Origin of the sequence: Photobacterium rosenbergii (genome assembly GCF_003026455.1) — a bacterium.
Taxonomy (GTDB): domain Bacteria; phylum Pseudomonadota; class Gammaproteobacteria; order Enterobacterales; family Vibrionaceae; genus Photobacterium; species Photobacterium rosenbergii.
Genome location: NZ_PYMB01000029.1, coordinates 1 through 47324, shown reverse-complemented (window position 1 = coordinate 47324; position 47324 = coordinate 1). Strand labels below are relative to the sequence as shown.

General features: G+C 50.4%; 46 protein-coding genes and 1 rRNA gene. 15 read left to right on the top strand and 32 right to left on the bottom strand.

Annotation, left to right across the window (positions count from 1 at the left end):
• The 7 genes from C9J01_RS26385 to gmhB all read right to left on the bottom strand — a co-directional run.
• Nucleotides 1-114, bottom strand: a 16S ribosomal RNA gene (locus C9J01_RS26385); the annotation flags it as partial.
• Between the two features lie 379 nt (nucleotides 115-493).
• Entirely contained in the window at nucleotides 494-1330 is an 837-nt protein-coding gene (locus C9J01_RS26380; protein ID WP_107301064.1) for an ABC transporter ATP-binding protein, read from the bottom strand.
• 24 nt (nucleotides 1331-1354) lie between these two features.
• On the bottom strand, nucleotides 1355-2221 hold the full coding sequence (locus tag C9J01_RS26375; RefSeq protein WP_107301063.1) for an ABC transporter ATP-binding protein: 867 nt from the start codon (nucleotides 2219-2221) through the stop codon (nucleotides 1355-1357).
• A gap of 12 nt (nucleotides 2222-2233) precedes the next feature.
• On the bottom strand, nucleotides 2234-4069 hold the full coding sequence (locus tag C9J01_RS26370; protein WP_107301062.1) for an extracellular solute-binding protein: 1836 nt from the start codon (nucleotides 4067-4069) through the stop codon (nucleotides 2234-2236).
• A 36-nt stretch (nucleotides 4070-4105) separates the two neighbouring features.
• Nucleotides 4106-5149 (bottom strand): ABC transporter permease, encoded by a 1044-nt coding sequence (locus C9J01_RS26365; protein ID WP_107301061.1) that lies wholly within the window; start codon nucleotides 5147-5149, stop codon nucleotides 4106-4108.
• Nucleotides 5150-5151: 2 nt separating this feature from the next.
• Complete coding sequence (locus C9J01_RS26360; RefSeq protein ID WP_107301060.1) at nucleotides 5152-6177, bottom strand: ABC transporter permease subunit; 1026 nt, start codon at nucleotides 6175-6177, stop codon at nucleotides 5152-5154.
• A 201-nt stretch (nucleotides 6178-6378) separates the two neighbouring features.
• Entirely contained in the window at nucleotides 6379-6933 is a 555-nt protein-coding gene (gene gmhB / locus C9J01_RS26355) for a D-glycero-beta-D-manno-heptose 1,7-bisphosphate 7-phosphatase (protein WP_107301059.1), read from the bottom strand.
• 335 nt (nucleotides 6934-7268) lie between these two features.
• On the opposite strand from gmhB, the gene metN reads away from it, so the two are divergent.
• The 3 genes from metN to C9J01_RS26340 all read left to right on the top strand — a co-directional run bounded on the left by metN (nucleotide 7269) and on the right by C9J01_RS26340 (nucleotide 9891).
• Nucleotides 7269-8303: a methionine ABC transporter ATP-binding protein MetN gene (metN, locus tag C9J01_RS26350; protein WP_107301058.1), complete on the top strand. Its 1035-nt coding sequence runs from the start codon at nucleotides 7269-7271 to the stop codon at nucleotides 8301-8303.
• A complete protein-coding gene (locus C9J01_RS26345; protein ID WP_107301057.1) occupies nucleotides 8293-8979 on the top strand; it encodes a methionine ABC transporter permease in 687 nt (228 codons plus the stop codon). Before metN ends, C9J01_RS26345 begins: the two co-directional genes overlap by 11 nt.
• A 96-nt stretch (nucleotides 8980-9075) precedes the next feature.
• The gene (locus C9J01_RS26340; protein WP_107301056.1) at nucleotides 9076-9891 is read left to right on the top strand and encodes a MetQ/NlpA family lipoprotein; all 816 of its coding nucleotides are present in this window, start codon (nucleotides 9076-9078) and stop codon (nucleotides 9889-9891) included.
• A gap of 96 nt (nucleotides 9892-9987) precedes the next feature.
• Here the strand turns inward: C9J01_RS26340 and ykgO are convergent, their stop codons facing one another.
• Together ykgO and C9J01_RS26330 are read right to left on the bottom strand one after the other, a co-directional pair.
• Complete coding sequence (gene ykgO, locus C9J01_RS26335; protein WP_107301055.1) at nucleotides 9988-10128, bottom strand: type B 50S ribosomal protein L36; 141 nt, start codon at nucleotides 10126-10128, stop codon at nucleotides 9988-9990.
• A gap of 1 nt (nucleotide 10129) precedes the next feature.
• On the bottom strand, nucleotides 10130-10393 hold the full coding sequence (locus C9J01_RS26330) for a type B 50S ribosomal protein L31 (protein ID WP_107301054.1): 264 nt from the start codon (nucleotides 10391-10393) through the stop codon (nucleotides 10130-10132).
• Between the two features lie 137 nt (nucleotides 10394-10530).
• Between C9J01_RS26330 and tsaA the strand changes: the two genes are divergently transcribed.
• The 7 genes from tsaA (at nucleotide 10531) to C9J01_RS26295 (ending at nucleotide 16278) form a co-directional block, all read left to right on the top strand.
• Nucleotides 10531-11235, top strand: a complete 705-nt coding sequence (gene tsaA / locus C9J01_RS26325) for a tRNA (N6-threonylcarbamoyladenosine(37)-N6)-methyltransferase TrmO (RefSeq protein ID WP_107301053.1) — start codon at nucleotides 10531-10533, stop codon at nucleotides 11233-11235.
• 182 nt (nucleotides 11236-11417) lie between these two features.
• A complete protein-coding gene (locus tag C9J01_RS26320) occupies nucleotides 11418-13133 on the top strand; it encodes a proline--tRNA ligase (RefSeq protein ID WP_107301052.1) in 1716 nt (571 codons plus the stop codon).
• Between the two features lie 128 nt (nucleotides 13134-13261).
• Nucleotides 13262-13615, top strand: coding sequence for a hypothetical protein (locus C9J01_RS26315; protein ID WP_107301051.1), 354 nt, complete (start codon nucleotides 13262-13264; stop codon nucleotides 13613-13615).
• Nucleotides 13616-13692: 77 nt separating this feature from the next.
• Nucleotides 13693-14826, top strand: coding sequence for a patatin-like phospholipase family protein (locus C9J01_RS26310; RefSeq protein ID WP_107301050.1), 1134 nt, complete (start codon nucleotides 13693-13695; stop codon nucleotides 14824-14826).
• A 79-nt stretch (nucleotides 14827-14905) separates the two neighbouring features.
• Nucleotides 14906-15766, top strand: a complete 861-nt coding sequence (locus C9J01_RS26305; RefSeq protein WP_107301049.1) for a GGDEF domain-containing protein — start codon at nucleotides 14906-14908, stop codon at nucleotides 15764-15766.
• Nucleotides 15767-15883: 117 nt separating this feature from the next.
• The gene (locus C9J01_RS26300; RefSeq protein ID WP_039458213.1) at nucleotides 15884-16090 is read left to right on the top strand and encodes a YaeP family protein; all 207 of its coding nucleotides are present in this window, start codon (nucleotides 15884-15886) and stop codon (nucleotides 16088-16090) included.
• Entirely contained in the window at nucleotides 16090-16278 is a 189-nt protein-coding gene (locus C9J01_RS26295) for a DUF4250 domain-containing protein (protein WP_107301048.1), read from the top strand. The genes C9J01_RS26300 and C9J01_RS26295 overlap by 1 nt, the downstream gene beginning before the upstream one ends.
• A gap of 107 nt (nucleotides 16279-16385) precedes the next feature.
• Here the strand turns inward: C9J01_RS26295 and C9J01_RS26290 are convergent, their stop codons facing one another.
• From C9J01_RS26290 to rpsB, 20 genes are all read right to left on the bottom strand, one after another.
• Nucleotides 16386-17597 (bottom strand): aromatic amino acid transporter, encoded by a 1212-nt coding sequence (locus tag C9J01_RS26290; protein ID WP_107301047.1) that lies wholly within the window; start codon nucleotides 17595-17597, stop codon nucleotides 16386-16388.
• A gap of 235 nt (nucleotides 17598-17832) precedes the next feature.
• Nucleotides 17833-18144 (bottom strand): c-type cytochrome, encoded by a 312-nt coding sequence (locus C9J01_RS26285; protein WP_107301046.1) that lies wholly within the window; start codon nucleotides 18142-18144, stop codon nucleotides 17833-17835.
• A 123-nt stretch (nucleotides 18145-18267) separates the two neighbouring features.
• Complete coding sequence (gene tilS / locus C9J01_RS26280) at nucleotides 18268-19599, bottom strand: tRNA lysidine(34) synthetase TilS (RefSeq protein ID WP_107301045.1); 1332 nt, start codon at nucleotides 19597-19599, stop codon at nucleotides 18268-18270.
• Between the two features lie 144 nt (nucleotides 19600-19743).
• Nucleotides 19744-20703 carry an acetyl-CoA carboxylase carboxyl transferase subunit alpha gene (gene accA / locus C9J01_RS26275; protein WP_107301044.1) on the bottom strand — a complete coding sequence of 320 codons (960 nt, stop codon included), beginning with the start codon at nucleotides 20701-20703 and terminating at the stop codon, nucleotides 19744-19746.
• Between the two features lie 60 nt (nucleotides 20704-20763).
• Nucleotides 20764-24243, bottom strand: coding sequence for a DNA polymerase III subunit alpha (dnaE, locus tag C9J01_RS26270; protein ID WP_107301043.1), 3480 nt, complete (start codon nucleotides 24241-24243; stop codon nucleotides 20764-20766).
• A 145-nt stretch (nucleotides 24244-24388) separates the two neighbouring features.
• Nucleotides 24389-24994 (bottom strand): ribonuclease HII, encoded by a 606-nt coding sequence (gene rnhB / locus C9J01_RS26265; RefSeq protein WP_107301042.1) that lies wholly within the window; start codon nucleotides 24992-24994, stop codon nucleotides 24389-24391.
• A gap of 1 nt (nucleotide 24995) precedes the next feature.
• On the bottom strand, nucleotides 24996-26135 hold the full coding sequence (gene lpxB / locus C9J01_RS26260) for a lipid-A-disaccharide synthase (protein ID WP_107301041.1): 1140 nt from the start codon (nucleotides 26133-26135) through the stop codon (nucleotides 24996-24998).
• Nucleotide 26136: 1 nt separating this feature from the next.
• A complete protein-coding gene (lpxA, locus tag C9J01_RS26255; RefSeq protein ID WP_107301040.1) occupies nucleotides 26137-26925 on the bottom strand; it encodes an acyl-ACP--UDP-N-acetylglucosamine O-acyltransferase in 789 nt (262 codons plus the stop codon).
• Nucleotides 26925-27377: a 3-hydroxyacyl-ACP dehydratase FabZ gene (gene fabZ / locus C9J01_RS26250; protein WP_039458239.1), complete on the bottom strand. Its 453-nt coding sequence runs from the start codon at nucleotides 27375-27377 to the stop codon at nucleotides 26925-26927. The genes lpxA and fabZ overlap by 1 nt, the downstream gene beginning before the upstream one ends.
• 94 nt (nucleotides 27378-27471) lie before the next feature.
• Nucleotides 27472-28497 carry a UDP-3-O-(3-hydroxymyristoyl)glucosamine N-acyltransferase gene (gene lpxD, locus C9J01_RS26245; protein WP_107301039.1) on the bottom strand — a complete coding sequence of 342 codons (1026 nt, stop codon included), beginning with the start codon at nucleotides 28495-28497 and terminating at the stop codon, nucleotides 27472-27474.
• A 246-nt stretch (nucleotides 28498-28743) separates the two neighbouring features.
• A complete protein-coding gene (locus C9J01_RS26240; protein WP_107301038.1) occupies nucleotides 28744-29253 on the bottom strand; it encodes an OmpH family outer membrane protein in 510 nt (169 codons plus the stop codon).
• A 19-nt stretch (nucleotides 29254-29272) separates the two neighbouring features.
• A complete protein-coding gene (bamA, locus tag C9J01_RS26235) occupies nucleotides 29273-31678 on the bottom strand; it encodes an outer membrane protein assembly factor BamA (RefSeq protein WP_107301037.1) in 2406 nt (801 codons plus the stop codon).
• A 35-nt stretch (nucleotides 31679-31713) separates the two neighbouring features.
• On the bottom strand, nucleotides 31714-33066 hold the full coding sequence (gene rseP, locus C9J01_RS26230; protein WP_107301036.1) for a sigma E protease regulator RseP: 1353 nt from the start codon (nucleotides 33064-33066) through the stop codon (nucleotides 31714-31716).
• Nucleotides 33063-34259 carry a 1-deoxy-D-xylulose-5-phosphate reductoisomerase gene (ispC, locus tag C9J01_RS26225; protein ID WP_107301066.1) on the bottom strand — a complete coding sequence of 399 codons (1197 nt, stop codon included), beginning with the start codon at nucleotides 34257-34259 and terminating at the stop codon, nucleotides 33063-33065. Before ispC ends, rseP begins: the two co-directional genes overlap by 4 nt.
• A gap of 112 nt (nucleotides 34260-34371) precedes the next feature.
• Nucleotides 34372-35235, bottom strand: a complete 864-nt coding sequence (locus tag C9J01_RS26220; RefSeq protein WP_201797871.1) for a phosphatidate cytidylyltransferase — start codon at nucleotides 35233-35235, stop codon at nucleotides 34372-34374.
• Between the two features lie 129 nt (nucleotides 35236-35364).
• The gene (locus tag C9J01_RS26215; RefSeq protein ID WP_107301034.1) at nucleotides 35365-36129 is read right to left on the bottom strand and encodes an isoprenyl transferase; all 765 of its coding nucleotides are present in this window, start codon (nucleotides 36127-36129) and stop codon (nucleotides 35365-35367) included.
• Nucleotides 36130-36209: 80 nt separating this feature from the next.
• Entirely contained in the window at nucleotides 36210-36767 is a 558-nt protein-coding gene (gene frr / locus C9J01_RS26210; RefSeq protein ID WP_107301033.1) for a ribosome recycling factor, read from the bottom strand.
• Between the two features lie 82 nt (nucleotides 36768-36849).
• On the bottom strand, nucleotides 36850-37578 hold the full coding sequence (gene pyrH / locus C9J01_RS26205) for a UMP kinase (protein ID WP_107301032.1): 729 nt from the start codon (nucleotides 37576-37578) through the stop codon (nucleotides 36850-36852).
• A 91-nt stretch (nucleotides 37579-37669) separates the two neighbouring features.
• Nucleotides 37670-38515, bottom strand: a complete 846-nt coding sequence (tsf, locus tag C9J01_RS26200) for a translation elongation factor Ts (protein WP_107301031.1) — start codon at nucleotides 38513-38515, stop codon at nucleotides 37670-37672.
• 114 nt (nucleotides 38516-38629) lie between these two features.
• Entirely contained in the window at nucleotides 38630-39358 is a 729-nt protein-coding gene (gene rpsB / locus C9J01_RS26195; RefSeq protein ID WP_146157117.1) for a 30S ribosomal protein S2, read from the bottom strand.
• Nucleotides 39359-39684: 326 nt separating this feature from the next.
• On the opposite strand from rpsB, the gene map reads away from it, so the two are divergent.
• The 3 genes from map to C9J01_RS26180 all read left to right on the top strand — a co-directional run bounded on the left by map (nucleotide 39685) and on the right by C9J01_RS26180 (nucleotide 43802).
• Nucleotides 39685-40560 (top strand): type I methionyl aminopeptidase, encoded by an 876-nt coding sequence (gene map / locus C9J01_RS26190; RefSeq protein WP_107301029.1) that lies wholly within the window; start codon nucleotides 39685-39687, stop codon nucleotides 40558-40560.
• Between the two features lie 163 nt (nucleotides 40561-40723).
• Complete coding sequence (glnD, locus tag C9J01_RS26185) at nucleotides 40724-43297, top strand: bifunctional uridylyltransferase/uridylyl-removing protein GlnD (protein ID WP_419687893.1); 2574 nt, start codon at nucleotides 40724-40726, stop codon at nucleotides 43295-43297.
• 124 nt (nucleotides 43298-43421) lie between these two features.
• Complete coding sequence (locus C9J01_RS26180) at nucleotides 43422-43802, top strand: DUF3461 family protein (protein WP_107301027.1); 381 nt, start codon at nucleotides 43422-43424, stop codon at nucleotides 43800-43802.
• Nucleotides 43803-43904: 102 nt separating this feature from the next.
• Here the strand turns inward: C9J01_RS26180 and C9J01_RS26175 are convergent, their stop codons facing one another.
• The 3 genes from C9J01_RS26175 to C9J01_RS26165 form a co-directional block, all read right to left on the bottom strand.
• Complete coding sequence (locus C9J01_RS26175) at nucleotides 43905-44369, bottom strand: flavodoxin (protein ID WP_237157067.1); 465 nt, start codon at nucleotides 44367-44369, stop codon at nucleotides 43905-43907.
• Nucleotides 44370-44489: 120 nt separating this feature from the next.
• Nucleotides 44490-45233, bottom strand: coding sequence for a tRNA pseudouridine(65) synthase TruC (truC, locus tag C9J01_RS26170; RefSeq protein WP_107301026.1), 744 nt, complete (start codon nucleotides 45231-45233; stop codon nucleotides 44490-44492).
• Between the two features lie 2 nt (nucleotides 45234-45235).
• Nucleotides 45236-45556, bottom strand: coding sequence for a YqcC family protein (locus C9J01_RS26165; protein ID WP_107301025.1), 321 nt, complete (start codon nucleotides 45554-45556; stop codon nucleotides 45236-45238).
• Between the two features lie 192 nt (nucleotides 45557-45748).
• On the opposite strand from C9J01_RS26165, the gene C9J01_RS26160 reads away from it, so the two are divergent.
• Together C9J01_RS26160 and C9J01_RS26155 are read left to right on the top strand one after the other, a co-directional pair.
• The gene (locus C9J01_RS26160) at nucleotides 45749-46792 is read left to right on the top strand and encodes a DUF3549 family protein (protein ID WP_170114938.1); all 1044 of its coding nucleotides are present in this window, start codon (nucleotides 45749-45751) and stop codon (nucleotides 46790-46792) included.
• Nucleotides 46793-46849: 57 nt separating this feature from the next.
• Nucleotides 46850-47155, top strand: coding sequence for a DUF3301 domain-containing protein (locus C9J01_RS26155; protein ID WP_107301023.1), 306 nt, complete (start codon nucleotides 46850-46852; stop codon nucleotides 47153-47155).
• Nucleotides 47156-47324 lie beyond the last annotated feature (169 nt).

Below are 47324 nucleotides of genomic sequence, written 5' to 3'. Positions count from 1 at the left end.
CGCTCGCCGCCCATAGACGCACCCGAAGGATTGTTTATGTCGCTGCCGCTCGACTTGCATGTGTTAGGCCTGCCGCCAGCGTTCAATCTGAGCCATGATCAAACTCTTCAATTAAAGTTTTGGCTCAGTGATTACTGATAAATTGACTGTGCTGATACCGAAGTATCAATTTGGTCACTCAGCTCACTGATAAATCTTTTTGACTATCATTTCACGAGTGCCCACACAGATTGCATGGTCAAATTGTTAAAGAACAATACTGATTGGTTAGCGACTTAAGTTGCCGTTCTCCGTATCAGTGAGGCGGCATTATAGAGACTTGATTCACCCTGACAAGGCCTAAATCAACAAAAATTGCCCCAAACAAGCCGTTCGATTACTTTTTAACCCAAAGCCATTTATTTTGAGTAAAAACCAGCTTGAATGACACAGAGAGTAATAAATAAAAATGAAAAACGGAGCGTAATTAACGCTCCGCTTTTCAATTACCCCATTACGCTACATTGGAGCTATTACCCGTTCGCCTCTTACGTTTCCTATCTTTAGGGTGAGTGATAGGGATTGCCGAGAGTAATTTCTTGGTGTATTCCGCTTGCGGGTTGGCATAAATCTCCCTTGCATCGCCCATTTCAACGATTTTGCCGAAATACATTACCGCAACCCGATCGGAGATATGCTTAACCACCGAGAGATCATGGGAAATGAAGATAATCGCTAGGTTCATCTCCTGCTGGAGCTGCAGCAGTAAGTTGAGGATCTGGGCCTGAACCGAGACATCGAGAGCCGATACTGATTCATCGCAAATAAGTAGCCTAGGTTTAAGTGCAATAGCCCGGGCTATCCCTATTCGTTGTCGTTGCCCTCCCGAGAACTCATGGGGATACCGATTAGCGGCTTCTTCAGGCAAACCGACTTTCACCAATAGCTCATTCACCCATTGCTTCCGTTCAACGGGTGTGCCGATATTGTGGATGATAAAAGGCTCTTCCAAAATCATACCTATAGTGTGGCGCTGGTTAAGCGACTCCATCGGATCTTGAAAGATAATTTGTAGCTCCTTACGTAGCGGACGCATTTCTCTGGTAGAGAGCCGGGTAATATCTTTGCCTTCAAAGTAAATCTTACCTTCGGTTGGCTCATAGAGTTTGAGGATCGTCCGTCCAAGTGTGCTCTTACCACAACCTGACTCTCCCACCAGCCCGAGAGTTTCCCCCTGAGAAATAGAGAAAGATACCCCGTCGACGGCTTTAACGGTGTAGCCTCTTTTGAATATCCCCTTGCCCGAGACAAAGTGCTGCTTGAGATTTTCTATCCTTAGTAGCTCGGTCATTACATCCTCTCTTTGTCGCTCAGCCTAGCCCTTAAATTCAGGGAACAAGGTGATATCTATAGGTTTAATCTCTATGGGCTGTTTGGGTTCGCTATCCAAACTTGGCATTAACCCCATCAGTCGCTCGGTATAAGGGTGCTGTGGGTTATCGAACAACTCAAAGATATCGGCAAACTCCACCAATTTGCCCCCATACATTACGGCAACATCATCACAGATCTCTGCCACAACCCCGAGATCATGAGTAATGAAGATCACAGACATCCCAGTATCCAGTTGAAGCTCATAGATCAACTCCAGTATCGAAGCCTGCACCGTTACATCCAGCGCCGTTGTTGGCTCATCACAAATAAGTATGTCAGGTTTACATGCCAGTGCCATGGCGATCATGACACGCTGGCGCATGCCGCCTGATAAATTATGTGGATACTCCTTTAGCCTTTTTTCCGGCATCGGAATTTTGACCTTCTTGAGCATTTCAAGAGAGTACTGGCTTCTCTGCCTCCGACTTAATTCTGGCCGGTGTAGTTCGAGCACTTCATTTAACTGGCTACCTATCGAATGCACGGGATTGAGCGCGGTCATCGGATCTTGGAAAATCATCGCGATACGGTTACCCCGCATGGCATACATTTCTTGGGGGGGCAAGGTTACCAAGTCTGTGCCGCGATATAGGATTTTACCGCCCACGACTTTTCCGTAGGGTTTCGGCAGCAGGCCCATGATCGACATTGCGGTGACACTTTTGCCACAGCCTGACTCGCCAACAATCCCCAACGTCCTGCCCATACGGACATCAAAACTGACGCCATGGAGAATTTTGACGACCCCATCATCCGTGGTGAACTCCGTTTCCAAATCACGCACACTTAAAATCACATCATCTTGCATACGCTACTGACCTTAAAGCTTATAGGCATCATCGATCACTGTGATCGGCTCGAACGTTTTGCCTTTTTTCATGGCTGATTGCGTGGCTTTTTTTTCATCTTCATCAATCCAGAAGGTGGCCAGGTCAACCACAGAGAACATGACTTCGGTATTTTTTGTCATAGCGGGAGAAGGATACTTCATCCAACGCCAGTACCCTTCACGGGTGTATGGCACCATATATCCAGGGACAATCAGGTATTCATCCGTAACGATTTTCTGGATTTGATGGGAAATGGCCTGCTTCTTTTCCAGATCGAATTCTTTGCTATAGCTATCAATCAACTCATCCATTTCTGGAGACCGGTAGTTGGTATGGTTGTTGGTTTGCGGCTTGGCATTTACAGAATGTAGGTATTCCCAGTAAGCCGGGATCTCCCCACCACTCATATTGAGGAAGGCCAAGTCGTGTTTCTTCTCTAGCACATATTTAAAAGCAGAAGAGCCATCGATCAGGTTCAAGGTGAATTCTAGACCTGCTTGCTTTGCCTGCTCTTTGAGATAAGCAATTCGAGGGGTATGAGGCTGGAAGCTATAGGTAATCGCAAAACTCAACCGGTTACCCTTCTCGTTGACCCGGATACCGTCCGGACCAATCTTGTCAAAGCCTGCCTTGTCAAAATACTCTGCCGCCAGTTTAGGATCGAATACCGGCGGTTTATTGTCACTACGGTCATAACCGCCATGGCCGAAGCCCATACCGTGCGGCTTACGCGAATAATCACCTCGCAGCACATTAGCAATCATGCCATCAAAATCCGTCGCATATGTCACACCCGCACGCACATTACGGTCATCCAGCATTGGTTGGGCTGTGTTCATCCACAATCCACCCGCCCCCTGTACAACCTGGTTGAACCCCCAAAACTTATGGATATAACCATCCTGGTACGGTTTGGTATTGGCTTTTTCATGCCACAGGCTTGGCAGTACCAGTCCGAACGTATCGAGATTGCCTTTTTCAAAGTGCTTGCGAGCAATATCGCTATCACGGATCACGGTGAAGCGGACTTTTTCCACATTGTAGCGGTTTTGGTAGTAACGGTTGCTGTACCCCCACCAGTCTTCTCCGACATGCTTGAAGGTCACGCTCTTGCCTTTTTTGACCTTATCCATGTAATAAGGCCCGGTCGTCGGCTCACTTTTGAAGTTGTAGCGGCGGACGAAGTCATCATCGATACCGTCATTGTTCTCGTCTTTTTTGGGCTTAAAGAAGTGCTCAGGACGAGGTTGAAGGCCGTTGCTTGGCAGGTTTATCTGCAGCATCAACTCATCATCGGTCAGTTTCACTGCGGACTTAACGGCAATAGTGAAGTCATCAAACTTTACGACATCCTGGATTTTGTTGGTGAAAAAGTCGTTATACCACGGCGAAACGATATCTTTAGAGCGGTAGTACTTCAACATGAACAAGTAATCATCGGCGGTCACCATTTCGCCGTCAGACCAGCGGGCTTTGGGATCCAGTTTGAAGTAAACCGTTTGGTTGTCATCACCAAACGCCCACTCTCGGGCAAGCTGTGGGATCCACTTTCCGGTATTCGGGTGACGGGCAGCCAATTTCGGTACCCCATCCATAAAGTAATGGCGCAGCCCAGAGTTTGAATCCGGACCAACACTGCGCAGCGTCTGTGGGAAGCTCGCCATATGGGTACGTAAGGTGCCACCAAACTTGGCTTTTGAAGAAGCAAACAAAGGCTCTTCCATGTTTGACTCCCATGTCAAACCAGCAGGTAACTCTGCTGCCTGCACGTAACTACCGAGTGCGGTAAGTAACGCGACAGCTGAAATGTTGAGCATGTTTTTCATTATCAATATCCTTATTCCGACAACTGCAAGCCAAGATTAAACATAACGGGTAAATTTCTTCGGATCGAAGGCGGCCCGTATCGCCTCACCGATAAAGGTCACCATGACCAACACCAAGACAATCGCACTGACAACCGACGTAACTATCCAAGGTGAGTCCAGGTTCGATTTGCCTTGCTGGAGCAACTCCCCCCAACTCGGTGTGGGTGGCATAAGGCCAAGGCCCAGGTAGTCCAATGCGGTAAGGGCGGTAATGTTTGCCGCGATGGTAAATGGTGCCAGCGTCACAATCATTACCATGGTATTTGGCAGAATGTGATTAAAAACGATCCGCATGGTCGAAGCGCCCAGCGCTTTCGCCGCCATCACATATTCCCGGGCCGACTCTTTGTAGGTCATGGTCCTCATGTACCAAGTCATCCCCATCCAACCAAACAACACATTAATCGCAACAAACAAGGCGAAGGTCGGCTGGGTGATCGACACCAGAATCATGATCACATAGAGGAAAGGCACCATTGACCATATCTCTATTAAGCGTTGGACAAACAAATCAAACTTGCCACCGAAAAAGCCCATGGCACAGCCGACAGCCGTTCCTATCGCATAGGAGATAACCATAGTGATCAACGCAAACCCCATCGCTGTGCGAAAGCCATAAACAAGACGAGCAAGGATATCGCGGCCTATTACATCCGTACCTAAATAGTGCTTGTCGGTAACGCTTGGGGCTGTCGGCGGAAAATCACCCGAGAAGTCCTGCTCATAAGGATTCCACGGTACCAACGGCATAATGACGAAATTGTCACCGCCTTGTTCAGTGAACGCTTTTTGCAATTGCCGGTAATCCGTTTCACCGGCAGCGGCCTGGCCAAAATCCGTCGCCAAACGAACATCCGATAAAACAGGAAAGTTGTATTCACCGTTGTATTTCACCACCAAGGCTTTGCTGTTGATCAGTAACTCAGCAAACAGTGACATGACCAACAGGCACGACAACAATAGGAAAGACCAATATCCACGTTTGATTTCTTTGAAGCGCTTGACCTTTTTTAGTGTTAGCGGGTTTAACTTCAACATGATCAGGCTCCAAACTTCACTCGAGGATCGACCAAGGCAACACAAATATCCGAGATAATATTGCCCACCAGCAGCATGGCTGCATTGATGGCGACAATCCCCATCACCACCGGGTAGTCACGCTCAATAATCGATTCATAGCCAAGCAAGCCAATACCATCAATATTAAAAATCACCTCAATCAAGAATGAACCTGTCATGAAAAAAAGCAGGGAGTTGCCAAAGTGACTGGCAATCGGGATCAGGCTATTGCGCAGGGCATGCTTACGAACGGCCTTCTTGAACGGTAACCCCTTCGCGATTGCGGTACGGATGTAATCCGATGAAAGGTTTTCCATCAGGTTATTTTTCATCGTCATTGTCAGGGTGGCAAAGTCACCAATGAGGTAACAGATCAGCGGTAGCACGGCATGCCACATCACATCCTTGGCCCGCTCAAAAAAAGTCTCGTAATCATCGAAGTCATCCCCGACAAATCCCCCCATCGGGAACCACTCAAGGTGATAGCTGAACAGAGTGATAAGCAGTACCCCGACAACATAGCCGGGCAAGGCATAACCAATAAAAATTAATATCGATGAACCAGAATCAAACACCGAGCCATGTTTGAGGGCCTTGTAGTAGCCAAGAGGAATAGAAATAAAATAGCTGATAAAAAATGTCATGCCGCCGTAGAACAGCGAGACCGGCAACCGCTCGGCAATCATATCGGAGACAGGCTCGTAATAACGGGTAGATTCACCGAAATCCAATACCATTAATTTCCCGATCCAGTCGGTGTAGGCTTCTATGACGGGTTTATCCAAGCCGTAAAACGCATTCAACTCGGCGATTTGATCTTCGGATAACGCCGAGTTACCACCAGCTGATGTCATGGCCGCAGCCCCGTCACCTTGAGCCTGCATATTGGCCAGCATTCGTTCAACCGGCCCTCCCGGGACAAGGCGGGTAATAGCAAAGATAAGGATGGTGATCCCAAGAAACGTCGGGATAACCAAAGCTAAACGACGCAAGAAATACGACAGCACGTGTTAACTACTCCATGTTAAACAGGCAAAGTACATAACCTCGATACCACCATTTACCAATGGCGATAAAACAGCGTCGAAAAACGACTGGTTAATTTAACTTTATAATAACAATGGCGTAGAGGGAGAGATTTAACAGGAAAAAGATAAAACAAAGGCCGCGAATGCGGCCTAGGTAACAAAGCAATGTTGGGCGCTGGATTACTGTGCAGCTAACCAAGCCGGCACATCGGCAACACTGTCGAGTACAGTATCAGCCAATTGCTCACCTTCTTCAGTAATCGCTTTGCCGGTGCGGACGAGGATTTTAGTCCCTACTTCCGCAGCAGCAGCGGCTTTAATGTCATCAGCCTTATCACCGATCATCACCGAGCCGGCCATGTCGATCTTCAGGAAGTCACGGGCAGAGATGAACATGCCAGGTTTTGGCTTGCGGCACTTGCAATCCTGCAGGTAGTCACCCTTACCTTCCGTTGGGTGGTGTGGGCAGTAGTAGATACCGTCGAACTCGACACCGTTGTCGACAAAATTCCAGTCCATCCATTCGGTCAGGGTCAGGAACTCATCCTCGGTAAACATGCCGCGGGCAATGCCGGATTGGTTAGTAACTAACACCAACATATACCCCATCGCCTTAAGTTTCTTACAGGCTTCAAACACACCCTCGACATATTCGAAATCATCGGTAGTGTGGACATAACCGTGATCGATATTAATCACGCCATCACGGTCAATAAAAACTGCTGGTTTGGCCAAGCGTCAGCCCTCTGTCTCGCTGTATTCGTTATGCCCCAAATTATGGCACGGCTGGCAATGGGATTCACCTGTTTCTCTCAACCCTATAAAGAAGAACAACCTATAATACTCACACTGGCAATATGGCTATAAAGCCATTTAGACGTCCAGACGTAAAAATATCTATTGACTTCATTTATGTTAGCCCATAGCATCAAAGCCATAGATGCAATTGGCAGACAGGCTTCAAGCATCAATAAAATAATGCAAATGCAATACACAACATAACAATATACCGGTCGCAGCCATTGATGGGCGTGCCCGTCATCAACACGGTATAGGATTTGGGAAAAACGATGATAGAAATAAACAGAGTCAATAAAGTCTTCTATCAGGGGGCCAAGGAGATCCACGCACTGCGTGACATCAACCTGACCATTGAGCAAGGCACCATTTTCGGGGTAATTGGTTCTTCCGGTGCCGGTAAGAGTACCCTGATCCGTTGCGTCAACCTGCTTGAACGCCCAACCAGCGGCCATGTCATTGTCGATGGTACCGACCTGACCCAGCTATCAAACCAGCAGCTGACCCAGGCCCGTCGTAAAATCGGCATGATCTTCCAGCACTTCAACCTGCTGTCATCCCGAACTGTTTTCGACAACGTTGCCCTGCCACTCGAGCTGGCCGGAAGCAGCAAAGCCGCTATCAAAGCCAAGGTCGATGAACTGCTAGAACTGGTTGGCTTGGCTGACAAGAGCGAGTCTTACCCGTCAAACTTAAGTGGCGGACAAAAGCAACGTGTGGCGATTGCCCGTGCGCTAGCTTCTGATCCTAAAGTGCTGCTGTGTGACGAAGCCACCAGCGCCCTAGACCCAGCAACAACCCAGTCGATCCTGACACTGCTTAAAGAAATCAACCGCAAGCTTAACCTGACCATTTTGCTGATCACCCACGAAATGGACGTGGTAAAAAGCATCTGCTCTGAAGTCGCGATCATCGGTGGTGGCGAGCTGGTCGAGAAAGGTCCGGTCGGCGACATCTTTGCCCATCCGAAAACGGAGTTGGCACGCGAGTTTATCCGCTCGACCCTGGATCTCTCCATTCCGGAAGACTACCGTGCCCGGATGGTTGAAACCCGCGTCGATAACAGCTACCCGCTGATCCGCCTTGAGTTTACCGGTGCGTCAGTCGATGCCCCGCTGATTTCCCAGGTGGCTCGCGAGTTCAATATTGATATCAGTATCCTGAGCTCAGACATGGATTACGCCGGTGGCGTCAAGTTCGGTCTGATGCTGGCCGAGTTCTTCGGAACCGAACAAGCGGCAGAACAAGCCATTAACTTCCTTCGCGATCACAAAGTAAATGTAGAGGTATTGGGCTATGTTGCTTGATTCAATCACCACCTGGTGGACCCAGAACGAACGTTTGGTTGATCTATTGATTGACGCCCTAGGCCAAACCCTGATCATGGTCTTTGCCTCTGGCCTGATCGGCTTTTTGATCGGTATCCCGGTCGGTGTTGCCCTGCACCTAACCAAGGCGAATGGCCTGCTGGCCAATCCGGCACTCAACAAAGCGCTCGGCATCGTGACCAATATTGGCCGCTCGATCCCATTTATTATCCTGCTGGTCGCAATTATCCCGTTCACCCGTTTCGTGGTGGGCAGCTCAATCGGTACGGCAGCAGCTATCGTGCCATTGACCGTCGGGGCAATTCCTTTCATCGCCCGCCTGGTTGAAGGTGCACTGCTGGAAGTCCCTACCGGCTTGGTAGAAGCGGCACAGGCAATGGGTGCAACCCCACGCCAGATCATTAGCAAGGTACTGCTACCTGAAGCGCTACCGGGCATCATCAATGCAGTAACGATTACGCTTGTGACCTTGGTAAGCTACTCGGCAATGGCCGGTACTGTCGGTGGCGGTGGCCTCGGTGATGTCGGTATCCGCTACGGCTACCAACGTTTTGACGGTACCGTGATGCTCATTACTGTTGTGATGCTGGTTATCCTGGTTCAGCTTATCCAGTCAGCAGGCGACCACTTGGTCAAACGCTTCGACCACAGGTAACAAGCGGCACGAAAACACACAACATCGATAACAAACAACAGAACAAACATATTCCATCTAGTATTACGGAAAACCCCAGTTTTAAGGAGAAGTAACATGGCTTTTAATTTGAAGAACCTATTCGCCGTCGCCGGCCTGGCATCAGCATTAGTACTGACCGGATGTGGTGAGAAAGAAGCAGTGGTTGATAACAGCAAGGTTAAAATTGGGGTAATGGCTGGCGCTGAAGAGCAAGTAGCTGAAGTTGCAGCAAAGGAAGCCAAGGAAAAATACGGTCTGGATGTTGAGCTGATCACATTCACCGATTACGTTTCACCTAATGCGGCTCTGGAAGAAGGCTCTATCGATGCCAATGCCTTCCAGCACAAGCCATACCTTGACCAGCAAATTACTGACCGTGGCTACAAGTTTGCTGTTGCCGGTAACACCTTTGTTTACCCGATTGCTGGCTACTCAAGCAAAATCGAATCTATCGATGAGCTAAAAGACGGCGACCAGATTGCTGTACCAAACGATCCAACCAACCTTGGCCGTTCACTACTTCTGCTTGAGCAACAAGGCCTACTAAAACTGAAAGATGGTGTTGGCCTGACTGCAACGGTACTGGATATCGTAGAAAGCCCGAAAAACCTGAAGATTGTCGAGCTTGAAGCGGCCCAACTTCCTCGCTCGCTAGACGATGTTCAGCTAGCAATCATCAACACAACCTACGCGAGCAGCATCAACCTAACGCCAGAGCGTGACGGTGTCTTTGTTGAAGACAAAGAATCTCCATACGTGAACCTGATTGTTGCCCGTGAAGACAACGTTGACGCAGAGAACGTCCAGACATTCATCAAGGCATACCAGTCTGACGTCGTTTACGAAGCTGCAAAAGAAATCTTCCAAGGTGGCGTTGTTAAGGGTTGGTAATGGCCTTCTCGAATAACAAATAGCCCCACCTAGAAACACGAAAGCCCCTCAATTGAGGGGCTTTCGTGCTTTATACCTAGCCATTCTTATCATTTATTATTTCTTTTTAACCCTGCCCTGCACGGCTTTTAGGCGCGGGTTCGACTTGCAGATAACGTATATACGGCCGCGGCGTCTGACAACTTGGCAATCACGCTGGCGGTTTTTGGCACTTTTCAACGAACTCAATACCTGCATCTTATTTTCCTTTCTTACCGCCAAACTGGCCAAAGCGACGGTTAAAGTTAGCCATACGGCCTTCCGAACTGATCACTCGTTGCTTACCGGTATAAAACGGGTGGGACTCCGAAGAAACATCCAACGTGAAGTAAGGGTACTCCTTTCCATCTTCCCAAGTGATGGTTTTATCGGTTTTCAGCGTAGAGCCAACCACAAAATACTTATCAACACTGGTGTCGTGGAACACCACTGGGCGATACTCTGGATGAATACCAGCTTTCATTTTGTTTTCCTCAAATCACAACAACACAAAAGATATGTTATAACATAGCACTTGATAACTATTATCAACAAGCGCTAATTGCTTTTTTATGGTATTTTCTGCGTCAAATGAACTAGGCCACCAGTCAGCGAAGCAAAATGCACTACCAAATTGAACCTATCGGCATTGTCCGCTCTCCTTACAAAGAAAAATTTGCCGTCCCGCGCCAACCGGGGTTGGTTCCCAGTGCACGCTCTGAAATCGTCCTTCAAGGTGAGGCCAATGCCCTTGAGGCTGTTCGCGGTTTAGAACAGTTCAGCCATTTGTGGCTTCTGTTTTTGTTTGATCAAAATTTGGAAGCAGGCTGGCGGCCAACCGTTCGCCCACCGCGCCTTGGCGGTAATGAACGCGTTGGGGTGTTTGCCAGTCGGGCAACCTTCCGCCCCAACGGTATCGGGATGTCTGCGGTCGAATTGATTGGGGTCCGTCAACAAGGCAGCGATGTCATCATTGAACTGGGCGGTGTTGATTTGGTCGACGGCACCCCAATCGTGGATATCAAGCCCTACATCCCCTACTCCGATAGCCTGCCCCATGCCCATGGCGGCTTTGCCGATGGCGAGCCGACAACCTTGCCGGTGGTTTTTAGCGAAAAAGCAGAAAGCCAGTTCAAAGGAAAACAACTGGCCCGCCAGCGTATGGTCATTACAGAGGTTCTCGCACAGGACCCACGTCCGGCCTACAAGAAAGGCAAAGAAGACAATAAGGAATATGCCGTCCACCTGTTCGACTACAATGTTAAGTTCACGGTTGCCAACGATGTGGTGACCGTGACGGCACTGGATAAACCGATAACCAAATAATCGACAAAGACGTGGCAAATAACCCAGGGTTATCGATTTAGGGGCATTTTCCCCGCTGTGGCTATCCAATCCCTTTGGCTAACGGCCAATTGGCTGGTAGTATATGCGGTTACCGCCTATATAGGTGGCTGGGGCCTGTCCCCCACATTTCTTATTTTCATCTAAACAAACGGATACCATCAATGCGTACCAGTAACTATCTTCTTTCTACTCTGAAGGAGACTCCAAATGACGCAGAAGTTGTTAGCCACCAGCTAATGCTTCGTGCAGGTATGATCCGTAAGCTGGCTTCAGGTCTTTACACCTGGCTGCCTACAGGTCTGCGTGTTTTACGTAAGGTCGAGAACATTGTTCGCGAAGAAATCAACAATGCAGGTGCTGTTGAGACTTTGATGCCCGTGGTTCAGCCGTTCGAACTATGGGAAGAGACAGGCCGATCTGAAAAGATGGGTGCTGAGCTACTTCGCTTTACTGACCGTCATGAGCGTCCGTTTGTACTTAGCCCGACAGCTGAAGAAGTGATCACTAGCCTTGTGCGTAACGAAGTGAGCTCTTACAAACAGCTGCCGCTGAACCTGTACCAAATCCAGACTAAATTCCGTGATGAACGCCGTCCACGCTTCGGTGTAATGCGTGCACGTGAATTCAGCATGATGGATGCATACAGCTTTGACATTGACAAAGAAGGCCTACAGAAATCTTACGATGCGATGCACGAAGCATACTGTAAGGCATTCGACCGCATGGGTCTTGACTACCGTCCAGTACTGGCAGATACCGGTGCTATCGGTGGTAGCGGCTCTCACGAGTTCCACGTATTGGCTGAAAGCGGCGAAGACTTGATTGCCTTCTCTACCGAGTCTGAGTACGCAGCAAACATCGAAAAAGCAGAAGCACTAGCTCCTGCGACTGAACTGGCTGCGCCAACTCAGGAGATGACACTGGTTGACACGCCAAACGCGAAAACTATCGCAGAGCTTGTTGAGCAGTTTGACCTGCCAATCGAAAAAACCGTTAAGACGCTATTCGTTAAAGCTTCTGACGAAATCGACGCAGAGCTGGTTGCCCTTATCATCCGTGGTGATCACGAGCTAAACGAAGTTAAAGCAGAAAACCTTAAAGACGTTGCTTCTCCACTAGAGATGGCAACCGAAGAAGAAATCCGCGCCCTGATCGGTGCAGGCCCTGGCTCCCTAGGTCCTGTTGGCCTGAAGCTGCCGTTCATCGTTGACCGCTCTGTGGCGGTAATGAGCGACTTCGGCGCTGGTGCTAACGTTGACGACAAGCACTACTTCGGTATCAACTGGGGTCGTGATGTTGAGTTGGGTCAGGTAGAAGATCTGCGTAACGTGGTTGAAGGTGACCCAAGCCCATGTGGTAAAGGCACTATCCAGCTTAAGCGCGGTATCGAAGTGGGCCACATCTTCCAGCTGGGTACAAACTACTCTGAGAAGATGAACTGTGGCGTACTGGGTCCTGACGGCAAGAACGTAATCCTAGAAATGGGTTGTTACGGCATCGGTGTATCCCGTGTGGTTGCTTCTGCGATTGAGCAGAACAGCGACGAAAACGGCATCATCTGGCCTGACGCGATTGCTCCGTTCCAAGTATCTATCGTACCGATGAACATGGCGAAATCAGCTGAAGTGAAGGAAGCGGCTGAGAAGCTATACGCTGATCTGACTGCTGCTGGTATCGAAGTGCTATTCGATGACCGTAAAGAGCGCCCAGGCGTTATGTTTGCTGACCACGAGCTGATCGGTATCCCGCACACTATCGTGATCGGTAACCGCAGCCTAGAAAACGGTGAGATGGAATACAAAGACCGTCGTGCCGGCACCAAAGAAGGTGTTGCAGTGGCAGATATCGTTGAGTTCATTAAGCAGAAAATGGCTTAATCGCAATACGATTTAATTCTCAAAGGCCTCCCTCGTGGAGGCCTTTTTGTTTCAATTTTCTGTATTGGCAAATGATCCGCCAAAGGATATTGTACTACCTAGCAAGTACGCGCATTCTAAGGCAACCAATGAATACAGAAAACGCCCAGCAATTACATTTGGCCTGTAACACCAGCCAACAAGCCAAACTCGAATCAGATAAAGCACTTCAATCTGTCACTGACTTTATCATTACAACGCTCAAGCAAATCGACCAACCCGCTTTTGACAAGGTAACCGCCATCGAGCAAGGTAGCCTTTACGATCGCTGTTGGGCCATTCACTCTGCCATAGAGCAGGCACACCCAAATGCCGCCAACATGTTGTTCAATGCTATTCGCACCGCCGAGTTGCTTAATGAGGCCTGCTCCAGCGCCCGCCGTACCCTTGATGACTTCGAACTTGCCTGTGCAATGAAAGCAAAAATACTAGCTTCCAAGTAGCCTTGTGTTAAGTCTATGTTCCACCATAAGGAAAATTAGGGATATAGTTATAGATATAACTAAAAGAAAGGAGCGCTATGGGCAGGGAAACGCCAAAGATCAGCCTGCTCCTCACCGGAGGAGGAGCGCGGGCTGCCTATCAGGTCGGGGTACTCAAGGCTATTTCTGAATGGTACCCACGGGTGCACCATAGCCCGTTCAGTATTTACTGCGGCACTTCGGCAGGGGCCATCAATGCCACTTCGATTGCTTGCTATGCCTCCTGCTTCAGGTTAGGCGTCAAAAAGCTCGAGTGGATTTGGTCCCGGCTACACAGCCGGCGTATCTTTGCCACGACACCAAGGGGAATGAGCGGCTACCTTGCCAGCCAGTGGTTTGCCCGCCTCCAAGCCCACCATCACGAACGGCCCCCTTTTGGCTTGCTCAACAGCCGCCCGTTGCGCCAACTGCTTAACCAGGTCAACAACTATTCCCGGCTGGAAAAGCAAATTGCGGCAGGGAACCTCCATGGTATCTCTATTACCGCTTCAAGCTACAAAAGCGGCCACTCCGTCAGTTTTTTTCAGGGCCAGCCAGAGATCCCTGAGTGGGACAGGGCCAAATCAAAAGGCCGCCGCTCACTGATCACCACCGATCATCTGCTAGCCTCTTCAGCGATTCCCTTGGTCTTTCCAGCAACCCGTATCGGGCAAGCCTATTATGGGGATGGTTCGATCCACCAACTGGCACCACTGCGCCCATCCCTGAAGATGGGGGCAGATAAAATACTGATCATCGACCTCATCAACCAGAAACTCGATAGCCCAGATCATACCCGTGCCCCCGGCCTAGCAGCATTAGGCGGCCACCTGATGGATACCATTTTCAGTGACACCCTTACTGCTGACCTAGAAAACCTATCAAGGATCAACGCACTGATTGACAGTCTGCCCGAGGCTAAAACGAAGCAAAAGCTGCGAAAGATTGAACACATCCACCTTTCCCCCAGTCAATCATTTGAACAATTGGCCCGCCAATACTACTGTCACCTGCCGCCCATGACCCGGGGGTTGATGCAACTGATTGGTATCAGCCCAAAAGACGACGCTGCAATCACTAGCTATATTCTCTTCGAGCCGGCCTATATCCATGCCCTAATAAAAATGGGGTATGAAGACACTCAGGAAAAAGAAGCCTCCCTTCGCAGTTTCTTAATTAAATCAGATGATTAATAATATAAATTCTGTTTAGGTATTGAAATGGCTTAATAATTGCCTATAGTTACTTCCCTATTTATTTTTTGACACATATATGGATCCACTCCACTGGAACGACAAGCTGGCCGATAGCCAATATGCTAAACCAAGGACAAAACCCCTTGGGGCTGATCAGCGCCTGTTGCTTTTACAAAAATTCCAGGGGAAGCTGGATATTAGCTTGCTATTCGATATATTCAGCCGTGAAGTTGAAAAACAAATAGATATCAGCAGGTTAATATGGAATGCGGACAATACCACAACCCTTGTCCGCCAAGGGCAGAGTACCCAATACCGGCAAACCTTCATCCTACGCTTCAATAAACAGGAGCTAGGAAAGCTGCAATACCACACCCCATATCCTCTAGATAAAGATGAAGTTAACCTGCTTCATACCTATCATCGGCTGTTTGCCGGGCCCCTCGCCTGCGCATTGGAATATCGCCGAGTCAAAAATATGGCACTGCGTGACTACCTCTCAGGCCTTGGCAACCGCAATAGCTTTGAGCAGGATCTCAATCACGCTCTCGCCATGAGTGAAAGGCGCAACATCGGTCTGGTATTGGCTATGTTTGACCTCGATAATTTCAAGCAGGTCAATGACCGCTTTGGCCACCCCGACGGTGACAAAGTGATCCGCCACTTCTCCCTGCTGTTGAAAAAATCAGTCCGAGCTACCGACCGCTGTTACCGTGTCGGTGGTGATGAATTTGCGGTTCTGCTGCAACCGGCAACCGATACGTCAGCCCTGCATGTGATCCGCAGGCTCGATGCCCTGATGGCAGATGATTCAACTTTGCGAACACTGAAAATCGGCTGTTCCAGCGGCTTTAGTGTTTACCAGAAAGGCGATACTAATATCACCCTGGTCGACCGCGCTGACCGTCATCTGTACAAACAAAAGCGTACTCGCTAAATCTCCCTGCCGTCCCCACTCAGTCTTTGGTATAGTGAAGCTTGAAAAGCATGTTTTCGCCAGCCCGCTGCACCTTCCCAGCCGGCTGCCGAAATCACTGTTTATGAAGGACAAACTATGAAAATTTATGAGTGCTGCGAGCAAGTTCGTATGATCTATGCGCAAATCGGTGGTGGTGAGCTAGGCTATATTCCCAATGCGATTCACTGTGCGGTTAAAGCACTGAATGACATCGCTGCCAACGACACGCTGCCAGAAGAGGTTCGTGAACGTGCCGCTTTTGCCGCAGCTAATTTGCTAATGAGCGATCACGAGGACGCATAATGGATCTGAACAAATACGAGACGATGGATCCTGTGATGCTGATGAGCATCGTTAACATGAAGATCCGCGATGAGTTCGGCGATCTGGATGCCTTAGTCAAATTCTACGATATCGACAAGGACAAACTCGTTGCTAAGCTAGCCAGTGCTGGCTTTGACTACCTGCCGGAAGCCAAACAGTTCAGGTAATTTCTGGCGATTGGCGATTGCAAAATCGGGGTCGCAAACAAAAAAACGGAAGCCGAGGCTTCCGTTTTTTATATCTGTGAAACTAATATTCCAGCGGGCTTAGCTTATTAGCCGTTAAATACTGGCAGTAGGTTCGCCATGGCCATCATGTGGAATGCGGCTGTCAATACCCCGAAGGCAATCACGATATAAATCGTTGCATTGCCGCCCGGAACTACGAAACCTTCTTGCTCCGGTGCGCGTTGGCGCAATGTTTTAGCCAATGTCGCCGGGATAATACAAGTCCAAATCGTTGCTGCTGCTCCTGCTAGACCAATCGCCGCGACAAAGCCAAACGGTGCGACTAGCGAGAACACCAATGGCGGAAGGAATGTCACGCCCCAGGTTTTTAGACGGCCTTGCTTGTTATCTTCGAAGCCAAACAGGTCAGCCAGGTAATCGAACACACCCAGTCCAACACCAATAAAGGATGAAACAATCGCAGCAATGGAGAAGATATGAAGCGCTTGTTTGATGCTGTTTGAATCAATCGCTGATGTCAGTGCTGCCATTAGGGCATCCACACCACCGCCAGCCGTCACAACCGGGCCGAAGTCTTGACGCGGTAAGTTACCGAAGATACAAATCACCCAGCCAAGGTAGAATGTCAGGGCAATCACAGTGCCGCCAAGGATCGCTTTCTTAGCACGGTGCTCATCTTGGTAATAATCACGCATCGTACTGACCGAGTGGTGGTAGCCAAACGAGGTTAGCGCAACAGGCAGCAGGGCCAACGCGTAAGCAGAATAAGAGCTTTCAGCTTCCCCTTGGGCAAACAGAGTCGGCACGCTAATGTTGGACGCCAGTCCGGAAACACCCAGCACAAAGCTGATGATCATAAACAGGATCAACACAATGGAGATTCGGTCCACTGCACGGGTAGAGTGCAGAACGAAGGCCGAGCAGAGTGCAACAAACAATACCGACGCCAGTTCACGCGAGACACCCAGCATTTCACTGAAAATCATACCTGACGATGAAATGTACGCGTACAGTAGAATACCACCGACAAAGTATAGAGACAGGTTATTGACTAGGTTAACCTTTTTGCTCAATACATCTTTGGCAACAGTATTAAATGAAGCTTTAAGTTCATAATGTTTCAGTGCTTCCAACAATAACCAGCCAGAAAGCGTCATCATGATCATGGTGAATGAAATGGCGATCACGCTCCATAACGTCCACGCACCCGCACCTGCGCTTGGTAACCCAAGCATGCCTGCCCCAACACAAACACTGGCGATAATGCACGCGCCCCCAAGTGTGGATGGTTTACTCATAATGACTCCTAAACAACATTAATGTATCAGCGTGCTAGTACAATAATGTGTTCTGTAATTTTTCGCAACAGCAGAGGAATCATTTGGATAAAAGATAATCACCCAGATGGAAATATTAGTTTACGTTATGCATTCATAAAAAAATCGCCCAGCCTTATAAAAATAAAGGCTGGGCGACGCATCATCTGGTCATTGCAAGTTCACTGCCTACGGGGGCAAACCTGCCAACAGGGATTTATTTCATCTGGGCGAAATACGCAGCAACATTGGCAATATCCGTATCGCTGAGCATAGAAGCCTGCGGCTGCATGACCATTGCCATACCACCGGTACGTTCTTTATTTTTGTATGCCTTCAGCGAGCTAACCAAATACTGCTCATTCTGCCCTTTGAGGTTAGGGTAGCCCGGTATCACAGCGACACCATCAGCACCGTGGCAAGCAGAACATACTGCGGCTTTCGCTTTTCCAGCAACGGGATCACCCGATGCCATCGCAGGACTTGCCATCATGGCAGCAAACATTACACAAGCTAGAACTTTCTTCATCAGGTCCTCATTATTATTTTCTGTTATCCATTTATCCCCACGACTGGGTATACCTTGTCTCTCGGGTATATTTTGCTGGCACGACAGATACTCAGCTCTTTAAATTGTGCCTTTTTTCAACGATTAATCCACTTTTTCCTGCTCGTAGTGCCAAGTTAGGTCACAATCCTCGCCTGCAAATGCCTCGACGACAAACAGTCCGGCTACCGCTGCCAACTCATCCCCATAAAATACCAATGGCATCCGCCGCCGTTGCCAGCTCGGCACACCGTACTCCTGAAATAGCTTCTTGAGTTTACGTTTACCCACCCGGCCGACCGGCAGGGCTTCCAACCCGGCAGGCTCGAAACGCACCGACATAGGCTCATCAGGCCTTGGCTGGCGAAGTTGCCCTGACGCTGACGTCGCGAGTAGTAGGGTTCCCAATGATGAGGGAAGAGTACAAGCTTGATTGAGCTTCAGTGCTATCACGGTACCCGATACATCTTCATAGGGCTGGATAACATGCAAACGCTGCCTGAAACGCCGGACTTCGACTTTTCCCCAACATACCTTAGGGTTGGCATCAGGCTGGGCCAAGACCACAGAATGCCAAACCTGCTCCAGTTGCGCCTGTGACGGCATTTTTACGCCAACTACCGCAAGCCAATGGCGCAGCAGCGCTTTGCCCCGCCGCTCACTACCAGGCTTATCCGGATGCAAACACGCGATACCCAAGCTCTGGTCGGCCGACATGGCCTGATCAAGTTGCTCAGCAAGTAGCTCTTGCAGCAAGGCCTCCTGCTCTGCGCACAGTGCGGCACTGCGGGTAACCGCCTTGCGGATCCCCGGCCAGCGCGCAGTTAACAGTGGTGTGACTTGGTGTCGCAGGAAATTGCGGTCATAACGCTCATCGTTGTTGCTCTCGTCGTCGACCCAGCCAAGCTGATGTTCATTCGCGTATTGCTCAATGGCTGTCCGTGGCTGGTCAAGTAATGGGCGTACATGCCACCCCGAAGAGAAAGCCATGCGTTTAGGCATTGCCGATAGCCCTGCCGGCCCACTTCCCCGCTTCAGGGCTAGCAACACAGTTTCTAGCTGATCATCGGCATGCTGGGCGGTCAGCAGGATATCACCTGGCTGGATATGCCCCTGTAAGGCGGCGTAGCGGGCATCCCGCGCTTGCTGTTCAACGCTTGTCCGGTTACCCAATGCCAATGTCACTTTCTCAAGTACAAAACCGATCCCTTCCTGTGTCGCCCACTCGGCGCATTGCTGTGCCCAATGATCAGCATTAGTGCTGAGGCCATGATGGACATGTACCGCTTTGCAAGATGCTTCAGGGTGCCGTGCTAGGTAACGCCCCATCAAATGCAGCAGCACCCGTGAGTCCATTCCGCCACTTAGGGCAAGGACAAAACGGGCTGAAGGATCCGAAAGGGATTCAAGGTTGGCTTCAAGGTTGGCATAAAGCATTGAGCGACATCCGAAATAACACACTGCAAAAGTATACCCTCCCAGCCCTGGTAAAGGTAAACCCTGAATAAAAAACGGGCCAGCCCAAAGGCTGACCCGTTATATTCTTTGTCTAGCAAGCCCCTGCAAAGAGGGCTTCTTCGATTAGCAGTAACCGTAGCTCATCAGGCGCTGGTAACGACGCTCAAGCAGTGCTTCGGTATCAAGCTGATCCAGCTCTTCCAACGTCGCTAGGATCTGCTTTTTCAACGACCCTGCCATCTCAACCACGTTACGGTGTGCACCACCTAGTGGCTCTTCGATGATGTTATCGATAAGCTCAAGCTCTTTCAGGCGATCAGCCGTCATGCCCATCGCTTCTGCCGCCTGTGGGGCCTTGTCAGAATCGCGCCATAGGATAGAGGCACAACCTTCAGGCGAGATCACTGAGTAAGTTGAGTACTGCAGCATGTTCACGCAGTCACCCACACCAATCGCGAGTGCACCACCAGAACCACCTTCACCCACAACGTTACAGATAACAGGGACAGTAAGACCGGCCATCTCTTTAAGGTTAGTGGCAATCGCTTCTGACTGGCCGCGCTCTTCCGCACCAACACCTGGGTAAGCACCCGCAGTATCAATGAAAGTTACGATCGGCATTTTGAAGCGCTCTGCCATTTTCATCAGGCGAAGGGCTTTGCGGTAACCTTCCGGCTTTGGCATCCCGAAGTTACGCAGCACTTTCTCTTTAGTCTCACGGCCTTTCTGGTGACCAATCACCATCACCGGGCGACCGTCAAGGCGGGCAATGCCGCCAACCAAGGCTTTATCATCGGCAAACGCGCGGTCACCAGCCAGTTCATCGAACTCGGTAAACATGTTTTCGACATAGTCGAACGTGTATGGGCGCTGTGGGTGACGTGCCAACTGAGCCACCTGCCAAGCACCAAGATCACCAAAGATTTTCTTGGTCAGCTCTAGGCTCTTCTTTTCCAGTTGCTCAATTTCTTTATCCAAATCAACCGATTTAGATTCATCACGGCGAGAAACATCACGCAGTGCTTCGATTTTTGCTTCTAGTTCAGCAATCGGTTGTTCAAACTCAAGGAAGTTCAGGCTCATACCATTTCAGTCCTTTTGCTCATAATTCTGGGTATCTATAACAGATAACTATGGGCTATTTTAATTAAACTCAAGCTCAACCTGCTTATCACCCAGCAAAATTTTGAGATCAGAGATTAGTTGATCTGCCGGGGTTACACGCCACTCTGTTCCCAGAGTCAATTTAGCGCGGGCATTCGAGCGCTGATAGTACACGTTGACAGGTACGGTACCTGCACGGTGCGGTTCCAGCACTTTGCTGAAACGTTCAAAAAACTGTTCATCAATTTGCCTCTCTGTAAGCGAGATGGCAAGGCCGCGTAGGTGCTTTTCTCTCGCATCTGAGATATCTAGCACTTCCCGGGCCGACATTTTAAGGCCGCCATTGAAATCATCAAAGCTGACCTGTCCGGAAACGACCAAAATTCTATCTTTTTCAATCAAATCCAAGTGTCGTTCTAGCGCATCTGAGAACAACATCACTTCCATGCGGCCACTACGGTCATCGAGGGAAAGAATACCAATCCGTGAACCACGCTTGGTTGTCATCACTCGGGCGCCAATAACCAATCCTGCGACGGTGACAACTTTGTCCCGCCCTGTTGGTTGGGCATCTTTTAGACGCCAAGTCGTATAGTGCTTGAGTTCCGGCACATACGCATTGATTGGGTGCCCGGTCAGGTAAAGCCCAAGTGTCTCGCGCTCCCCTTCCAGCCAGACTTTATCTGGCCACTCAGGAATGTTGGCATAAGCGTGCTCAACCTCTTCCGGTGCAGCTGTCAGTACCCCGAACATATCTGCCTGACCAAAGGCTTCGGCCTGATGGTGTTGGCTCGCAGCACGGATAGCATCATCCAACGTTGCCATCATAGCGGCACGGTTCGGGCCTAGCCGGTCCATTGCGCCGGACTTAATCAGCTTCTCAAGTACCCGTTTGTTGACCTTTTTAGTGTCAATACGGGCACAGAAGTCAAACAGGTCCTTAAAGTGGCCGCCCTTCTCGCGTGCGGCAATAATATTTTCGATTGGGCCTTCACCCACCCCTTTCACCGCACCGATACCGTAGACAATGGCACCGTTGTCATCAACGTTAAAACGGTATAGGCCCTTGTTCACATCCGGCGGCAGAAGCTCAAGCTTCATCCGGTGGCACTCATCTACCAGGCCGACGATCTTATCGGTGTTATCCATATCGGCGGTCATTACCGCCGCCATAAATTCAGCCGGATAGTGGGCTTTCAGCCACAATGTCTGGTAGGAAACCAATGCATAAGCAGCGGAGTGGGATTTGTTAAAACCATAGCCGGCGAACTTCTCTACCAAGTCGAAGATCTTCATCGCCAACTCGCCGTCAATGCCGTTCTTCACCGCTCCTTCTTCGAAGGTGGCACGCTGCTTGGCCATCTCTTCCGGCTTTTTCTTACCCATTGCACGGCGGAGCATGTCCGCGCCACCCAGGGTGTAGCCAGACAGGACCTGGGCGATCTGCATCACCTGCTCCTGATAGAGGATGATGCCGTAGGTTGGTTCAAGAATGTCTTTCAGTGACTCGTGCTGCCAAGTCGCATCCGGGTAGGATACTTCCTCGCGCCCGTGCTTACGGTCGATGAAGTTATCTACCATGCCCGATTGCAGTGGACCCGGACGGAACAGGGCTACCAGTGCGATCATATCTTCGAAACAGTCGGGCTGGAGACGCTTGATCAGATCTTTCATCCCGCGCGATTCAAGCTGGAATACCGCAGTGGATTCCGAGCGCTGCAGCATGGCAAACGACTTGGCATCGTCCATCGGGATCGCCGCGATGTTAACCGGCTCCTTGCCCTGCGCTTCAAGACGCGGGTTGATCATCCCCAGCGCCCAGTCAATGATGGTCAGGGTACGCAGACCCAAAAAGTCGAACTTAACCAGGCCCGCGGTTTCCACGTCATTCTTATCGAACTGGGTAACCGGGTTGGCCCCTTCCGCATCACAATACAACGGTGCGAAGTCAGTGATTGTGGTTGGCGAGATAACAACACCACCGGCGTGCTTACCGGCATTTCGCGTCACACCTTCGAGGATGCGACACATATCGATCAGATCTTTGACTTCCTCGTCGGCTTCATACACCTGCGGCAGTTGCGGTTCGGCCTCGAAAGCCTTGGCCAGCGTCATACCCGGCTCTGCCGGTACCAACTTGGAGATTCGGTCAACGAAACCATATGGGTGACCGAGTACACGGCCTACGTCACGGATAACCGCCTTTGCCGCCATAGTACCGAAAGTGATGATCTGAGATACCGCATCCCGGCCATACATCTCGGCAACGTGATCAATAACCTGATCACGCTTATCCATACAGAAGTCGATATCGAAATCGGGCATCGAGACACGTTCCGGGTTAAGGAAACGTTCGAATAGCAAGTCGAATTCCAGCGGATCAAGATCGGTGATATCCAGTGCATAGGCCACTAGCGAGCCCGCACCCGAACCACGGCCCGGTCCAACCGGTACCCCGTTGTCCTTCGACCACTGGATGAACTCCATTACGATCAGGAAGTAACCCGGGAAGCCCATCTGGTTGATTACTTTGAGTTCAACATCGAGGCGCTCGTCATATTCAGGACGACGCTCGGCACGTTCTTTCTCATCCGGGAACAAGAATTTTAGTCGGCGTTCCAGGCCCTCTTGCGACTCCTTGATCAGGAAGTCTTCAATGGTCATCTCCCCAGTCGGGAAGTTAGGCAGGAAGTATTCACCGAGGCGGACGGTCACGTTACAGCGTTTGGCGATCTCGACACTGTTTTCCAGTGCTTCCGGGATATCAGCAAACAGCTCGCACATCTCTTCTTCGCTGCGCAGGTATTGTTGTTCACTGTATAGCTTCGGCCGGTTAGGATCGGCCAAGGTGTAACCATCATGGATAGCCACGCGGATTTCGTGGGCATCGAATTGATCCGGCGTCAGGAAACGTACGTCGTTGGTTGCCACTACAGGCAGTTCAGCTTGCTCTGCCAATTCAATGGCGAAATGCAGGTAGGCTTCTTCATCAGGGCGACCCGTTCGGACCAGCTCAAGGTAGTAAGCATCCGCAAAATGCGTCTGATAAAACTCAACACATTTGCTGACCAATTGCTGGTTACCCTTGAGCAACGCCTTGCCGACATCACCGCTTTTACCGCCCGAGAGCAGGATCAATCCTTTCTTGTGCTCCACCAGCCATTCCTTGTCGATGACAGGAAGGTGCTGGACATGGCCACGCTGATAGGCTTTGGAGATCAACATGGTCAGATTCTGGTAGCCGTCGTTGTCACTAGCCAGCACGGTCAGATCACACAGTTCCTCCCCCATCTCTTCAGACATCACTTTAAAGTCCGCCCCGATGATCGGCTTCATACCGGCACCATGGGCAGCAAAGTAGAATTTCACCAAGCCACACAGGTTGGTGTAGTCCGTCAGCGCCATTGCGGGCATGCCCATGCCAGCCACGGTTTTCACCAGCGGCGGTACTTTGGACAAGCCGTCAACCATAGAGAAGTCACTGTGGACACGGAGATGAATAAAACGAGGTTCAGCCATGACTAACCAGAATAGAGTTGTTCAAAAAACAAGAAGGTGATTATAGCCCAAAGCACCATGGCTGTTGACTCTAATCACCATCTTTTGACACTGCAGGATTTAAAGGGATGCAAAAGCCCGCGGGTTGGCAGGATTATAACCGCCTTCAGTCCAGGCCAAGAATACGCTTGACCGGCTTGAAGCTTTTGCGGTGCTGCTCGATAGCGCCATGCTCAGCCAAAGCCTCGAAATGCGCCTTGGTCGGATAGCCCTTATGCTTGGCAAAGCCATATTGCGGATATTCAGCATCCAGCACTTCCATTTCGCGGTCGCGGGTTACCTTCGCCAAAATAGAAGCAGCGCTGATCTCGGCAACCCGCAGGTCACCCTTCACCACTGCTTGTGCAGCCATCGGCAACTCAGGAATACGGTTTCCGTCGACCAACACAAAGTCAGGCTGGACAGAAAGCCCGGCAACCGCACGCTGCATGGCCACCATGGTTGCCTGCAGGATATTGAGTTGGTCAATCTCTTCCGGCTCACAGCGGCCCAATGACCAAGCCAACGCCTTTTCCTTGATTTCATCAAACAGCAGGTTGCGCTTCTTCTCAGTCAATTTCTTTGAATCCGTCAGCCCCTCGATTGGGTTGGCCGGATCCAAAATTACCGCTGCAGTCACCACCGCGCCTACCAGCGGGCCACGGCCCACTTCATCAACGCCGGCAATGCAGGTTGCTACCGGATACTCAAACGGTTCTAGTTCTTTGCTCATGTTACTTATCAATTAGTTGCAGGACTGCGGCAGCCGCTTTCTGATCAGCGTTACACTTGATCAGCTGGTGCAGCCGGTTAAATTCAGCCATCAGTTCGGTATTGTCAGCGTCGAGGAATCGGTTTACCTCTGCAGCCAAGTTTTCTGGGGTGCAGTCATCTTGCAGCAATTCCGGCACCAATTCGCGATCAGCCAAAATATTGGCCAACGACACATACTTGGTTTTAAGCATTTTCTTGGCCAGCCATGCGGTTAGCGGCTTAACCTTATAACCCACCACCATCGGCCGTTTGACCAGCATACACTCCAGTGCCACGGTGCCAGATGCCAGCAATACCGCATCAGAGGCAATCATGACATTGCGCGCCGTATCGTCGACCAGCACGAAATCGAGTTCAGGTGCCGTTTCACGCCATGCTTGTTCAAACTGGGCCCGGCGCTTCTGGTTAACCAGCGCAACCACAAACCCGAGATCCGGGTGCTGCGCCTTGAGTAGCTTGCAGGTTTCGATAAACGGCGGAGCCAGTAGCTCCATTTCGCCGCCACGGCTACCCGGCAATACCGCCAGCCAGCGTTTGTCCTGCTCAAGCCCTAGTAACTCGCGCGCAGCAGCCTGATCGGTCTCCATCGGGATCGCATCGGCCATCGTATGGCCGATAAACTCGCACGGAACGTTGAACTTGTCGTAGAAGGCTTTCTCGAACGGCAGGAAGGCTAGCACCAGGTTGGTCGCCGCTTCGATTTTGAAGATCCGCTTCTGGCGCCAGGCCCATACGGACGGGCTGACGTAATGCACGGTTTTGATCCCGGCATCTTTGAGGTTACGTTCCAGCCGTAAGTTGAAGTCCGGCGCATCGATGCCGACAAAGACATCCGGCGGGTTGTCGGTGAAATACTTGACCAGCTCAGCCTTGACCTTGAACAGCCTTGGCAGGCGACCGAGCACTTCGACAATGCCCATCACCGCCAGCTCTTCCATATCAAACAGTGTCTCGCAGCCTTCGGCCTGCATCCGAGGCCCGGCTATACCGACAAACTCGGCATCCGGATACTGTTCTCGCACCGCCTGCATAAAGCCGGCACCTAAAATATCGCCGGAGATTTCCCCGGCGACAATTCCTATTCGAAGTGGCTTCGTCATGTTAACGAATAATTCCGCGTTCGGTGTTGATCAGCGCATCCAGGAACAAGCCAACAGACGGCCATTCTTCGGCCATCTCAGCCAATACCGGCTTCACTTCTTCCATGGTTTTACCTGAACGGTAAATTTCTTTGTAGGCGCGACGCAGGGCATGAAGCTCTTTCTTCTCAAAGCCATTACGTTGCAAGCCAACCAAGTTCAAACCGTAAGGTGTCGCGTGGTTACCCTGTGCCAATACGTATGGCGGCACATCTTGAACCACTGCCGAACAACCGCCAACATAGCTGAAGGCACCAACCGTACAGAATGGGTGGATCGCAGATAGCGCCATGACACCAGCATGGTCAGCAACGGTCACGTGGCCACCTAGGATAGAGTTATTGCCAATGTGAGTGTGGTTACCAACCACAACATCATGGGCAATATGGGCATTAACGCACAGCAGGTTATCATTACCTACGATGGTCACACCTTTGTCCTGGATGGTGCCACGGTGGATCTGGACGCTTTCGCGGATCACATTGCGATCACCGATTTCCAAGCGAGTCGGTTCACCGTTGTACTTCTTGTCCTGGCACTCTTCGCCGACAATGGCATACGGGAAGATACGGTTATCATTACCGATCTTGGTTGGCCCCTTGATCACAACATGCGACATGATCTCGTTGCCGTCACCAATCTCGACATCTTTGCCGATATAGGTAAACGGGCCAACCGTAACATTGGCGCCAATCTTAACGCCTTCTTCAATCACCGCCGATGGGTGAATCTGCGCAGTTTCGTGGATCATTAAAACTCTCGTCTTGCACATTTCAGCTCTGCTGAACAAACCACTTCGCCATCAACTTTCGCTACACCATTAAACATAGCAATACCGCGGCGCTCCTTCAGGAATTCCACCTCGATAACCAACTGGTCACCCGGTACAACCGGTTTGCGGAATTTACCGTTATCAACGCTAGCAAAGTAGTACAGCTCATTTTCAGCCGGCGCACCAAATGTTTTGAATGCCAGCAGGCCTGTTGCCTGAGCCATCGCTTCAAGGATCATCACACCAGGGAAGACCGGCATTTTTGGAAAGTGGCCAGTAAACTGAGGCTCGTTAACAGATACATTTTTGATACCTGTTAGGGTTTTACCTTCTTCGTAATGGGTTACGCGATCAATCATCAAAAACGGGTAACGGTGCGGAAGAAGCTCTTGAATCTCTGTAATATTCAGCGTTTTATTTTCGCTAGTCAAAACTGAATTCCTGTATAAAAAATTAAAAATGCGGTTTGCCCGAAAAGCAAAGCGGCCAGTTTACTTGGCCGCGAAGACGGTTCCTGGTAGGCGCTTATTCGCCTTTCTCCAGTTGCTTTTCAACAGCCTTAAGACGTTTGTTCATGTCGTCGATCTTCATCGTACGAGCGGCTGTCTTACGCCATTCTTTATTCGGCTGAAGTGGGATACCCGATGAATACATCCCCTTCTCTTCAATGCTGCGCATTACCATACCCATACCGGTAATGGTCACGCCGTCGGCGATTTCAATATGGCCATTGAGTACCGATGCACCACCGATAATGCAGTATTTACCAATTTTGGTACTGCCGGCAACAATGGTACCACCAGCCATAGCCGTACCATATCCGATCTGCACGTTGTGGGCGATTTGCATCTGGTTATCGATAATCACGTTATCTTCGATGATAGTGTCATCCAACGCGCCACGGTCAATAGTCGTACACGCACCAATTTCAACGCGGTTGCCAATACGAACGCTGCCCAGCTGTGGGATTTTCACCCATTCGCCTTTGTCGTTGGCATAGCCAAAGCCGTCTGCACCAATCACAGTGCTCGATTGGACTAGGCACTGCTCGCCAAGCACTACGCTGTGGTAAATAGTCACGTTAGCCCATAGTTTGGTGCCCGCACCAATCTGGGCATTCTTGCCGATAAAGCATCCCGCACCGATTTGGGCGTTATCACCAATCTGCGCGCCAGCCTCAATTACGGCATTGTGGCCAATAGAAACGTTCTCACCAAGCTGAGCGGTTGGGTCAACATAGGCAGAAGGCGCTATGTCAGACGCTGCAGCAGGAGTGGTATCCAATAGTTGGGCCACTTTTGCATACCCCAAGTAAGGGTCTGCCATTAGCAAGGCGTTACCTTCAAAGCCTTCAGCATCAGCCTCTTTGAGCATCACTGCTGCCGCTTGGCATTCTGCCAGTTGCTTACGGTATTTACTGCTAGACAGGAAAGTAATCTGGCCTTCTTTGGCCGTTGCCATCCCTGCAATAGATTCGATAACTACTGTGCCATCACCACGAAGTTCAGCACCCAGCTTAGCTGCTATATCAGCAAGAGTCATTCCAGCCATTCGATACCTTATATATTTTCTAATTCTGTGTTGGCATACCTAATACCAACCGGTAATTCTATCTTGTTCAACAGACAGACCCCATTATTGAGACGCCTATGTTGACCCAGAATATCATTCCACTTGGTAAGACCAGTATGCTAGGGGCTAACCGCCCAAAATAAAACAAGTCGAAAGATGAAGTTTACCAAAGTATCCCCCATGCTTTCGACTTATATGAAGAGTTTCTGAGATGTTAAGGCAAGCTTACTTAACGGCAGAAATCACTTTCGAAGACAGATCGTCACTCGGGCTTGCGTACAGTACCGCGTTAGCATCAACAACTAGATCGTAGCCTTCACGCTTAGCCACATCTTGAATCGCAGTGCGCAGCTTCTGAACCAACTTCTGCTCTTCCTCTGCGCCACGGCGACGCTGATCTTCCTGCAGGGCTTGCGCCTTCAGCTTGTAGTTAGACTCCAATGCCTGCATTTCGCGCTGTAGCTTAGTTTTCTCGCTTGAGCTCATCAGCTCGCCATCACGCTTCATTTTGTCAACTTTGGTCTTCATGCGGCCTTCGATGCCACGTAGTTCATCGATACGATCTTTGAACTCGTTACGTAGCTTTTCAGACACATTGTAACGCTGAGCCAACTGCGCCATTGCTTGACCCGTTGCCACATAACCCACCTTTTGTGCGGCTTCTGCGGCTTGGGCATAAAATGACGACGATAGAATCACAAGGCTAAGGCCAGCCGCTTTCATCCACTGTTTCAAAGGGTATCTCCTCAAATATTTAGAATGTTCGACCAATCGTGAAGGTGAAGAATTCTTCATCATCACCCTCGTATTTCTTGATTGGCTTAGCAACCGAGAATACGAGCGGTCCCATTGGCGACATCCACTGCAGGGCTGCACCATAAGACGCACGGATCAACGACGGATCGGAATAATCATTAATATACTTGCCTTCCGCGCTGCTTGGCACATCATATTCCGTATCCCACACCGTACCGGCGTCGACAAACACACTGGTACGAATTTGGTTGCGGACCTCATCGGACGCGAATGGCGTCGGGACGATCAGCTCCATACTGGCCAGCGCAACGGCGTTACCACCGGCTGCATCGTCTGAACCAACGTAAGTATTATTGTTACCGTTGCCTGGATTCACATAGATCGCTTTAGGGCCTACCGTGTTAGAACGGAAGCCACGCAAGGTCGAGAAACCACCGGCATAGTAGTTTTCGTAGAACGGCAACAGCTGGTCACTGCCATTATCCGTTGTACCATAACCATTACCGTAACCTACCCGGCCACGGAGCAATAGGCTGTAGCCGTGGTCTTCAGTCAGCGGGAAGTACTGGCGTACATCATACTGAGCTTTGAAATACTGGGCATCCGAGCCAGGAATCGTCATGCGGAATGTCGCACGCTGGTGGTTACCGGCGGTTGGGAAGTAACCTCGGTTAAGGTTATTTCGGGTCCAAGATACCGACCAGTTGAAGTCGTCCAGTTCGATAACATTATCGCCAGTGTTGAAGCCATGGATTAACTTGAACTTCTCAATCTGGACGTATTCCTGAGTATTGGAAATCTTGTTGTGATCGTAGCCCAAACCAAATTCGAAGAAGTTCAGTTCATCAAATGGGAAACCCCAGGTCAGGCTGGCACCGTAGCTCTGGTTGGTATAGTCAGAGATGTTGGCATCGGATGCCTCGAACTCGTTGTAGTACACCTTGCCGCCCAAACTAATACCATCGAGGGTAAAGTACGGATCACGGTACTCTAAGCTGACGTTTTTCTGGTAATCGTTCATCATCGCATTGATACCAAAACGATTACCGGTACCTAGGAAGTTATCCTGCTGGATACCTGCCTGGAAACTGATCCCTGATTCAGTACCGTAGCCGACACCAAAGTTGATGTTACCGGCATTGGCCTCTTTGACACTGTACTGCAGATCAACCTGATCGTCAGTGCCCGGAACACGGACAGTTTGGACATCAACCGTTTCGAAGAAACCGGTACGGCTCAAACGCTCTTTACCACGCTCTACCGAACGGGAGTTCAACCAACTACCTTCCATCTGGCGCATTTCACGGCGCAAAACTTCATCTTTAGTTGAGGTGTTGCCCGAGAAACCAATGTTACGGACATAGATACGCTTACCTGGTTCAACATTGACAATCAATGCGACTTCTTGGGTGTCATCGTCAAAGTCAGGAATGGTGTTGACCTGTGGGTAGGCATAACCGAGTTCGCCAAGCTTGCGCTTTAACGACTCTTCCAAAGCCGTCACTTCAGCGCCGTTGTAGACGTCGCCACCTTCAATAGCAACCAGAGATTCCAGCTCTGCACTCTTGCCTAGCAAATCGCCACGCAATTGTACGTTCTTGATTTTATACTGCTCGCCCTCGTCAACCTTCAGGGTGATGTATACCCCTTTCTTATCAGGAGAGATTGCAACTTGAGTCGAATCAAGTCGGTATTTTAGGTAACCATTGTTGAGGTACATTGAGCGCAAAGTCTCCAAGTCCCCTGCCAGCACCTGCTTCTGGTATTTCTTGTCAGCAAAGAAGTTCCACCACGATACTTCAGACTGAAGCTTGAATTTACCGCGCAGTTCCTCATCGCTAAATACATCGTTACCGATGAAGTTGATCTGCTGGATTTCAGCCGATACCCCTTCGGTGAACACGAACTTCAAGTCAGCACGGTTACGCGGCAGCGGCGTCACAACCGCCTGCACTGTCGCGTTATACTTACCAACGCTGTAGTAGAAGTCTTCCAGCCCTTTTTCAATTTTGCTCAGGGTGGTACGGTCGAGCGATTCACCGACACGGATGCGGGAGGCATCCAGGTTTTCCGTCAGCTGCTCTTCCTTGATCGCCTTGTTGCCAGAGAAGGTAATACTGGCAATCGTCGGGCGCTCCTGAACCTGAACCAATAAGGTATTCCCATCACGGAAAACTTGGATATCTTCGAAGTTGCCCGACGCAAATAGCGCCTGGATCATCTCGGAAATATCACCCTCATCGACATTGTCACCAACCCTTACCGGCATCTGGAGCAATGCGGCACCGAGCGTCACACGCTGGAGGCCCTCAAAGCGGATATCGTCTACTACAAATTGTTCCGCACTCTGCGCAACACTACTGCCAAGCAATAGTGTTGCGACCAACAGTTTTTTCATCGCCATTACTGTTCTGATTATTCCTTGCTAAAACGCTCTTATTAAAGGCGGGTAAAATCATTGAATAGCGCAACAGCCATTAATGCAACCAAAATGGCTGAGCCCACTCTATAGCCTATATCCTGAACACGTTCAGAAACAGGACGACGTGTTACCGCTTCGATGGCAAAAAACATCAAATGTCCACCATCCAATACCGGAAGCGGTAACAGATTCACAATCCCCAGATTGACACTGATCAAGGCTAAGAATCCCAAGAAATATACCACACCGTAATCGGCGGTCATTCCGGCACCTTTGGCAATCGAGATCGGGCCACTCAAATTTTTCATTGCCACATCGCCGGTCACCAATTTGGTCACCATATCAAAGGTCAATGTGACGAGCTGCCAAGTCTTTTCAGCAGCCTTACCTACCGCCTCAATCGGTCCATACTGCAAATCAATGCGGTACGATTCAGGCCATGGTTCTACTTTCGGCGCAAACCCTGCGTAGCCGACAAGCTCACTGCCGGACTCCTGCGACCCTGGCGTCAACGTCAATGCGACAGGCTCACCGTCACGTAGCACTTCCATCGCCAGCGCCTGCTGAGGATGAGAGCGTACCGCATCAACAACCTGCTGCCAGTCGGTCACGCTTTCCCCGTCGATTGCAATAATTTCGTCATTTAAGCGCAAACCGGCGGAGATTGCTGCTCCATCTTCCACAAGTTGTGAAATGACCAGAGTAATTTTAGGCGAGTATGGCGTGATCCCCAATGTAGTAAGCACGCGCTCACTTTCCGGATCAAACGACCAGCTCGACAAATCGAGTTGCTTCTCGATTTCGTAACTGTTACCAGGTTCGGTAACAGTCAACACCATTTCTTTGTCGCCAATATGGGAAATCATCGCCATATTAACGGATTCCCAATCTGCGGTTTTGATTCCTGAAATGGTCTTTAGTTCCATTCCACTTTCAATTCCTGCCTCAGCAGCAATCGATTGTGGTGCGATTTCACCAATCACCGGCTTCACAGCCGGAACCCCAATCAGATAAACAACCCAGTAAGCAACGATAGCAAACAAGAAGTTAGCTAATGGGCCAGCAGCCACAATGGCACTGCGTTGCCATAGCTTTTTATTGTTGAACGCCATATGGCGGCGATCTGAATCGACCGGCTCAACTCGCTCGTCGAGCATTTTGACATAGCCCCCTAAAGGGATCATCGCCAAGGTATATTCAGTGCCATCTTTACCCACTTTGCGCCAAAGGGCCTTACCAAAGCCAATAGAGAACTTCTCGACATAAACCCCGCAACGGCGTGCAACCCAGAAGTGCCCGTATTCGTGTACGGCAATCAATATGCCGAGGGCGAGTAGAAATGCGCCTAGGTTCCACAATATTCCTGTCATAACGATACCTTACGTATTACTTCCTGTGCCAAGACCCGGGTCATTCTATCTAGCTCAATAACGCTTTCCAAGTCGGTTGGTTCAACCAGTGAGGCAGACTCCAATACCTGGCTGTTCACCTTGGCAATATCGGTAAAGCCCAAGCGATTATCCAAAAATGCCGCGACGGCCTCTTCATTGGCCGCATTAAGCGCTGTGGTCGCCGCTTGGCCGCTAAAGCAAGCGTCCATCGCCAACTTCAGGCATGGGTAGCGAGCAAAGTCCGGCTTGAGGAAGGTAAATTCACCAACCTGGCTGAAATCCAGCGGCGCAACACCTGCATCCACTCTTTCAGGATAGGACATTGCACAAGCAATCGGGGTTCTCATATCAGGTAACCCCATTTGGGCCAGCACTGAGCCATCTTTGTACTGCACCATAGAATGGATAACAGATTGCGGGTGAATAATCACATCCATCTGCTCACGCGAGGCATTAAACAACCAGCGGGCCTCGATGAACTCCAAGCCCTTGTTCATCATAGTGGCTGAGTCGACAGAAATTTTCGGCCCCATCGACCAATTCGGGTGGGCAATCGCCATCGCCGGCGTCACTGCAGCCAACTCACTCACATCGGTATAACGGAACGGGCCACCTGAACCAGTCAGTAAGATTTTGCTCACCCCTGCTGCATCAAGGTCACAATACCCCATCGCGCGCTGAACTTGCTCTGGCAAGCTCTGGAAGATGGCATTGTGTTCGCTGTCTACCGGCAACAACTCAGCGCCGTATTCACGGCAGGCATCGATAAACATTTGCCCAGACATCACCAGGGCTTCTTTGTTTGCCAGCAAAATACGCTTGCCAGCCTTAACCCCAGCCATAGTAGGCAGCAAACCCGCTGCACCGACAATCGCCGCCATCACGGTATCAATTTCATCAAGCGACGCGACCTGGCACATTCCGGCTTCACCGGCCAACACTTCGGTTGCCACGCCATGCTGTTTGAGCTGTATGCGCAATTGCTCAGCCGCACTTTCCGAGGCCATTGCCGCGTACTTGGGCTGCCATTGGCAGCACAGCTCAAACATTTTCTGGCTATTGCTACCCGCAGCGAGGGCTACAACGTCAAACAACTCGGGATTCTGTGCAGCAACAGCCAAAGTGCTGCTCCCTATAGATCCCGTCGCACCAAGAATCGTTAACTTACGCATACTATCACTTAACAACAAACAATCATTGACTGGCCAATTGAGCATGGCACTCAAGCCGGTAGCAAACAAGTAAGTAATGACTCACACTACCGGCATGAAATAGAAAGTTGGCTTACACCAACCATAAATACAGTAGGGCAAAAACAGGAAGGGCAGCTGTCAGGCTATCAATACGGTCAAGAATACCACCATGGCCTGGTAGGATATTACCGCTGTCTTTGATACCAGAGACGCGCTTGAACATACTCTCGACCAAGTCACCCAGTACAGAAGCGACGACAGTGATCACTGCAATCAATAACAAGCTAGACACGCTCGTAAATGGGATCCCCATCAACGCCGCACCGCCCCAAGTTACCGCGACAGCCAGTACCGCGCCACCAATCAAGCCTTCAATTGTCTTGTTCGGGCTAACGGCCGGGGCCATCTTGTGTTTACCAAAACGCTTGCCAGAGAAATACGCACCGGTATCGGCAGCCCATACCAAGAAACACACCAGCATCACCAGTTTGGCGCCATGATATGGGTTCTCAAGGTAATTTACCGCGCGGAGCATTAACACGCTCCAGAAGAAAGGTAGCAAGGTCAGCAAGCCAAAGAGGTGCTTTAGAGGAGGGGCCGAAGACCAGAACTTGGTACTACCCGGGTAGCTAATGGCCAATGCCGAGGCAACAATCCACCATAGGCCGCCAATCAGCAGCATCGACTGGTGAGATGCGGCCAGTGAGGCCAGCGTCTCGACATCGGTTGGCATAACCACCAGCGAAGCCACCATGGCCGCAACCGGAAGAGCCATCGCCGCTAGACGCGATTTTGTTTCAACAAATTGTGTCCACTCCCAGAAACCCAGCAGGGTAATAGCCGCAAGGGCTGCAATGAAAGCAGGAAAAGGCAAAAGGAAAATTCCTGCGATAACTAAGGGAGCGAGAATGACTGCGGTAATAATACGTTGCTTAAGCAAACTGCGTCCTCTCATTTTTCTATTGTGACCGTGCCCAACGGCAACGGTGTTTCGGGTAATCCAATTACCAGTAAAAAAGGCATCGAGACCATAGCCAGATGCCCTATAAAATACATAATCCTGTCAGCGCCGACGAGCGAAAAGTTACTTATCCATTAACGCTTGGATTTGCTCACCAGTACAACCAAAACGGCGTTCCCGGTTAACAAACCACGCAACAGCCTCAGCAAAGCTCTCTTCATCGAAATCTGGCCAGTGCTGCTCGGTAAAGTAAAGTTCGGCGTAAGCCGTTTGCCACAGCATGAAATTACTGATTCGGCACTCACCGCTGGTACGGATCAGGAGATCGACATCGGGTAGGCCTGCTGTGGATAATCCTGAAGCCAACATTTCTTCAGTGATATCTGATTCTGTGAGTCCTTGCTCAGCAGCCTGCTGAACAAGTTGCTTTGCAGCATGTAAAATATCCCATTGGCCGCCGTAATTAGCTGCCACGTTCAGCACCAAGCCGGTATTGTCGGCGGTCAATGCTTCTGCATCTGCGATTTTTTTCTGCAAGCGCTCGCTGAACCGGTGGGTATCACCGATGATTCGCAAGCGAATATTGTTCTTGTGTAGGCGCTTCACTTCACGACTGAGTACAGTCATGAATAATTCCATCAGCAAAGAGACTTCGTCTTCGGGCCGGCGCCAGTTCTCGCTGCTAAATGCAAACAGAGTGACACACTGGATCCCCAGTCGACGTGCGGTCGAGACAGTCTTACGTACGGCTTCAACGCCGGCCTTATGGCCAAACACTCGAGGCTTGCCCTTGGCTTTTGCCCAGCGTCCATTGCCGTCCATGATCACGGCAACGTGCTTTGGCAAGCTGTCAGTACCAAGTGCAGTATCGATTGTATGCTCTGCCATACATCTCCCTCAAAAAAAAGCGCTGTGCTGCACGCACAGCGCCCTAAACCATATCAAGCAATCGAACTTAAGGCTAAGCCTTAAACTTCCATTAGCTCTTTTTCTTTCGCTTCTAGGATCACTTCGATGTCCTTAACCGCTGCATCAGTCAGCTTCTGGATATCGTCCTGAGCGCGACGGTCGTCATCTTCAGAGATTTCTTTGTCTTTTAGCAGTGCTTTAACGTCTGCGTTTGCGTCACGGCGGATGTTACGAACAGCAACACGGCCCTGCTCAGCTTCAGCGCGAACGATCTTAACCAGATCACGACGACGCTCTTCTGTTAGCGGTGGCAATGGAACGCGGATCACAGTACCTGCAGACATTGGGTTTAGGCCAAGGTCAGACATCATGATCGCTTTTTCAACTTTTTGCGTCAGCTCTTTGTCGAACACTGTGATTGCCAGTGTACGAGAGTCTTCAGCAACAACGTTAGCCAATTGCTTAAGCGGAGTGTTTGCACCGTAGTACTCTACGTAGATAGTATCTAGTAGGCTTGGGTGTGCACGGCCAGTACGAACTTTAGCCAGCTGGTTTTTCAGCGCTTCAACGCTTTTGCCCATGCGCTCTTGCGCATCTTGTTTAATTGCATCAATCACGATTAATACCCTTAATGATTCGGTAAAGACGGGAGCCTAGGCGCTCCCGAAAAGAATAAGTGGCGTCACTTACTCGCAAGACTTAGTCGTTAGAGATCAACGTACCTTCCTGCTCACCCATTACCACACGGCGTAGGGAACCAGGTTTGTTCATGTTGAACACGCGAATTGGCATGCTGTGGTCGCGAGCAAGCGTAAATGCGGCCAAATCCATCACTTTCAGTTCTTTCTCAAGAACATCTTGATAGCTTAGCTTATCACAAAGAACCGCATCTGGGTTCTTAACTGGGTCATCTGTGAACACACCGTCAACTTTTGTTGCTTTCAGTACCACATCAGCTTCGATTTCGATACCACGTAGGCATGCTGCTGAGTCAGTAGTGAAGAACGGGTTACCAGTACCAGCAGAGAAGATGACTACGCGGCCTTGGCGAAGTTGGCTAATCGCATCAGCCCAGTTGTAGTTGTCACAAACGCCGTTCAAAGGAATTGCTGACATTACTCGAGCGTTCACATAGGCACGGTGTAGCGCATCACGCATTGCCAAACCGTTCATCACGGTTGCAAGCATACCCATGTGATCGCCCACAACTCGGTTCATACCTGCTTCAGCTAGGCCTGCACCACGGAACAGGTTACCACCACCGATAACAAGGCCAACTTGTACACCTAGTTCAATCAGTTCTTTGATTTCCTGAGCCATGCGGTCAAGAACTTGTGCATCAATACCAAAACCTTCCTCGCCCTGCAGTGCTTCCCCACTGAGTTTGAGCAGAATACGTTGATAAGTCGGTTTAGGATTCGTGGTCATTAGTTTACCTTCCAGGCTTACAAATATAGATACGGAGTTGTAAAAAGACCGCAGCCTAGGCTACGGTCTTTGGAGTTCTTAGCAAGAAGGATTAACCCTTCTGTACTGCTGCTACTTCTTCAGCGAAGCTCATTTCTTGAGCTTTCTCGATACCTTCACCAACTTCTAGGCGGATGAAGTTAGAAACTGTAGCGCCTTTCTCTTTAAGGATTTCGCCAACAGACTTCTTAGGTTCCATGATGAATGGCTGACCAGTTAGAGAGATTTCGCCTGTGAATTTCTTCATGCGGCCAACAACCATCTTCTCTGCGATTTCAGCTGGCTTGCCTTCGTTCATCGCGATTTCAACCTGAACCTGACGCTCTTTTTCAACAACGTCTGCAGGTACGTCTTCTGGGTTCACGAACTCAGGCTTAGAAGCCGCTACGTGCATAGCGATGTGCTTCAGAGTTTCTGCGTCGCCGTTACCAGCTACAACAACACCGATGCGGTCGCCGTGACGGTAAGAAGCGATGTTCTCGCCTTCGATGAACTCAACGCGACGGATAGAGATGTTCTCACCGATCTTAGCAACTAGCGCTACGCGAGTTTCTTCGAACTTAGCCTGAAGAGCTGCAACGTCTAGGCGCTCAGCTAGAGCAACGTCTAGTACTTCGTTAGCAAAAGCTAGGAAGCTTGCATCTTTAGCAACGAAGTCAGTCTGGCAGTTAACTTCAAGAAGAGCTGCAACACCGTTCGCGTCTTTGATTAGGATTGTACCTTCAGCAGCAACGTTACCTGCTTTCTTAGCAGCTTTAGCAGCGCCGCTCTTACGCATGTTTTCGATCGCTAGCTCAATGTCAGCGTTAGCTTCAACAAGCGCTTTTTTACATTCCATCATGCCTGCGCCAGTACGTTCACGCAGTTCTTTAACTAGGGCAGCTGTAACTGTTGCCATTGTTATATCCTCAGTTTTGAATACTTGGTGTAAAAATCAGGGGCCATGATCGGCCCCTGGTAACCATTCTTAGTTTACACAAGGTAACTTAAGATGCTCAAAGGAGCGCGGCTATTATTCAGCTTCTACGAAACCGTCTTGCTCAGCTTGAGCAACGATGTCTTGGTTGCGGCCTTCAGTAACAGTCTGAGCAACAGCACCAGTGTAAAGCTGGATAGAACGGATTGCGTCATCGTTACCTGGAACAACGAAGTCAACGCCGTCTGGGTTAGAGTTAGTATCTACTACTGCAAATACTGGGATACCCAGGTTGTTCGCTTCTTTGATTGCAATGTGCTCGTGATCAGCATCGATTACGAACATAGCGTCTGGTAGGCCGCCCATGTTCTTGATACCGCCTAGAGACTTCTCAAGCTTCTCCATTTCACGAGTACGCATTAGCGCTTCTTTCTTGGTTAGCTTGTCGAAAGTACCGTCTGTAGACTGAGTTTCAAGATCTTTTAGACGCTTGATTGACTGACGAACAGTTTTCCAGTTAGTCAGCATACCACCCAACCAACGGTTGTTTACGTAGTACTGGTCACAGTTAACTGCAGCTTCTTTGATAGATTCGCTGGCTGCACGCTTAGTACCAACGAAAAGGATCTTACCCTTGCGAGCAGCAATCTTGTTGATTTCTGCTAGAGCGTCGTTGAACATTGGTACAGTTTTCTCAAGGTTGATGATGTGCACCTTGTTACGAGCACCGAAGATGAACGGCTTCATCTTAGGGTTCCAGTAACGAGTTTGGTGACCGAAGTGAACACCAGCCTTAAGCATGTCGCGCATTGATACAGTTGCCATTGAATATTCCTCTATGGGGTTAGGCGTCCACATATCCCATCTTACCGACCCAGACAACGCCTTAGGCGTTACAGCTTCGCGAAAAACTGCTGGGCACCCCGGAAGATGTGCCGATATGTGTGAGTGATTAATAAAAGTTTAGTGCAATCGGCGTAAATGAATCGAAATCCAATTACCCGATCACGGCGCGCTTTATACCATATTTTCGCAACCAAAATCCAGCACCAATCTCTTCAATTCAGCGATTGTACCGAATCTTGGTTTCCATCCAGCCCCCTCACTGTTACCATGTAAAGAAGAAGTAACAATCAAACAGAGAAGATTGAATGAGCATCAAGATCAAAACGGCTGAAGAGATCGAAAAAATGCGCGTTGCCGGCCGTTTGGCCGCTGACGTGCTAGAAATGATCGAACCTCACATCAAAGAAGGTGTGACGACGGATGAACTAAACCAAATCTGTCATGATTATGCGTTGGAAAAAGGCGCCTACTCGGCTCCGCTTGATTACCACGGTTTTCCGAAATCTATCTGTACGTCTATCAACCACATCGTGTGCCATGGCATCCCTGCAAGCCAGGATGAGATGGGTAGCAACGGCCAGATGAAGCCTGCTGTTTTGAAGAACGGCGACATCATCAACGTTGATATCACGGTTATCGTCCCGAACGATGAAAATGCCGACTTGAGCGTACGCCCTGAAGGCTACCACGGCGATACATCAAAAATGTTCCTGGTCGGTGACGTCTCCCCTGCAGACAAGCGCCTTTGCCGCGTGACTCAGGAAGCGCTGTACGTCGGCATGCGTAAAGTGAAGCCTGGTGCCCGCGTTGGTGATATCGGCACGGCAATTGAGAAATTCATCAAAGACAATAACAAGAAGAATCCACTGAACAAGTATTCTATTGTTAAGGATTTCTGTGGCCACGGTATTGGCAGCGAGTTCCATGAAGAACCGCAGGTAGTCCACTACCGCAACGGTGACCGTACCGTACTGAAAGCGGGTATGTGTTTCACTATCGAGCCGATGATCAATGCTGGTAAGTTCGGCTGTACCGTAGATGCCCAGGATGACTGGACGGTATACACTGGTGACGGCAAGAAGTCAGCCCAGTACGAACACACCATCGTGGTAACAGAGACAGGTTGTGAAGTGCTGACCCTACGCGGTGATGACACCATCCCACGCCTAATGAACAACTAAGCCATGCCTAGCATGACTTAATCAACTGCTGAGCCGACCTTTAGGTCGGCTTTTTTATTGCTATCAGTCCCGACCATGATAGGGTTATATCAAGAGTATTGACTATGCATGGACGGCAATGACAGATCCTATTTCTCACCCAGAGACCGAACAGCTCGACCCGATGGCGCCAGAGCAACTACGCCTAGAGCTCGACCAGTTTACCGACAACCAGAAAGCCCAGTTTCTGGCCCATAGCCCGGTAACCAATTTGGTCGAAGCCCGCTCCCGCTACATCGACCACCTGCTCGAGCGGTTGTGGCAACATTTTGGCTTAGCCGATCACCCAACCCTGGCCTTGATAGCTGTCGGCGGCTATGGCCGTGGTGAATTGCACCCACTCTCAGATGTCGACATCCTGATCTTGAGTCAGGATCCTATTGACGATAACACCGGTAATACCGTCAGTGCCTTCCTCACCCTGCTATGGGATCTCAAGCTTGATGTCGGCCACAGCGTGCGTACCATCGATGAGTGCATCAACATCGGCCAGGACGACCTGACCGTCGCCACCAACTTGCAAGAATCGCGCTGGTTGTGCGGTAATCAAGAGACCTACCAGCAGCTAGAAGAGCGCTTGAACGATGGCAGTTTCTGGCCCAGTGAACAGTTCTACCAAGCCAAGCTGGATGAGCAGAAAACTCGCCATGCCCGTTATCACGATACCACTTACAACCTTGAGCCGGATATCAAATCCAGCCCGGGCGGCCTGCGCGATATCCATACCCTAAGCTGGGTAGCCCGCCGCCATTTCGGTGCCACCAGCCTGTTGGAAATGAGCCGATTTGGCTTTTTGACTGATGCCGAATACCGCGAACTGGTCGAATGCCAGGACTCGCTATGGCGGATCCGTTTTGCCCTTCATTGCGAGCTGCGCCGCTACGACAACCGCCTGACCTTCGGCCACCAAGCCTCCGTCGCTGAACTACTTGGCTACCAAGGCGAAGGTAATCGTGGGGTAGAAATGATGATGAAGGACTTCTACCGCACCCTTCGTCGTGTCGCCGAGCTCAACAAAATGCTATTACAGCTATTTGACCAAGCGATCCTCAACAAGGGAAGCGCCCAGGAGCCGGTCGTGCTCGATGAAGACTTCCAGCTACGTGGCCACTTGATAGAGGCGACCAAGCCGGCGCTATTCCAAGCCCGGCCTGAGACTATCCTCGATATGTTCCTGCATATTGCCCGCAACTCGCAGATTGAGGGGATTGCAGCCCCTACCCTGCGCCAACTGCGTACGGCAAGACGCCGGCTCAACCGCTTCCTGATAGAGATCCCGGCAGCCAGAGACAAATTCATGGAACTGGTCCGCCAGCCCAACTGCTTGCTACGAGCATTTAAACTGATGCACCGCCATGGTGTCCTCTCTGCTTACCTGCCGCAATGGAGCCAGATCGTCGGCCAGATGCAATTTGATCTGTTCCATGTCTATACCGTTGACGAGCACACTGTCCGGCTACTCAAGAACATCAACAAATTCAGTGATCCGGCCAACCGCGACCGGCACCCGATCTGCTGTGAGGTCTACCCGCGTGTCACCAAGAAAGAGCTCCTGTTACTGGCTGCCATTTTCCATGATATTGCCAAGGGTCGGGGCGGCGATCATTCCGAGCTCGGTGGTGTCGATGCCTACGAGTTCTGTATCCAGCACGGCCTGTCCAAACCCGAGGCCAATCTGGTCAAATGGTTGGTCAACCAGCACCTGCTAATGTCAGTGACTGCCCAGCGCCGCGATATCTACGATCCTGAGGTCATCACCGAGTTTGCCAAGGAAGTACGCGACGAGGAGCGGCTCGATCACCTGATCTGCTTAACCGTGGCAGATATCTGCGCTACCAACCAAGAGCTATGGAATAGCTGGAAGCGGACTCTACTGGCTGAGTTGTACTACTCGACCCAGAAAGCCCTGCGCCGCGGGCTGGAAAACCCACCGGATATCCGCGAGCGGATCCGCCACAACCAACAGATGGCATCAGCCCTGCTGCGTAGCGAAGGCTTCGCTCCACGTGATATTGAAGTGCTTTGGCAGCGTTTCAAGGCCGACTACTTCCTGCGTCATACCCACAAACAAATCGCCTGGCATGCAGAAGCTATCCTCAAGCATGAGGATCACAGCAAGCCACTGATCTTGATAAGCCAAAAACCAACCCGTGGCGGTACTGAAGTCTTCGTATACTGTCAGGACAAACCTAAGCTGTTTGCCATTGTGGTGTCAGAGCTAGACAAGAAAAACCTCAGTGTCCACGATGCCCAGGTCATGACCAGCAAAGACGGCTTTGCCCTTGATACCTTCATGGTGCTCGACCCGACCGGCAAAGCACTGGGAGAAAACCGCCACCAGACCGTTCGTCGAGCCCTAGTCAACGCCCTGACTCACATGAAGTCCGATCGCAAGAAAAAGCGGCCGCCGTACAAACTTCAGCACTTCAACGTCAAAACCAAGGTTGATTTCTTACCAACAAAATCGGGTAAGAAGACCATGATGGAATTGGTGGCGTTGGACATGCCAGGCCTGCTAGCCCGTGTGGGCTCGGTGTTTGCCCGCCAGGGGATCAGCCTGCAGGCAGCCAAAATCACCACTATCGGCGAGCGAGCTGAAGACTTCTTTATCGTGACTAACCAGGACGGTGAGCAACTCAGCGAAGAGCAACAAGTGCAGCTGAGGGATGCACTGATAGAGCGGCTAGAAAAGAAATAGTTACAAGCCAAACGGAGGGCCAGCGAGTCTGGCCCGTCGTTATCAAGCCGCTGGGAATATCCCGTTAATTGAGACCAATAACAACGCCTAACCCTATACATAACAATAGAAACACGAGGCCAGTATGTACCCAAACCTCACCGCCATCGGCGTCGAAAAGCCAGACACCATTGAACGCTACAGCCTGCGGCAGGAAGCCGCCCATGACATTTTAAAAATCTACTTTGCCAAGCAGAAGGGAGAGTTGTTCGCCAAGAGTGTGAAGTTTAAATTTCCCCGCCAGCGCAAGTCAGTGATGGTGAACAGTGGTAGCCGGGAGTACAAAGAAGTTACCGAAATCAACCGCACCCTGACCTTTATCATCGATGAGCTCGATGGCATCACTAACAAAAAGCATAGTGAAGTCGATATCAAGAAAAAGATCCTTAGCGATTTACGCCACTTAGAGCAAGTGGTAAGCCATAAGATCGCCGAGATCGAGGCGGATCTAGAAAAGCTAAAGTGATCGCCCCTACCTTCTGCTGGTTTTCATAGAAGATTAAGCCAGAAAGTGTCAGACCGTGATACCGTTCCAACCCGCTATTTCTCGCGGGTTGGCGTTGGAACCTTAGACTGCATCAGCCTGTTTGGCCCATCCTTCTAGCCAAGGCATCGCCACTTCCAGTGCATCAAAATTGACACAGGCATCGACGTCCAACCGCTCAGCCAGTGGCTTCGCTTGAAGTTGGAGCAGCAACTCATCAAACTGCCGCCCACCGCCACAGAAGCGATCTTCACCATAACTGGAATCACCCAGAGAAATGACCCCGTAGCGCAGTTGGGGCATCAAAGGGAAAGTATCATTAAGCGCCTGATAGAGAGGCAGTAAGTTATCGGGGATCTCTCCCTGACCGGTTGTGGACGAGACCACCAGCGCCAGATCCTGCTGGTACCCAAGAAACTCATCCAAAGTTGGCTCGAGAAAGAGCTCAACCTGATGGCCCGCCTCAACCAAATAGCGCTCTACCTCTTGGGCAACCTCTTCAGCCCCGCCGAACACCGAGCCGACAAACACACCTATTTTCGCCATCATCCAACACCATCCTTTGTGCCCAAACTACTCGATAATATTAACTGTGGTCTTTGAAGAGGTTAGATGCAAGTTTATTAGCTATCTGGCATTACAAAGCGCTGAAGTTACTGGTCGCAGAAGTTACGAAGCATCAGGCATCATCAAAGCCGGAGCCCAATCAAAGGCGTCCATCACCCGCATCCATGCCTCGTCTACACCGGCACGAATATCGAGCATTTCGCCAGTCAGCGGATGCTGGAGCTGCAGGCGCGAAGCATGCAGCATCAAGCGGCGGCAGTCGTAATTGTCACGGAACATCCTATTATGGCGGCCATCACCGTGGTTCACATCACCGATAATATGGTGGCTCAGATGGTGCATATGGCGGCGGAGTTGGTGCTTGCGTCCAGTTTCTGGCTTCATCTCAACCAAGGTATAGCGACTAGTCGCATAGCGGCCAACCGGGATATCTGTTTCCACTTTGGCTAACGGCGCATAGGCGGTGACTGCAGACTGGGCTTCTTTATCTTGATTGGCATCTTTATCAGCAATTTTATCCAACTCTTCTTTGAGCGGGTAATCGAGTACCGCCGCTTCCTTGACCCACCCTCGAACCACAGCATGGTAGGTCTTTTTCACATCACGCCCAGCGAACATCGGCATCATCAACGACGCGGTTTCACTCGATAAGGCAAACAACAGTACCCCGGATGTTGGCCTATCTAGTCGGTGCAGTGGGAACACGTGCTGACCGATTTGATCACGAAGGGTCTGCATCACAAACACGGTTTCATGGCGGTCAAGCCAAGAACGATGCACCAACATACCTGCAGGCTTGTTGACAGCAACCAGATATTCATCGCGATAAAGGATCTCGAGTTCCATCACTACTTACTCTTAAATAATTGGTCAAGTTCACGGGTCACCGCCAAGATAGCCGGTAGGCCCTTGGCGTCTTTCATCGCTTCCTCGACATAGGGGGAAATTTCAAAGGCGGCAGGCAATGCCATATTCATAGCGATCATATGGCTGAGCTTGGGAATAAAAATCCACTGAAGCCATTGCTCGCAGCGAAGGGTATCAATGGCAAATGGCTGACTACTGCTGAGCGCCTCAATAGAAGGTTGCTCGGCCTCCCAATAATCATTCTCTTGCAATACCGTGGCGAGCTTTTCCAATAACTGTTGGCAATGACGGGCTTTATCCATCACGGGACCTCTACAATGATTATCTTCGAAATTAAGGATTGTCTGGATTAAGGTGGCGAAGGATACCACCTCCCAAGCGCTAGCCCAAGGTAACCCTCGTGGATGCCGAGCGAGAAATTGTCATCGCAACTGCACCACAATGGGGTTTGGTATATACTCGTTGTCCTTGATTGAGGAGCACTGAGACTGCCAATGGATAATTTTCATACCCTTACCCAACTCCTAGACAACGCTGGCTGCCAGTACAAGATTTTCGATCTTGGCCGCCGGGTCAATGAGATCGACGTCGAGCAATTCAAGGCAGTGGAAGAAAACCGCCAGCCTTATCCATGGCCGCTGCAGCAGCATGCCCATCTGTCTATCTCATTCTGGCAGACTGGCAATCCACCGTGGATTTGGTTTCTGCGCCTACCGCTAGATGAGCGCGGCCTACTCAAACAAGCCGCTGTCGGTGATTTCATTAAATATGTTATCGAAGCCATGGGGGCAACCCTCAACAGCACACCGACTGAAGAAGAGCAGGAAAAGCTGGCTGCTAACCCTTATACCTTCAAGCCAAGCGATGACAAGATGGCTATTTTCCATGCCCAGTTGCGAAGCCAACTCGCGCTACCTGCGAGTCAATACTACGAGCATGCCCAGTATTACCTGACAGGCGATCTAGGCTGGGACAAATGGCAAGGGGTTGGCCTGCAGGGCCTAGCCGATGTCTGTGCCCGTATTAAGCAGGAAAACAACGCAACGTTGCTGCGAAAAGCCATCAACAACCTGCCACTGACGCCTTTCTATGCCTTGCTTGGCTGCCTTGAGCATTGCCAACTGCCGGAGCCATTGGCTGCTCGCTTGGCCGAACGCCTTGAACAAGAAATCACTGTCGACACCCCGGATTTGTTTTTAGTTGCAGCTTTGATCCGTGCCCTGTCAGGCGCTGGAGCGCCGCTGCTTCGTAAACAGTTGGAAAAATTACTGGCCCAACCCGAACTTTGCCATCCAGAGGTGTTAGTCGCTATTGCCGGTCGATGCTGGAATGGTTTGGCCGATACCCAAGTCGCCACCACCTTCCTACTTCGCCTTGCCGAGGCCGGCGAACAGGCACTGTTCAACCAGTTATTTGCCGACTTGGTTATGCTGCCAATGCTACGCGGGATCATGCTGCAGGTTCTTCACGGCCAGGCTGACCCGGCACTAGTCGATGCCATCACCAAGCTCCAGCAACACGCCAGAAACGCTCAGTAATTCTAGAGAACCTTTCCCCGGCTCACCCTGCCGGGGAGAGAAAAAGGATATTTTGATATGGAAAACCTGCTGGGTATTTTACTTATGGCTGTTGTTGGCTACCTGTTCTGGCAGCAACGACGACAGACTGAACTAGCCAACTATTTCATCAACCAGCGCTGCGAGCACCTAGGGCTACAACTGCTCAATACTGCAAGGGGGGAGCACCGCCTGCGGGATCGCAACGGCCGCTGGGGCTGGCATACTATCTACCTATTTGAATTTTCTGCCGATGGTCAAGATGCCTACCAAGGGCATATCGTCATGAAAGGCTTCCACCCACTGACGATCCATGTACCACCGCATAGGATGCCGGGGGAATAAATGGGGTGCTGGGTGCTGGGTGCTGGGTGCTGGGTGCTGCAGTGATATGACCCCCGTAAAGTAGACACGGGGGTTAGTTTCCAAGTTCGTACATCATGGGACTCAGTCCACCATTAGTCCCATGCCTTCTGACTATATTGTAATAGCCATCGATATAGTTGCGACACTC

Bases quoted from the DNA above. Each gene is read 5' to 3' on its own strand.
- C9J01_RS26380 (WP_107301064.1), bottom strand. From the start codon at position 1,330: ATGACCGAGCTACTAAGGATAGAAAATCTCAAGCAGCACTTTGTCTCG.
- C9J01_RS26375 (WP_107301063.1), bottom strand. From the start codon at position 2,221: ATGCAAGATGATGTGATTTTAAGTGTGCGTGATTTGGAAACGGAGTTC.
- C9J01_RS26370 (WP_107301062.1), bottom strand. From the start codon at position 4,069: ATGAAAAACATGCTCAACATTTCAGCTGTCGCGTTACTTACCGCACTC.
- C9J01_RS26365 (WP_107301061.1), bottom strand. From the start codon at position 5,149: ATGTTGAAGTTAAACCCGCTAACACTAAAAAAGGTCAAGCGCTTCAAA.
- metN (WP_107301058.1), top strand. From the start codon at position 7,269: ATGATAGAAATAAACAGAGTCAATAAAGTCTTCTATCAGGGGGCCAAG.
- C9J01_RS26345 (WP_107301057.1), top strand. From the start codon at position 8,293: ATGTTGCTTGATTCAATCACCACCTGGTGGACCCAGAACGAACGTTTG.
- C9J01_RS26340 (WP_107301056.1), top strand. From the start codon at position 9,076: ATGGCTTTTAATTTGAAGAACCTATTCGCCGTCGCCGGCCTGGCATCA.
- ykgO (WP_107301055.1), bottom strand. From the start codon at position 10,128: ATGCAGGTATTGAGTTCGTTGAAAAGTGCCAAAAACCGCCAGCGTGAT.
- C9J01_RS26330 (WP_107301054.1), bottom strand. From the start codon at position 10,393: ATGAAAGCTGGTATTCATCCAGAGTATCGCCCAGTGGTGTTCCACGAC.
- tsaA (WP_107301053.1), top strand. From the start codon at position 10,531: ATGCACTACCAAATTGAACCTATCGGCATTGTCCGCTCTCCTTACAAA.
- C9J01_RS26320 (WP_107301052.1), top strand. From the start codon at position 11,418: ATGCGTACCAGTAACTATCTTCTTTCTACTCTGAAGGAGACTCCAAAT.
- C9J01_RS26315 (WP_107301051.1), top strand. From the start codon at position 13,262: ATGAATACAGAAAACGCCCAGCAATTACATTTGGCCTGTAACACCAGC.
- C9J01_RS26310 (WP_107301050.1), top strand. From the start codon at position 13,693: ATGGGCAGGGAAACGCCAAAGATCAGCCTGCTCCTCACCGGAGGAGGA.
- C9J01_RS26305 (WP_107301049.1), top strand. From the start codon at position 14,906: ATGGATCCACTCCACTGGAACGACAAGCTGGCCGATAGCCAATATGCT.
- C9J01_RS26300 (WP_039458213.1), top strand. From the start codon at position 15,884: ATGAAAATTTATGAGTGCTGCGAGCAAGTTCGTATGATCTATGCGCAA.
- C9J01_RS26295 (WP_107301048.1), top strand. From the start codon at position 16,090: ATGGATCTGAACAAATACGAGACGATGGATCCTGTGATGCTGATGAGC.
- C9J01_RS26290 (WP_107301047.1), bottom strand. From the start codon at position 17,597: ATGAGTAAACCATCCACACTTGGGGGCGCGTGCATTATCGCCAGTGTT.
- C9J01_RS26285 (WP_107301046.1), bottom strand. From the start codon at position 18,144: ATGAAGAAAGTTCTAGCTTGTGTAATGTTTGCTGCCATGATGGCAAGT.
- tilS (WP_107301045.1), bottom strand. From the start codon at position 19,599: ATGCTTTATGCCAACCTTGAAGCCAACCTTGAATCCCTTTCGGATCCT.
- accA (WP_107301044.1), bottom strand. From the start codon at position 20,703: ATGAGCCTGAACTTCCTTGAGTTTGAACAACCGATTGCTGAACTAGAA.
- dnaE (WP_107301043.1), bottom strand. From the start codon at position 24,243: ATGGCTGAACCTCGTTTTATTCATCTCCGTGTCCACAGTGACTTCTCT.
- rnhB (WP_107301042.1), bottom strand. From the start codon at position 24,994: ATGAGCAAAGAACTAGAACCGTTTGAGTATCCGGTAGCAACCTGCATT.
- lpxB (WP_107301041.1), bottom strand. From the start codon at position 26,135: ATGACGAAGCCACTTCGAATAGGAATTGTCGCCGGGGAAATCTCCGGC.
- lpxA (WP_107301040.1), bottom strand. From the start codon at position 26,925: ATGATCCACGAAACTGCGCAGATTCACCCATCGGCGGTGATTGAAGAA.
- lpxD (WP_107301039.1), bottom strand. From the start codon at position 28,497: ATGGCTGGAATGACTCTTGCTGATATAGCAGCTAAGCTGGGTGCTGAA.
- bamA (WP_107301037.1), bottom strand. From the start codon at position 31,678: ATGGCGATGAAAAAACTGTTGGTCGCAACACTATTGCTTGGCAGTAGT.
- rseP (WP_107301036.1), bottom strand. From the start codon at position 33,066: ATGACAGGAATATTGTGGAACCTAGGCGCATTTCTACTCGCCCTCGGC.
- ispC (WP_107301066.1), bottom strand. From the start codon at position 34,259: ATGCGTAAGTTAACGATTCTTGGTGCGACGGGATCTATAGGGAGCAGC.
- C9J01_RS26220 (WP_201797871.1), bottom strand. From the start codon at position 35,235: ATGAGAGGACGCAGTTTGCTTAAGCAACGTATTATTACCGCAGTCATT.
- C9J01_RS26215 (WP_107301034.1), bottom strand. From the start codon at position 36,129: ATGGCAGAGCATACAATCGATACTGCACTTGGTACTGACAGCTTGCCA.
- pyrH (WP_107301032.1), bottom strand. From the start codon at position 37,578: ATGACCACGAATCCTAAACCGACTTATCAACGTATTCTGCTCAAACTC.
- tsf (WP_107301031.1), bottom strand. From the start codon at position 38,515: ATGGCAACAGTTACAGCTGCCCTAGTTAAAGAACTGCGTGAACGTACT.
- rpsB (WP_146157117.1), bottom strand. From the start codon at position 39,358: ATGGCAACTGTATCAATGCGCGACATGCTTAAGGCTGGTGTTCACTTC.
- map (WP_107301029.1), top strand. From the start codon at position 39,685: ATGAGCATCAAGATCAAAACGGCTGAAGAGATCGAAAAAATGCGCGTT.
- glnD (WP_419687893.1), top strand. From the start codon at position 40,724: ATGGCGCCAGAGCAACTACGCCTAGAGCTCGACCAGTTTACCGACAAC.
- C9J01_RS26180 (WP_107301027.1), top strand. From the start codon at position 43,422: ATGTACCCAAACCTCACCGCCATCGGCGTCGAAAAGCCAGACACCATT.
- C9J01_RS26175 (WP_237157067.1), bottom strand. From the start codon at position 44,369: ATGATGGCGAAAATAGGTGTGTTTGTCGGCTCGGTGTTCGGCGGGGCT.
- truC (WP_107301026.1), bottom strand. From the start codon at position 45,233: ATGGAACTCGAGATCCTTTATCGCGATGAATATCTGGTTGCTGTCAAC.
- C9J01_RS26165 (WP_107301025.1), bottom strand. From the start codon at position 45,556: ATGGATAAAGCCCGTCATTGCCAACAGTTATTGGAAAAGCTCGCCACG.
- C9J01_RS26160 (WP_170114938.1), top strand. From the start codon at position 45,749: ATGGATAATTTTCATACCCTTACCCAACTCCTAGACAACGCTGGCTGC.
- C9J01_RS26155 (WP_107301023.1), top strand. From the start codon at position 46,850: ATGGAAAACCTGCTGGGTATTTTACTTATGGCTGTTGTTGGCTACCTG.